Raw genomic sequence first — 56,084 nt, forward strand, 5'->3', positions numbered from 1 at the left:
TGCTCTACGACGTGCCCGCGGAGGACGAACAGCGGCTGGACCGCTGGGAGGGGTCCGAACTGGGCCTGCACCGCAAGATCCGGTTGCGGGTCGAGACCACGGACGGCCCCACCCTGGCCTGGCTGTACGTCCTCGACGCCTACGAGGGTGGGCTGCCGTCCGCCCGCTACCTCGGGGTGATCGCGGAGGCCGCCGAGATCGCCGGTGCGCCCGCCGACTACGTGCGCGGCCTGCGGACCCGCAACAGCCGCAACGTGGGCCCCGGCACCCCCGGAATCTAGACCTGCAGCACCAGATTCGTCAGTACCCGCACCCCGGTCGCGAGGGCCCGCTCGTCGAGGTCGAACGTCGGCTGGTGGATGTCCAGTTGCGGGCCGTGCCCGGACCACACGCCGAGGCGTGCCATCGCCCCCGGCGCCTCCTCGAGATACCACGAGAAGTCCTCGCCGCCACCGGACTGTGGAGTGTCGGCGAGCGCGTCGGGCCCGATCGGCCGGACCGCGTCCTCGAACATCCGTGCGGACACCTCGTCGTTGACGACGGGCGGGACTCCGCGCCGGTAGTCGAGTTCGTAGCGCACCCCGGTGGGTGCGAGCAGTCCGTGCACGATCTCCCGGACGATCGGTTCGAGCAGTTCCCAGGTGGCGTGGTCGCCGGTCCGGACGGTCCCGGTGAGCAGGCCGCTGCGCGGGATCGCGTTGGGCGCCTGCCCGGCACTGACCGCCCCCCACACCATGACGGTGCCGCTGCGCGGATCGATACGCCGGCTGAGCATGCCCGGGAGCCCGGTGATGACGGTGCCGATCGCGTACACCAGATCCGTCGTCAGGTGCGGCCGGGACGTGTGCCCGCCGGGTGAGTCGAGGACGAGTTCGACGGTGTCCGCGGCCGACGTGATCGCCCCCACCCGCACCCCGACACGACCGGCCTCGAGTCGGGGGTCGCAGTGCAGCGCGAAGATCCGCGACACCCCCTGCATGCCTCCGGCGGCGACGACGTCGAGCGCCCCACCGGGCATCACCTCTTCCGCCGGCTGGAAGATGAACCGCACTCCGATCGGCAACTGCGGCAACGAGTTCAGGACCAAAGCGGTGCCGAGCAGAATCGCGGTGTGGGCGTCGTGCCCGCACGCGTGCGCCACCCCGGGCACCGTCGACGCATACGGCGCGCCGGTCGCCTCCTGCAACGGCAGCGCGTCCATGTCGCCGCGCAACGCCACCCGCATCCCGCCGGGGCCGATGTCGCAGACGATGCCGGTGCCGCCGGGCAGCAGCAACGGCGACATCCCGGCCGCCGACAGCTGGGCGGCAACGAAACTGGTGGTCGCGAACTCGCGGCGCGCCAGCTCCGGGTTGGCGTGGAAGTGCCGCCGCCACCGCGACAGATCCATCGTGTGCTCGGCCAGCCACGCTTCGACGCCTTCGTTCACCGGCACGTCACCTCCTCACCCGGACCCAGTCTGTCACTCCCGGAGCCCGCGCCCCGGTCAACCGAACGTGAAATTGCTGCTGTCGGTCGTGACGGCGAGAGCCTCGAGCGCGTCCCGGTGCAGTCCCCGCTTGATCCCGGCGAGGTTCGCGCCGTGCGTCGACACCAGGGCCGACGCCCGCGCCACGGCCGCGGCGAGAACCGAGCCCCCGTCCGTGTCCGCGTCGACGGTGGCGTCGACGATGCCGGCCGTGCAGGCGTCGCCGCCGCCGTAGCGTCGTCCCGTCGTCATCGCCTCGACCGCCGTCTGCCGGGGCAGCCGGGCCGCGAGCAGCCCGGACATGCCCACCGTGAACGGCATGTTCAGGGTGACCTCGGGCAGGCAGAAGTAGCCGCGGTCGCCGCGCATGACCCGGAAGTCGTGGGCGAGCGCGAGCATCGCCCCCGCACCGAAGGCGTGCCCCTGCACCGCGGCGACGGTCGCCATGGGGAACGCCAGCAGCCGCGAATAGATCGTGTGCACCCGGTCGAGGTAGCCGGGCAGCTCGGCGAGATGCCCGAACACCCAGTCGGTGTCGAGTCCGTTGGTGTAGAACTTGCCGGTCGCCGTCGTGACGAGGGCCGCCGGACCCTCGTGGGCCTCGACCTCGTCGAGCAACGCATGTGTCGCGTCGATCCAGTCGGGGTGGAACCGATTCTCGTTGTCCGTCTCACCCTCGGTGCCGAGGTACAGGACGAAGACGTCGCCGTCGCGCTTGAGGTATGGCATGACGCGATACTACCCACGAGTAATATCGCGTGTCGCCGCTACTGTGTCGCTTCATGGGCACACTCGAACAGCAGGCCGCCGACGTCCTCGCCGAGCGCACCGGCGTCGCGCAGCACGCGGCGGCCGTCGTACTGGGATCCGGGTGGCGGGCCGCCGCCGACGCGCTCGGTGTTCCCGTCGCGACCGTGCCGATGACCGACCTGCCCGGGTTCGCGCCGCCGTCCGCCCGGGCACGCCGGAACGGTGCTGTCGGTGCGGGTCGGCGATCTCCCGGTCCTGGTCCTGCTCGGCCGCACCCATGCGTACGAGGGACACGACCTCGCCCGCGTCGTGCATCCGGTGCGGACCGCGATCACCGCCGGCGCCCGCACCGTGATCCTCACCAACGCGGCCGGCGGCATCCGGCCCGGACTGCAGGTGGGCCAACCGGTACTCATCGGCGACCATCTCAACCTCACGGCCCGCTCGCCCCTGGTCGGCGCCCAGTTCGTCGATCTGGTCGACGCCTACAACCCCCGGCTGCGGGCCCTGGCCCGCGAGATCGATCCGACACTCGACGAGGGGGTGTACGCGGGACTTCCCGGCCCGCACTACGAGACACCCGCCGAGATCCGGATGCTCGCGACGCTCGGCGCCGATCTGGTGGGCATGTCGACGGTGCACGAGACGATCGCGGCCCGCGCCCTGGGCGCCGACGTTCTCGGGGTGTCGCTCGTGACGAACCTCGCCGCCGGCATCACCGGCGAGCACCTCGACCATGCCGAGGTGCTGGCTGCGGGACAGGCGTCGGCGGCCCGGATGGGCGTCCTGTTGCGCGACCTGCTGGCGCGCCTGTGATGCTCCGGTTCGGGACGGCGGGGCTGCGCGGCCCGGTCGGCGACGGCCCCGACTGCATGAACGTCGGCGTCGTCGAAGCCGCGACGGCGGGCCTGGCGGCGTGGCTGCGTGGCCGCTGCCTCGGTGGCGGCGTGGTGGTCGTGGGCCGCGACACCCGACACGGGTCGGAGGAGTTCGCCCGCGCCGCCGCGGAGGTCCTGGCGGCCGAGGGTTTCGACGTGCGGCTGCTGCCGCGCCCGCTGCCGACACCGGTGCTCGCGTTCGCCGTCCGGTATCTGGACGCGGTTGCGGGCGTGCAGATCACGGCGTCACACAATCCGCCCGCCGACAACGGCTACAAGGTGTACGTGCACGGCGGGTCGCCACTCGCGGCCCCGGCCGACCGGGAGATCGAGGATGCGATCGGCCGCGTCTCACAGATCCGGCGTGCCCCGGTGCACCCTGCCGACGACGCCCTCGTCACCGCGTACCTGGACCGGGTCTCGTCGTTGCCGTTCGGTGACCGCCGCGACGTCCGGATCGCCCTCACTCCCCTGCACGGTGTGGGCGGCGAGACCGCGGTGACTGCCCTGCACGCCGCGGGATTCACCGACATCCACACCGTGGCAACACAATTCACCCCCAACCCCGACTTCCCGACGGTCGCGTTCCCGAACCCCGAGGAACCCGGGGCCACCGACGAACTGCTCGCGCTCGCCGCAGCCGTCGACGCCGACCTCGCGATCGCTCTCGACCCGGACGCCGACCGTTGCGCCGTCGGGGTGCCCGGCCCGGACGGGTGGCGGATGCTCACCGGCGACGAGACCGGCGCCCTACTCGGCGACCGCATCCTCTCGCAGGCCCCCGCCGGGCCCTGGTCGCCACGACGATCGTGTCGTCGACGCTGCTCGGCAGGATCGCCGACGCCCGCGGGTTCCGGTCCACGCGCACCCTCACCGGATTCAAATGGCTCGTCCGCGCCGGGGCCGGCCTCGTCTACGCGTACGAGGAGGCGATCGGGCACTGCGTCGACCCGGACACCGTGCGGGACAAGGACGGTATCTCGGCGGCCGTGCTGGTGGCCGATCTCGCCGCCGATCTGGCCGGACAGGGCCGGACGCTGTCCGATGCGCTCGACGATCTCGCCGCCGAGTTCGGGATGCACGTCACCGGTCAGGTGTCGCGCCGGTTCGACACCGTCGCCGACGCGGACCGCGTCCTGGCGCGGCTGCGCACCCGGCCGCCGACCGAACTCGACGGCACGGCAGTGGCGTTCACCGACCTCGCCGACGCCCGCGGGCCGCTGCGCACCGACGCCGTCGTGTTCGACGGCGACGGCGTGCACGTCACGGTGCGCCCGTCGGGTACCGAGCCGAAACTCAAGTGCTACATCGAGGTCGTCGAACCGGTGCGCGGCCGCGACGACGTGCCGGCGGCCCGCAGCACCGCCCGGGAGCGCACCGCCCGGCTGCGGCGAACTCTCGAGGAGACGATCGCGTAACGACTCAGCGCGGGCCGAACTGCCGGTCCCCGGCGTCACCGAGACCGGGCACGATGAACGCGTTCTCGTCGAGGCCCTCGTCGACGGTCGCGGTGATCAGCCGCACCGGATGCCCGGACGCCTCGAGCGCGGCAACGCCCTGCGGGGCCGCGACGACACACACCGCGGTGACGTCGGTGGCGCCGCGCGCGACGAGCAGGTCGATCGTGTGGACCATCGAGCCGCCCGTCGCGAGCATCGGATCGAGAACGAACACGGGCCGCCCGGACAGGTCCGCGGGCAGCGACTCGAGGTACGGCACCGGCTGATGCGTCTGCTCGTCCCGGCCCATACCGACGAACCCGACCTGCGACTGCGGAATCAGCGAGCTGGCCTGCTCGATCATGCCGAGACCGGCCCGCAGCACCGGCACCAGCAGCGGCGGATGCGCCAGCCGCACCCCCGTCGTGACCGTGACCGGGTCGTGACCTCGAACGTCTCGATCGGGGGGTGCGGGTCGCCTCGTAGATCAGCATCTGGGTGAGCTGCCGCAGCGCGCCGGAACGTCGCGTTGTCGCTGCGTTCGTCGCGCATCCGGGTCAGTAGGGCTGCGGCCAGAGGGTGGTCCACCACCTGCGTTTCCATGACTGTCGAGGATAGTGGGAACCGAAACGGTCTCTACTGCGTCCAACCCGTCGACGAACCAGTATCGATGGGGGATGCGATGAGTGAGTTCTCTGCAACGACATCCGGGATCGCCGCTTTCGGGACGACCGCGGCGGGTCTCGCCGGCCGGGTCGGGACCGCCGGCTCGGGGATCTCGGCGAACGGCACCGGCCTGCTCGGGCCCGTGTTCGGATTGATCGGCGGCGATTTCGTGGCCGCGTTCGAACGGGCCCGCGGCGCCCATTCGGCCGAACTCGGACGGCTCGCCGGCACGTGGTCGGCGATGGGTGACGCCGCAGCGACGACGGCGGCCGCGTACGACGCCACCGACGCCTATACCGCGTCCGGTCTCGATGCGGGGGCGGCGCTGTGATCGACGTTCTCGCCCGCCCGGTCGCCGACCTGCTGGGGGCCTTCGGCACCGGGGTCCTGCCCGCCGGATCACCGGCGGACGCGCTGCGCGTCGCATCGGACACCCTCGACGCGGCCTACCTGGCCGGGCGCACCGCCCTCGGCGAACTCGACCGGGCCTGGTCCGGGGTCGCCGCCGACGCGGCCGTCGACAAGGTGCAGGCCACGCAGGCGTCGACGGTGGTGCTACCCCGGCGTCGACGCGGCGTCGACGACCCCGGCGATCTCCCGGCCCTGATCCGACAGCACCACCGTCGACGCCTGCGTGGCCTGCACCTTGTCGACGGCCGCGTCGGCGGCGACCCCGGACCAGGCCCGGTCGAGTTCGCCGAGGGCGGTGCGCCCGGCCAGGTAGGCCGCGTCGAGGGTGTCCGATGCGACGCGCAGCGCGTCCGCCGGTGATCCGGCGGGCAGGACCCCGGTGCCGAAGGCCCCCAGCAGGTCGGCGACCGGGCGGGCGAGAACGTCGATCACAGCGCCGCCCCCGCATCGAGACCGGACGCGGTATAGGCGTCGGTGGCGTCGTACGCGGCCGCCGTCGTCGCTGCGGCGTCACCCATCGCCGACCACGTGCCGGCGAGCCGTCCGAGTTCGGCCGAATGGGCGCCGCGGGCCCGTTCGAACGCGGCCACGAAATCGCCGCCGATCAATCCGAACACGGGCCCGAGCAGGCCGGTGCCGTTCGCCGAGATCCCCGAGCCGGCGGTCCCGACCCGGCCGGCGAGACCCGCCGCGGTCGTCCCGAAAGCGGCGATCCCGGATGTCGTTGCAGAGAACTCACTCATCGCATCCCCCATCGATACTGGTTCGTCGACGGGTTGGACGCAGTAGAGACCGTTTCGGTTCCCACTATCCTCGACAGTCATGGAAACGCAGGTGGTGGACCACCCTCTGGCCGCAGCCCTACTGACCCGGATGCGCGACGAACGCAGCGACAACGCGACGTTCCGGTCCGCGCTGCGGCAGCTCACCCAGATGCTGATCTACGAGGCGACCCGCACCGCCCCGATCGAGACGTTCGAGGTCACGACCCCGGTCACGGTCACGACGGGGGTGCGGCTGGCGCATCCGCCGCTGCTGGTGCCGGTGCTGCGGGCCGGTCTCGGCATGATCGAGCAGGCCAGCTCGCTGATTCCGCAGTCGCAGGTCGGGTTCGTCGGTATGGGCCGGGACGAGCAGACGCATCAGCCGGTGCCGTACCTCGAGTCGCTGCCCGCGGACCTGTCCGGGCGGCCCGTGTTCGTTCTCGATCCGATGCTCGCGACGGGCGGCTCGATGGTCCACACGATCGACCTGCTCGTCGCGCGCGGCGCCACCGACGTCACCGCGGTGTGTGTCGTCGCGGCCCCGCAGGGCGTTGCCGCGCTCGAGGCGTCCGGGCATCCGGTGCGGCTGATCACCGCGACCGTCGACGAGGGCCTCGACGAGAACGCGTTCATCGTGCCCGGTCTCGGTGACGCCGGGGACCGGCAGTTCGGCCCGCGCTGAGTCGTTACGCGATCGTCTCCTCGAGAGTTCGCCGCAGCCGGGCGGTGCGCTCCCGGGCGGTGCTGCGGGCCGCCGGCACGTCGTCGCGGCCGCGCACCGGTTCGACGACCTCGATGTAGCACTTGAGTTTCGGCTCGGTACCCGACGGGCGCACCGTGACGTGCACGCCGTCGCCGTCGAACACGACGGCGTCGGTGCGCAGCGGCCCGCGGGCGTCGGCGAGGTCGGTGAACGCCACTGCCGTGCCGTCGAGTTCGGTCGGCGGCCGGGTGCGCAGCCGCGCCAGGACGCGGTCCGCGTCGGCGACGGTGTCGAACCGGCGCGACACCTGACCGGTGACGTGCATCCCGAACTCGGCGGCGAGATCGTCGAGCGCATCGGACAGCGTCCGGCCCTGTCCGGCCAGATCGGCGGCGAGATCGGCCACCAGCACGGCCGCCGAGATACCGTCCTTGTCCCGCACGGTGTCCGGGTCGACGCAGTGCCCGATCGCCTCCTCGTACGCGTAGACGAGGCCGGCCCCGGCGCGGACGAGCCATTTGAATCCGGTGAGGGTGCGCGTGGACCGGAACCCGCGGGCGTCGGCGATCCTGCCGAGCAGCGTCGACGACACGATCGTCGTGGCGACCAGGGCCCCGGCGGGGGCCTGCGAGAGGATGCGGTCGCCGAGTAGGGCGCCGGTCTCGTCGCCGGTGAGCATCCGCCACCCGTCCGGGCCGGGCACCCCGACGGCGCAACGGTCGGCGTCCGGGTCGAGAGCGATCGCGAGGTCGGCGTCGACGGCGCGGCGGCGAGCGCGAGCAGTTCGTCGGTGGCCCCGGGTTCCTCGGGGTTCGGGAACGCGACCGTCGGGAAGTCGGGGTTGGGGGTGAATTGTGTTGCCACGGTGTGGATGTCGGTGAATCCCGCGGCGTGCAGGGCAGTCACCGCGGTCTCGCCGCCCACACCGTGCAGGGGAGTGAGGGCGATCCGGACGTCGCGGCGGTCACCGAACGGCAACGACGAGACCCGGTCCAGGTACGCGGTGACGAGGGCGTCGTCGGCAGGGTGCACCGGGGCACGCCGGATCTGTGAGACGCGGCCGATCGCATCCTCGATCTCCCGGTCGGCCGGGGCCGCGAGTGGCGACCCGCCGTGCACGTACACCTTGTAGCCGTTGTCGGCGGGCGGATTGTGTGACGCCGTGATCTGCACGCCCGCAACCGCGTCCAGATACCGGACGGCGAACGCGAGCACCGGTGTCGGCAGCGGGCGCGGCAGCAGCCGCACGTCGAAACCCTCGGCCGCCAGGACCTCCGCGGCGGCGCGGGCGAACTCCTCCGACCCGTGTCGGGTGTCGCGGCCCACGACCACCACGCCGCCACCGAGGCAGCGGCCACGCAGCCACGCCGCCAGGCCCGCCGTCGCGGCTTCGACGACGCCGACGTTCATGCAGTCGGGGCCGTCGCCGACCGGGCCGCGCAGCCCCGCCGTCCCGAACCGGAGCATCACAGGCGCGCCAGCAGGTCGCGCAACAGGACGCCCATCCGGGCCGCCGACGCCTGTCCCGCAGCCAGCACCTCGGCATGGTCGAGGTGCTCGCCGGTGATGCCGGCGGCGAGGTTCGTCACGAGCGACACCCCGAGAACGTCGGCGCCCAGGGCGCGGGCCGCGATCGTCTCGTGCACCGTCGACATGCCCACCAGATCGGCGCCGAGCGTCGCGAGCATCCGGATCTCGGCGGGTGTCTCGTAGTGCGGGCCGGGAAGTCCCGCGTACACCCCTCGTCGAGTGTCGGATCGATCTCGCGGGCCAGGGCCCGCAGCCGGGGGTTGTAGGCGTCGACCAGATCGACGAACTGGGCGCCGACCAGGGGCGAGCGGGCCGTGAGGTTGAGATGGTCGCCGATGAGTACCGGTTGGCCCACCTGCAGTCCGGGCCGGATGCCGCCGGCCGCGTTGGTGAGGATCACGGTGCGGGCGCCGGCGGTGATCGCGGTCCGCACCGGATGCACGACGCGGGCGAGGTCGTGTCCCTCGTACGCATGGGTGCGGCCGAGCAGGACCAGGACCGGGAGATCGCCGACCCGCACCGACAGCACCGTTCCGGCGTGCCCGGCCGCGGACGGCGGCGCGAACCCGGGCAGGTCGGTCATCGGCACGGTCGCGACGGGAACACCGAGCGCGTCGGCGGCGGCCCGCCACCCGGATCCCAGTACGACGGCCGCCGCGTGCTGCGCGACGCCGGTGCGCTCGGCGAGGACGTCGGCGGCCTGCTGTTCGAGTGTGCCCATGAAGCGACACAGTAGCGGCGACACGCGATATTACTCGTGGGTAGTATCGCGTCATGCCATACCTCAAGCGCGACGGCGACGTCTTCGTCCTGTACCTCGGCACCGAGGGTGAGACGGACAACGAGAATCGGTTCCACCCCGACTGGATCGACGCGACACATGCGTTGCTCGACGAGGTCGAGGCCCACGAGGGTCCGGCGGCCCTCGTCACGACGGCGACCGGCAAGTTCTACACCAACGGACTCGACACCGACTGGGTGTTCGGGCATCTCGCCGAGCTGCCCGGCTACCTCGACCGGGTGCACACGATCTATTCGCGGCTGCTGGCGTTCCCCATGGCGACCGTCGCCGCGGTGCAGGGGCACGCCTTCGGTGCGGGGGCGATGCTCGCGCTCGCCCACGACTTCCGGGTCATGCGCGGCGACCGCGGCTACTTCTGCCTGCCCGAGGTCACCCTGAACATGCCGTTCACGGTGGGCATGTCCGGGCTGCTCGCGGCCCGGCTGCCCCGGCAGACGGCGGTCGAGGCGATGACGACGGGACGACGCTACGGCGGCGGCGACGCCTGCACGGCCGGCATCGTCGACGCCACCGTCGACGCGGACACGGACGGGGGCTCGGTTCTCGCCGCGGCCGTGGCGCGGGCGTCGGCCCTGGTGTCGACGCACGGCGCGAACCTCGCCGGGATCAAGCGGGGACTGCACCGGGACGCGCTCGAGGCTCTCGCCGTCACGACCGACAGCAGCAATTTCACGTTCGGTTGACCGGGGCGCGGGCTCCGGGAGTGACAGACTGGGTCCGGGTGAGGAGGTGACGTGCCGGTGAACGAAGGCGTCGAAGCGTGGCTGGCCGAGCACACGATGGATCTGTCGCGGTGGCGGCGGCACTTCCACGCCAACCCGGAGCTGGCGCGCCGCGAGTTCGCGACCACCAGTTTCGTTGCCGCCCAGCTGTCGGCGGCCGGGATGTCGCCGTTGCTGCTGCCCGGCGGCACCGGCATCGTCTGCGACATCGGCCCCGGCGGGATGCGGGTGGCGTTGCGCGGCGACATGGACGCGCTGCCGTTGCAGGAGGCGACCGGCGCGCCGTATGCGTCGACGGTGCCCGGGGTGGCGCACGCGTGCGGGCACGACGCCCACACCGCGATTCTGCTCGGCACCGCTTTGGTCCTGAACTCGTTGCCGCAGTTGCCGATCGGAGTGCGGTTCATCTTCCAGCCGGCGGAAGAGGTGATGCCCGGTGGGGCGCTCGACGTCGTCGCCGCCGGAGGCATGCAGGGGGTGTCGCGGATCTTCGCGCTGCACTGCGACCCCCGACTCGAGGCCGGTCGTGTCGGGGTGCGGGTGGGGGCGATCACGTCGGCCGCGGACACCGTCGAACTCGTCCTCGACTCACCCGGCGGGCACACGTCCCGGCCGCACCTGACGACGGATCTGGTGTACGCGATCGGCACCGTCATCACCGGGCTCCCGGGCATGCTCAGCCGGCGTATCGATCCGCGCAGCGGCACCGTCATGGTGTGGGGGGCGGTCAGTGCCGGGCAGGCGCCCAACGCGATCCCGCGCAGCGGCCTGCTCACCGGGACCGTCCGGACCGGCGACCACGCCACCTGGGAACTGCTCGAACCGATCGTCCGGGAGATCGTGCACGGACTGCTCGCACCCACCGGGGTGCGCTACGAACTCGACTACCGGCGCGGAGTCCCGCCCGTCGTCAACGACGAGGTGTCCGCACGGATGTTCGAGGACGCGGTCCGGCCGATCGGGCCCGACGCGCTCGCCGACACTCCACAGTCCGGTGGCGGCGAGGACTTCTCGTGGTATCTCGAGGAGGCGCCGGGGGCGATGGCACGCCTCGGCGTGTGGTCCGGGCACGGCCCGCAACTGGACATCCACCAGCCGACGTTCGACCTCGACGAGCGGGCCCTCGCGACCGGGGTGCGGGTACTGACGAATCTGGTGCTGCAGGTCTAGATTCCGGGGGTGCCGGGGCCCACGTTGCGGCTGTTGCGGGTCCGCAGGCCGCGCACGTAGTCGGCGGGCGCACCGGCGATCTCGGCGGCCTCCGCGATCACCCCGAGGTAGCGGGCGGACGGCAGCCCACCCTCGTAGGCGTCGAGGACGTACAGCCAGGCCAGGGTGGGGCCGTCCGTGGTCTCGACCCGCAACCGGATCTTGCGGTGCAGGCCCAGTTCGGACCCCTCCCAGCGGTCCAGCCGCTGTTCGTCCTCCGCGGGCACGTCGTAGAGCACGACGAACACACCCGTGTCCGGGTTCTCCGGGTCCTCGACGACGGTCGCGAGCGCGCCCTCCCAGCCGATGTCGTCGCCGCTGAACGTGAGCCGCCAGCCCGGCAGCCAGCCCGTGCCCGCCATGGGGGAGTGCGGGCAGCGTTCGAGCATCTGTTCCGGGTGCATGTTGGACCCGTACGCGGCATAGATCGGCACGGCGGCAAGCCTAATCCGTACACCGCGCATGCGGGTAACGGACAGGTGTCGCGACCGCCCGTCCCCGGTGGCGTTCCCGGCGCGCGAATAGCACCCGTGCGACCCCCGTCGCCTGCGTGTTCCCGGTCACTGGAATAGCGTTGTACCGGGTGTGGCCGGAGATCCCGGCCCCGCGGCGACCTTGGAGGACGAATGACCCGGATCGTGATCATCGGCGGCGGACCCGCCGGCTACGAGGCGGCGCTGGTGGCGGCGCAGCATCAGGCTTCGGTGACCCTGGTCGATTCCGACGGCGTCGGTGGCGCGTGCGTGCTGTTCGACTGCGTGCCGTCCAAGACGTTCATCGCGTCCACCGGTATCCGCACCGACATGCGCCGCGCCACCGATCTCGGTATCGCTCTCGACCCGTCCAGTGCCACCATCTCCCTGCCGCAGATCAACACGCGTGTGAAGAACCTCGCGCAGGCCCAGTCCGCGGACATCCGGGCACGCCTGCAGAGCGTCGGCGTCCAACTGCTGTCCGGTACCGCCGAACTGATCGACTCGCAGATCGGTATGGCGTCGCACCAGGTGCGTGCCACCCTGCACAGCGGTGAGGAGAAGGTGCTCGACGCCGACGTCGTCCTCATCGCCACCGGCGCCAGCCCGCGTGTCCTGCCCGGAGCCGTCCCGGACGGGGAACGCATCCTCACGTGGCGGCACCTGTACGACCTCGAGGAGCTGCCCGAGCATCTCGTGGTCGTCGGTTCCGGTGTCACGGGTGCCGAGTTCGTGTCCGCCTACACCGAGATGGGCGTCAAGGTGACGTTGGTGTCGAGCCGCGACCGGATGATGCCGCACGAGGACGCCGACGCAGCCCTCGTCCTCGAGGACGTGCTCACCGAACGTGGCGTCACGCTCGTCAAGCATGCGCGGGCCGACGCCGTCGAACGCACCGCGGACGGGGGTGTCCTGGTCAAGCTGTCGGACGGGCGCACCGTCACCGGAAGTCACGCGCTGATGGCCGTCGGCTCCACCCCGAACACCGGCAGTCTCGGCCTCGAGAAGGTCGGCATCGAACTCGACCAGGGTGGCTACCTGCGGGTCGACCGGGTCTCGCGCACCACGGTGTCCGGGATCTACGCGGCCGGTGACTGCACGGGGCTGCTGCCGTTGGCGTCGGTGGCGGCGATGCAGGGCCGTATCGCGATGTACCACGCGCTCGGTGAGGGTGTGAGCCCGATCAAGCTCAAGACGGTCGCGTCGGCGGTGTTCACCCGCCCGGAGATCGCGAACGTCGGTGTCAGTCAGGCGGCGATCGACAGCGGTGAGGTCCCGGCCCGCACCGTGATGCTGCCGCTCAACACCAACCCGCGCGCCAAGATGTCCGGCCTGCGTCGCGGCTTCGTGAAGATCTTCTGCCGCCCGGCCACCGGTGTCGTCATCGGTGGTGTCGTGGTGGCGGCGACGGCGTCCGAGCTGATCCTGCCCATCGCGATCGCGGTGCAGAACAACCTCACCGTCAACGATCTGGCACAGACGTTCTCGGTGTACCCGTCGCTGTCGGGGTCGATCACCGAGGCGTCGCGTCAGCTGATGCGGCACGACGACCTGGACTGACGATTCCTGAAATGTGAGACGGGCATTTCACTTGCTGGACGCGATTGTGTGATGATGTGAGGGGCCGACAACCATCGGCCCCTCACATCGCTCTCCGCCCCGCGGATCCGGGACGACCTGGGTGTTCCAGTCTTCGTTCCGCTGCCACGGGAGTTCTCTCATGTCGCTCGACACGTCCGTCCGGTTGTCCGCTCGCATGTCCGGGCTCCGCAGTTCCGCCATTCGTGACCTGCTCACCCTCCCCCCGCCCCGACGTGATCAGTCTGGCCGGTGGGCTGCCCGCGACGGAACTCGTTCCGCGTGAACGCATCACGCAGGCCGCCGAGCATGCGCTGGCCGATCCGCGAGCGGTGCAGTACGGGGAGACGTCCGGGTGGGCACCGTTGCGGGAGGTGATCGCGGCCCGGGAGAGCGGGAAGATCGGGCGCGACGTCGACCGGTCGGAGGTCGTCGTCACGCACGGCTCGCAGCAGGCGCTGAGTCTGCTGGCGCAGGTGCTGCTGGACCCCGGTGACACGGTGGTCGTGGAGGAACCCGGCTACACCGGTGCGCTGCAGGTGTTCCGTACCGCGCAGGCCGCACTGGTGCCCGTCGCGCTGGACGCCGACGGGATGGACACCGCGGCGCTGGAGAACATGCTGCGGGAGGGCTTGCGCCCCAAGGTCGTCCACACCGTGAGCAACTTCCACAATCCGCGGGGTGTGGTGTTGTCGCACGAGCGTCGACGGCACCTCGCGGCGCTCGCCGACCGGTACGGATTCTGGGTGATCGAGGACGATCCGTACGGCGAACTGTGGTTCGACGCACCCGCACCCGCCCCGGTTGCGGCGCATTCGGAGCGGGTGCTGCGACTGTCGAGCGGGTCGAAGATTCTGGCGCCGGCGCTGCGGATCGGTTGGCTGCACGGTGACCGCCGCGTGTGCGAGGCCGTCGAACTGCTCAAGCAGGGCGCGGATCTGTGCGGGTCGTCGCTGACGCAGCAGATCGCGGCGGAGCTGCTGGCGGACGATCCGTGGCTGACCCGGCACCTGGACACGGTGCGGTCGGCGTATGCGGCGCGGGCCCGGACCCTGGTCGACGCGCTCGCGGAGTCCTTCGGGGGCACCGTGTCCCATGCCGGGGTCCGGGGCGGCATGTTCTGCTGGATCGAGTTCTCCGACGGTGCCGACACGGCCGCCCTGTTGGACACGGCGGTGCGTCACGGTGTCGCGTTCGTGCCGGGCGGGGGCGTTCGGTGTCGCGGACGCCCATCGGTCCGCGGCCCGGCTGTGCTTCGCCACCTACGACGGCCCGGTGCTCGCCGACGGGATCGAGCGACTGCGGACGGCGTACGACGCGCATCGGGCGTGACCTCGAACTGCTGCGCGTGAGTCGACCTCCTGCGCGCACGATCGCGCGCAGGAGGGTCGACTCACGCGCAGCAGTTCGAGGTCACGCCGATGCGCGTCGTACGCCGTCCGCAGTCGCTCGATCCCGTCGGCGAGCACCGGGCCGTCGTAGGTGGCGAAGCACAGCCGGGCCGCGGACCGATGGGCGTCCGCGACACCGAACGCCCCGCCCGGCACGAACGCGACACCGTGACGCACCGCCGTGTCCAACAGGGCGGCCGTGTCGGCACCGTCGGAGAACTCGATCCAGCAGAACATGCCGCCCCGGACCCCGGCATGGGACACGGTGCCCCCGAAGGACTCCGCGAGCGCGTCGACCAGGGTCCGGGCCCGCGCCGCATACGCCGACCGCACCGTGTCCAGGTGCCGGGTCAGCCACGGATCGTCCGCCAGCAGCTCCGCCGCGATCTGCTGCGTCAGCGACGACCCGCACAGATCCGCGCCCTGCTTGAGCAGTTCGACGGCCTCGCACACGCGGCGGTCACCGTGCAGCCAACCGATCCGCAGCGCCGGCGCCAGAATCTTCGACCCGCTCGACAGTCGCAGCACCCGCTCCGAATGCGCCGCAACCGGGGCGGGTGCGGGTGCGTCGAACCACAGTTCGCCGTACGGATCGTCCTCGATCACCCAGAATCCGTACCGGTCGGCGAGCGCCGCGAGGTGCCGTCGACGCTCGTGCGACAACACCACACCCCGCGGATTGTGGAAGTTGCTCACGGTGTGGACGACCTTGGGGCGCAAGCCCTCCCGCAGCATGTTCTCCAGCGCGCGGTGTCCATCCCGTCGGCGTCCAGCGCGACGGGCACCAGTGCGGCCTGCGCGGTACGGAACACCTGCAGCGCACCGGTGTAGCCGGGTTCCTCCACGACCACCGTGTCACCGGGGTCCAGCAGCACCTGCGCCAGCAGACTCAGCGCCTGCTGCGAGCCGTGCGTGACGACGACCTCCGACCGGTCGACGTCGCGCCCGATCTTCCCGCTCTCCCGGGCCGCGATCACCTCCCGCAACGGTGCCCACCCGGACGTCTCCCCGTACTGCACCGCTCGCGGATCGGCCAGCGCATGCTCGGCGGCCTGCGTGATGCGTTCACGCGGAACGAGTTCCGTCGCGGGCAGCCCACCGGCCAGACTGATCACGTCGGGGCGGGCGGTGAGGGTGAGCAGGTCACGAATGGCGGAACTGCGGAGCCCGGACATGCGAGCGGACAACCGGACGGACGTGTCGAGCGACATGAGAGAACTCCCGTGGCAGCGGAACGAAGACTGGAACACCCAGGTCGTCCCGGATCCGCGGGGCGGAGAGCGATGTGAGGGGCCGATGGTTGTCGGCCCCTCACATCATCACACAATCGCGTCCAGCAAGTGAAATGCCCGTCTCACATTTCAGGAATCGTCAGTCCAGGTCGTCGTGCCGCATCAGCTGACGCGACGCCTCGGTGATCGACCCCGACAGCGACGGGTACACCGAGAACGTCTGTGCCAGATCGTTGACGGTGAGGTTGTTCTGCACCGCGATCGCGATGGGCAGGATCAGCTCGGACGCCGTCGCCGCCACCACGACACCACCGATGACGACACCGGTGGCCGGGCGGCAGAAGATCTTCACGAAGCCGCGACGCAGGCCGGACATCTTGGCGCGCGGGTTGGTGTTGAGCGGCAGCATCACGGTGCGGGCCGGGACCTCACCGCTGTCGATCGCCGCCTGACTGACACCGACGTTCGCGATCTCCGGGCGGGTGAACACCGCCGACGCGACCGTCTTGAGCTTGATCGGGCTCACACCCTCACCGAGCGCGTGGTACATCGCGATACGGCCCTGCATCGCCGCCACCGACGCCAACGGCAGCAGCCCCGTGCAGTCACCGGCCGCGTAGATCCCGGACACCGTGGTGCGCGAGACCCGGTCGACCCGCAGGTAGCCACCCTGGTCGAGTTCGATGCCGACCTTCTCGAGGCCGAGACTGCCGGTGTTCGGGGTGGAGCCGACGGCCATCAGCGCGTGACTTCCGGTGACGGTGCGCCCGTCCGACAGCTTGACCAGGACACCCCCGTCCGCGGTGCGTTCGACGGCGTCGGCCCGCGCATGCTTGACGAGCGTGACGCCACGTTCGGTGAGCACGTCCTCGAGGACGAGGGCTGCGTCGGCGTCCTCGTGCGGCATCATCCGGTCGCGGCTCGACACCAACGTCACCTTGACGCCCATCTCGGTGTAGGCGGACACGAACTCGGCACCCGTGACACCGGAACCGACGACCACGAGATGCTCGGGCAGCTCCTCGAGGTCGTACAGGTGCCGCCACGTGAGGATGCGTTCCCCGTCCGGGACGGCTCCGGGCAGGACACGCGGGCTGGCGCCGGTGGCGATGAGGACGACGTCGGCGTCGAGCACCTTCTCCTCACCGCTGTGCAGGGTGGCACGCACCTGGTGCGACGCCATACCGATCTGCGAGTCGATCAGTTCGGCGGTACCGGACAGCAGTTGGACGCCGACGCTCTGCAGGCGTGCCCGGATGTCCGCGGACTGGGCCTGCGCGAGGTTCTTCACACGCGTGTTGATCTGCGGCAGGGAGATGGTGGCACTGGACGGGTCGAGAGCGATACCGAGATCGGTGGCGCGGCGCATGTCGGTGCGGATACCGGTGGACGCGATGAACGTCTTGGACGGCACGCAGTCGAACAGCACGCACGCGCCACCGACGCCGTCGGAATCGACCAGGGTCACCGAAGCCTGATGCTGCGCCGCCACCAGCGCCGCCTCGTAGCCGGCGGGTCCGCCGCCGATGATCACGATCCGGGTCATTCGTCCTCCAAGGTCGCCGCGGGGCCGGGATCTCCGGCCACACCCGGTACAACGCTATTCCAGTGACCGGGAACACGCAGGCGACGGGGGTCGCACGGGTGCTATTCGCGCGCCGGGAACGCCACCGGGGACGGGCGGTCGCGACACCTGTCCGTTACCCGCATGCGCGGTGTACGGATTAGGCTTGCCGCCGTGCCGATCTATGCCGCGTACGGGTCCAACATGCACCGGAACAGATGCTCGAACGCTGCCCGCACTCCCCCATGGCGGGCACGGGCTGGCTGCCGGGCTGGCGGCTCACGTTCAGCGGCGACGACATCGGCTGGGAGGGCGCGCTCGCGACCGTCGTCGAGGACCCGGAGAACCCGGACACGGGTGTGTTCGTCGTGCTCTACGACGTGCCCGCGGAGGACGAACAGCGGCTGGACCGCTGGGAGGGGTCCGAACTGGGCCTGCACCGCAAGATCCGGTTGCGGGTCGAGACCACGGACGGCCCCACCCTGGCCTGGCTGTACGTCCTCGACGCCTACGAGGGTGGGCTGCCGTCCGCCCGCTACCTCGGGGTGATCGCGGAGGCCGCCGAGATCGCCGGTGCGCCCGCCGACTACGTGCGCGGCCTGCGGACCCGCAACAGCCGCAACGTGGGCCCCGGCACCCCCGGAATCTAGACCTGCAGCACCAGATTCGTCAGTACCCGCACCCCGGTCGCGAGGGCCCGCTCGTCGAGGTCGAACGTCGGCTGGTGGATGTCCAGTTGCGGGCCGTGCCCGGACCACACGCCGAGGCGTGCCATCGCCCCCGGCGCCTCCTCGAGATACCACGAGAAGTCCTCGCCGCCACCGGACTGTGGAGTGTCGGCGAGCGCGTCGGGCCCGATCGGCCGGACCGCGTCCTCGAACATCCGTGCGGACACCTCGTCGTTGACGACGGGCGGGACTCCGCGCCGGTAGTCGAGTTCGTAGCGCACCCCGGTGGGTGCGAGCAGTCCGTGCACGATCTCCCGGACGATCGGTTCGAGCAGTTCCCAGGTGGCGTGGTCGCCGGTCCGGACGGTCCCGGTGAGCAGGCCGCTGCGCGGGATCGCGTTGGGCGCCTGCCCGGCACTGACCGCCCCCCACACCATGACGGTGCCGCTGCGCGGATCGATACGCCGGCTGAGCATGCCCGGGAGCCCGGTGATGACGGTGCCGATCGCGTACACCAGATCCGTCGTCAGGTGCGGCCGGGACGTGTGCCCGCCGGGTGAGTCGAGGACGAGTTCGACGGTGTCCGCGGCCGACGTGATCGCCCCCACCCGCACCCCGACACGACCGGCCTCGAGTCGGGGGTCGCAGTGCAGCGCGAAGATCCGCGACACCCCCTGCATGCCTCCGGCGGCGACGACGTCGAGCGCCCCACCGGGCATCACCTCTTCCGCCGGCTGGAAGATGAACCGCACTCCGATCGGCAACTGCGGCAACGAGTTCAGGACCAAAGCGGTGCCGAGCAGAATCGCGGTGTGGGCGTCGTGCCCGCACGCGTGCGCCACCCCGGGCACCGTCGACGCATACGGCGCGCCGGTCGCCTCCTGCAACGGCAGCGCGTCCATGTCGCCGCGCAACGCCACCCGCATCCGCCGGGGCCGATGTCGCAGACGATGCCGGTGCCGCCGGGCAGCAGCAACGGCGACATCCCGGCCGCCGACAGCTGGGCGGCAACGAAACTGGTGGTCGCGAACTCGCGGCGCGCCAGCTCCGGGTTGGCGTGGAAGTGCCGCCGCCACCGCGACAGATCCATCGTGTGCTCGGCCAGCCACGCTTCGACGCCTTCGTTCACCGGCACGTCACCTCCTCACCCGGACCCAGTCTGTCACTCCCGGAGCCCGCGCCCCGGTCAACCGAACGTGAAATTGCTGCTGTCGGTCGTGACGGCGAGAGCCTCGAGCGCGTCCCGGTGCAGTCCCCGCTTGATCCCGGCGAGGTTCGCGCCGTGCGTCGACACCAGGGCCGACGCCCGCGCCACGGCCGCGGCGAGAACCGAGCCCCCGTCCGTGTCCGCGTCGACGGTGGCGTCGACGATGCCGGCCGTGCAGGCGTCGCCGCCGCCGTAGCGTCGTCCCGTCGTCATCGCCTCGACCGCCGTCTGCCGGGGCAGCCGGGCCGCGAGCAGCCCGGACATGCCCACCGTGAACGGCATGTTCAGGGTGACCTCGGGCAGGCAGAAGTAGCCGCGGTCGCCGCGCATGACCCGGAAGTCGTGGGCGAGCGCGAGCATCGCCCCCGCACCGAAGGCGTGCCCCTGCACCGCGGCGACGGTCGCCATGGGGAACGCCAGCAGCCGCGAATAGATCGTGTGCACCCGGTCGAGGTAGCCGGGCAGCTCGGCGAGATGCCCGAACACCCAGTCGGTGTCGAGTCCGTTGGTGTAGAACTTGCCGGTCGCCGTCGTGACGAGGGCCGCCGGACCCTCGTGGGCCTCGACCTCGTCGAGCAACGCATGTGTCGCGTCGATCCAGTCGGGGTGGAACCGATTCTCGTTGTCCGTCTCACCCTCGGTGCCGAGGTACAGGACGAAGACGTCGCCGTCGCGCTTGAGGTATGGCATGACGCGATACTACCCACGAGTAATATCGCGTGTCGCCGCTACTGTGTCGCTTCATGGGCACACTCGAACAGCAGGCCGCCGACGTCCTCGCCGAGCGCACCGGCGTCGCGCAGCACGCGGCGGCCGTCGTACTGGGATCCGGGTGGCGGGCCGCCGCCGACGCGCTCGGTGTTCCCGTCGCGACCGTGCCGATGACCGACCTGCCCGGGTTCGCGCCGCCGTCCGCGGCCGGGCACGCCGGAACGGTGCTGTCGGTGCGGGTCGGCGATCTCCCGGTCCTGGTCCTGCTCGGCCGCACCCATGCGTACGAGGGACACGACCTCGCCCGCGTCGTGCATCCGGTGCGGACCGCGATCACCGCCGGCGCCCGCACCGTGATCCTCACCAACGCGGCCGGCGGCATCCGGCCCGGACTGCAGGTGGGCCAACCGGTACTCATCGGCGACCATCTCAACCTCACGGCCCGCTCGCCCCTGGTCGGCGCCCAGTTCGTCGATCTGGTCGACGCCTACAACCCCCGGCTGCGGGCCCTGGCCCGCGAGATCGATCCGACACTCGACGAGGGGGTGTACGCGGGACTTCCCGGCCCGCACTACGAGACACCCGCCGAGATCCGGATGCTCGCGACGCTCGGCGCCGATCTGGTGGGCATGTCGACGGTGCACGAGACGATCGCGGCCCGCGCCCTGGGCGCCGACGTTCTCGGGGTGTCGCTCGTGACGAACCTCGCCGCCGGCATCACCGGCGAGCACCTCGACCATGCCGAGGTGCTGGCTGCGGGACAGGCGTCGGCGGCCCGGATGGGCGTCCTGTTGCGCGACCTGCTGGCGCGCCTGTGATGCTCCGGTTCGGGACGGCGGGGCTGCGCGGCCCGGTCGGCGACGGCCCCGACTGCATGAACGTCGGCGTCGTCGAAGCCGCGACGGCGGGCCTGGCGGCGTGGCTGCGTGGCCGCTGCCTCGGTGGCGGCGTGGTGGTCGTGGGCCGCGACACCCGACACGGGTCGGAGGAGTTCGCCCGCGCCGCCGCGGAGGTCCTGGCGGCCGAGGGTTTCGACGTGCGGCTGCTGCCGCGCCCGCTGCCGACACCGGTGCTCGCGTTCGCCGTCCGGTATCTGGACGCGGTTGCGGGCGTGCAGATCACGGCGTCACACAATCCGCCCGCCGACAACGGCTACAAGGTGTACGTGCACGGCGGGTCGCCACTCGCGGCCCCGGCCGACCGGGAGATCGAGGATGCGATCGGCCGCGTCTCACAGATCCGGCGTGCCCCGGTGCACCCTGCCGACGACGCCCTCGTCACCGCGTACCTGGACCGGGTCTCGTCGTTGCCGTTCGGTGACCGCCGCGACGTCCGGATCGCCCTCACTCCCCTGCACGGTGTGGGCGGCGAGACCGCGGTGACTGCCCTGCACGCCGCGGGATTCACCGACATCCACACCGTGGCAACACAATTCACCCCCAACCCCGACTTCCCGACGGTCGCGTTCCCGAACCCCGAGGAACCCGGGGCCACCGACGAACTGCTCGCGCTCGCCGCAGCCGTCGACGCCGACCTCGCGATCGCTCTCGACCCGGACGCCGACCGTTGCGCCGTCGGGGTGCCCGGCCCGGACGGGTGGCGGATGCTCACCGGCGACGAGACCGGCGCCCTACTCGGCGACCGCATCCTCTCGCAGGCCCCCGCCGGGGCCCTGGTCGCCACGACGATCGTGTCGTCGACGCTGCTCGGCAGGATCGCCGACGCCCGCGGGTTCCGGTCCACGCGCACCCTCACCGGATTCAAATGGCTCGTCCGCGCCGGGGCCGGCCTCGTCTACGCGTACGAGGAGGCGATCGGGCACTGCGTCGACCCGGACACCGTGCGGGACAAGGACGGTATCTCGGCGGCCGTGCTGGTGGCCGATCTCGCCGCCGATCTGGCCGGACAGGGCCGGACGCTGTCCGATGCGCTCGACGATCTCGCCGCCGAGTTCGGGATGCACGTCACCGGTCAGGTGTCGCGCCGGTTCGACACCGTCGCCGACGCGGACCGCGTCCTGGCGCGGCTGCGCACCCGGCCGCCGACCGAACTCGACGGCACGGCAGTGGCGTTCACCGACCTCGCCGACGCCCGCGGGCCGCTGCGCACCGACGCCGTCGTGTTCGACGGCGACGGCGTGCACGTCACGGTGCGCCCGTCGGGTACCGAGCCGAAACTCAAGTGCTACATCGAGGTCGTCGAACCGGTGCGCGGCCGCGACGACGTGCCGGCGGCCCGCAGCACCGCCCGGGAGCGCACCGCCCGGCTGCGGCGAACTCTCGAGGAGACGATCGCGTAACGACTCAGCGCGGGCCGAACTGCCGGTCCCCGGCGTCACCGAGACCGGGCACGATGAACGCGTTCTCGTCGAGGCCCTCGTCGACGGTCGCGGTGATCAGCCGCACCGGATGCCCGGACGCCTCGAGCGCGGCAACGCCCTGCGGGGCCGCGACGACACACACCGCGGTGACGTCGGTGGCGCCGCGCGCGACGAGCAGGTCGATCGTGTGGACCATCGAGCCGCCCGTCGCGAGCATCGGATCGAGAACGAACACGGGCCGCCCGGACAGGTCCGCGGGCAGCGACTCGAGGTACGGCACCGGCTGATGCGTCTGCTCGTCCCGGCCCATACCGACGAACCCGACCTGCGACTGCGGAATCAGCGAGCTGGCCTGCTCGATCATGCCGAGACCGGCCCGCAGCACCGGCACCAGCAGCGGCGGATGCGCCAGCCGCACCCCCGTCGTGACCGTGACCGGGGTCGTGACCTCGAACGTCTCGATCGGGGCGGTGCGGGTCGCCTCGTAGATCAGCATCTGGGTGAGCTGCCGCAGCGCGGACCGGAACGTCGCGTTGTCGCTGCGTTCGTCGCGCATCCGGGTCAGTAGGGCTGCGGCCAGAGGGTGGTCCACCACCTGCGTTTCCATGACTGTCGAGGATAGTGGGAACCGAAACGGTCTCTACTGCGTCCAACCCGTCGACGAACCAGTATCGATGGGGGATGCGATGAGTGAGTTCTCTGCAACGACATCCGGGATCGCCGCTTTCGGGACGACCGCGGCGGGTCTCGCCGGCCGGGTCGGGACCGCCGGCTCGGGGATCTCGGCGAACGGCACCGGCCTGCTCGGGCCCGTGTTCGGATTGATCGGCGGCGATTTCGTGGCCGCGTTCGAACGGGCCCGCGGCGCCCATTCGGCCGAACTCGGACGGCTCGCCGGCACGTGGTCGGCGATGGGTGACGCCGCAGCGACGACGGCGGCCGCGTACGACGCCACCGACGCCTATACCGCGTCCGGTCTCGATGCGGGGGCGGCGCTGTGATCGACGTTCTCGCCCGCCCGGTCGCCGACCTGCTGGGGGCCTTCGGCACCGGGGTCCTGCCCGCCGGATCACCGGCGGACGCGCTGCGCGTCGCATCGGACACCCTCGACGCGGCCTACCTGGCCGGGCGCACCGCCCTCGGCGAACTCGACCGGGCCTGGTCCGGGGTCGCCGCCGACGCGGCCGTCGACAAGGTGCAGGCCACGCAGGCGTCGACGGTGGTGCTGTCGGATCAGGGCCGGGAGATCGCCGGGGTCGTCGACGCCGCGTCGGAGACGGTCCGCACGGGCACCGTCGAACTGCAGGCGATCCTCGACTCCTTCCTGGCGCAGGCGGCGTCGGCGCTGCCGCTGCTGGCCACGCCCGGCGGACCGACTGCGCTGATCGCGTCCGCGCTCGACCATCTGCAGCGGGCCCTGACCGTCGTCGAACGGGTGCGCAGCGAACTGTCCGGGCACACCGCGGCCCTGGCCGAACTCACCGCACCCGACCCGGCCCCCGCGCCGCCCCGGACGGTCGACGCGTCGTTCCTGACCGGTTCACCCGGCACCGGCTCGTTCGGTGGGGCCGAGACCGCGTCGCTGGACACCGGATCGGCCGGTACCGGGTCGCTGGGCACCGGCAGTGCCGGCGGCGTCGAGATCCAGCTGCCCGACGGCAGTACCGTCGTCGCCCCCAACCAGGAAGCGGCCGACGCCGTCCGCAACGCACTCACCCAGCAGGGCGTGCCGTACCAGTGGGGTGGCACCTCACCCGGGCAGGGCCTGGACTGCAGCGGCCTGACGCAGTGGGCGTACGGAGAGGCGGGCGTCGACCTGCCGCGGCTCGCGCAGGAACAGAGCGTCGGCACCCCCGTGAACCAGTCCGATCTGATGCCCGGTGACCTCGCGGTGTGGGACGGGCACGTCGCGATGGTGATCGGTAACGGCCAGATGATCGAGGCCGGCGATCCCGTCGCGGTCAGCGCGATCCGCACCGACAACGTCGGTATGGGCTTCCACGGCTTCTACCGGCCCACCAACGCCTGACCCGGAGAACCATGACCAGCGAAAGCACAGCATCCGCACCTCCCCCGCCCACTGCCGTCGCGACCAACCGCGCCGGCACCGTCACGGTCCGCGCCACCGAGACCGGGCTGCCCGTCGGCCTGCGCATCGACCGTCGTGAACTGCGCTACGGCGGCGAGGAACTCGCCCGGCAGATCCTCGACCTGTGCCGGTCGGCCGGGCGTGACGCCGGCATGCAGCGGCGCGAGCAGCTGGCCCGCGACGGTGTCGCACCCGACCTTCTCGACCGGCTCGGCCTGCCGACCCGCGACGACGTCGCCGCCGCGGAGGAGGCGGTCGCCGCGCAGGCCCCCGAGAATTCCGGTGGCCCCGCGAGCTGGATGCGTCCGGCATGAGCGGCCACGAGATGGACGCCCTCGTCGCCCGGGTGCGGGCGCGGGCGGAGGTGTTCGGCGGCACACTGACCGCGCTGGCCGCGATCCGGGCCGACGCCGTGGGCCTCGACGGCCGCGTCCGGATCGAGGTCGACGGCGACGGGCGCGTCACCGACCTGTGGCTCGCCGAGTCGCTGCACGACGTCGACGCCCGCGCTCTCGAGCAGACGATCGTCGACGCCGCACACCGGGCCGCGGCCGCAGCGGCCGGCGAGCACGCGCGCATCGTCGGGATGCTGTCCGAGCCGGCGGAAGATCGATGACCGATGTCCGGCTATATCTTTGGCCGCGACGTGGCTAGGCTTCCCGCCATGGCTGGAGACATCGTCCCGATCGAACTCGGCGTGACCCGAGGCGACCTCGTCACGTTGTGGGCTCCCAGGTGGCGTGAAGGCGACGACGAATGGGAGGCCTTCCTCGGCCACGAGGACGACCTCTACGGGTTCGACTCGGTTGCCGCGCTCGCGGCATTCATCCGCACGAACGACGACAACGACCTCGTCGAACATCCGGCGTGGCCGACGTTCTCGAAGCTCGCCGCCCCCGAACTCGAACCCGAGGACGACCACTGCTTCGACCTGGTCGGGGTCCCCGACCTCGTGGCCGGCGACCCTGAGGCACTCACCGTGGCCGAACTCGACGCGACCCTCACGATGGTGCGCAACGTCGGTGAGGTCTGCGACCTGGATCCGGTGGTGAAGTTCTTCGAGAACCATCCGGAGCTCGGGCACCTGCGGTTCGGGGCCGACCAGTTCACCGGGCGGGACGGCGAGAAGCTGTGGGACCGCATCGGTATCGCGGTCGCCGAGGACTGGGATGCGGTCGTCGACGCGCTCGACGCGATCGTCACCTCTCCTGCCGTCGACGCGGACGCGCTCGCGGGCGCCGAGGCCGAGATCCTGGCCGCGCAGGAGAACGTCGTCGACGCCGACGACGACGCGGACACCGACGACTACGACGAGTACGACTCCGACTCCGACAACGAGGACGAGGACGAGGACGGCGAGGAGGAGACCTTCTGGACCGGTGTCGGTATCGACCCCGTCAAGATCGTCACCGCCGAGACGACCCTGTTCACGCTGCGCTGCTACCTCGACGACCATGCGGTGTTCCTCGGCAGTGGCGGACGGATCGCGGTCTTCGCATCCGAGCGTGCTCTCGCCCGCTACCTCGCCGACCGGCACGACCACGATCTGGCGCGGGTCAGCACCTACGAGACGGTTCGGAACGCGGCGGTCGACGGGTCCCTCGAGGTCACGGTCACCGACGAGAACGTCTACGTGCTGCCCGGCCTGGCCGACGATCTCGCGACCGGTCCGGACTCGGTCGATGCCGACCAGCTGGAGCTGGCCGTCGAGTTGTTCACCGATGCAGCGGACTTCGCGAAGGACGACGCCACCGACGCCGCCCTCGCGCCGTCGACACCGCTCGGCTGGTACGTCTCGTACATTCTCGAGCCCACGCCCGGCCGGATGACCCCGAACCCGCCGTTCGACGCGGAGGCGGCGGCGTGGCGCACACTCGAGCAGGAGTTCGAGACGCGGCTGCGGCCCGAGTAGTGCCGGCCCGAACAGCGCCCCGGACCGTCAGCCGATCAGGACGGCGTAACCGGGTTTGACGACGTCGTCGATCAGCGCGAGACGCTGATCGAACGGGAGGAACGCCGACTTCATCGCATTGATGGTGAACCGTTCCAGGTCGCTCCAGCCGTACCCGAACGTGTCGACGAGGGCCAGCATCTCGCGGCTCATCGTGGTGTCGCTCATCAACCGGTTGTCGGTGTTGACGGTGACACGGAACCGCAATCGCGCCAAGAGGTCGAACGGATGCTCGGCGAGGCTCGGGACCGCCCCGGTCTGCACGTTCGAACTGGGGCACAGTTCCAGAGGAATCCTCTTGTCCCGCACATAGTTCGCAAGTCGGCCCAGCGTGGCGGTGCCGTCGTCGGCGACGGTGATGTCGTCGGTGATGCGTACCCCGTGACCGAGCCGGTCGGTGCCGCAGAACGCGATGGCTTCGTGGATGGACGGCAGCCCGAACGCCTCACCTGCATGGATCGTGAAGTGCGCGGTGTGGCTGCGCATGTACTCGAACGCGTCGAGATGCCGGCTCGGCGGGTGCCCCGCCTCGGCGCCGGCGATGTCGAAGCCCACCACCCCGCGGTCCCGGAACCGGACGGCGAGCTCGGCGATCTCCCGGGACCGGGCTGCGTGCCGCATCGCGGTGAGCAGGCAGCCGATCCGCAGCTCGCGGCCGGCGTCACGGGCCGCGTCCGTTCCTTCCCGGAATCCCTCGAGCACGTGCGTGACGACGTCGTCGAGGCCGAGGCCCCGTTCGAGGTGCTGTTCGGGTGCGAACCGGACCTCGGCGTACACGACGCCGTCGGCGGCCAGGTCCTCGGCGCATTCGCGGGCGACGCGCCGCAGCCCCTCCGGGGTCTGCATGACCGCGACGGTGTGGACGAAGGTCTCCAGGTATCGCTCGAGCGAGCCCCCGGACGAGCCGCTGTCGGCGGCGGCCCGGAACCAGGCGGCCAGGTCGTCGGCGTCGTCGGCGGGCAGCCCGGTGTAGCCGCAGTCCGCGGCGAGTTCGGCGACGGTTGCGGGTCGCAGACCACCGTCGAGGTGGTCGTGCAGCAGGACCTTCGGCGCCCGGCGGAGATACTCGAGTTCGAGCGGTGCTGTCATGGATCGAACCTAGTCACCGGAGGCGTCCGGCACGTGACGTTCCGACACTCCGAAAGTTACCGGCGAGTAGACACTTAGCAGTCGCCGACGGGTGGTATGAGACATTTTCCACATTGCATTCGCCACATGAATGTCCGTGACCGGCCTAGGTCACACCGCCACCCTTCGGGCCGACACCCTCACGGCGCACCCGAAAGCCCCCCAGGGAGTCACGACAGGCATTGTCGTGCAACATCTTTCACTTTTCCAGGGCCGTAGGACCCCATCCGCCCACCACCCTTCGGATCACCCCGCGCGCCGACGCGACGACCACTTCGGAATTTGGGAAGGCAAACCTAACAAGAGATTTCGGGGGCGTACGAATCGCGCGGGAGATTAGTTCCCGGAATCGGTTGGGTTTAGAGTTCACAGAAGTCGGTTCAGGTCCTCGTCGAGCCCGGGCTGCGGTAAATCCGAACAGCTGTGTGCAGGCTCGACGCGCCCACCAAAGACGTTGGAGGCACAGCACTCGATGAGCAGCACGACGGAAGCCGCTCCCGCGAAGGAGCGCACCCGGTCGCTTTACCGGGGCGACCCCGGCATGTGGTCCTGGGTTCTACACCGGATCACCGGCGTCGCAACATTCTTCTTCCTATTCGTCCACGTCCTGGACACCGCGCTGGTGCGCGTCAACCCGGACACGTACGACCGAGTCATCGAGACCTACAAGAACCCCCTTGTCGGTCTCATGGAGCTCGCCCTGGTCGCGATGGTGCTCTACCACGCGCTCAACGGCCTGCGCGTGATGCTCGTCGACTTCTGGTCGAAGGGCCCGCAGTACCAGCGCGTGATGCTCTGGGTGATCATCGCGGTCTGGTTCGTGGTCATGATCCCGGGCGCCGGTCGCATCTTCTACAACATGTTTGCGGGGCACTGACATGACGACGGAAGCCAAGACTCTCGGCAAGACGTACGATCGCCCGGCCAGCCTGGATGCGCCGCGCTCGCCGCGCCGCCAGGCCAAGAACAACTTCGAGCTCTACGCATGGCTGTTCATGCGTTTCTCGGGCCTGGCCCTGATCATCCTGGTCCTCGGCCATCTGTTCATCATGCTGATGCTCGACGACGGCGTGCACCGCATCAACTTCGCGTTCGTCGCGGGTCGCTGGTCCAGCCCGTTCTGGCAGATGTGGGACCTGACCATGCTCTGGCTCGCCCAGCTGCACGGCGGTAACGGCCTGCGCACGGTGATCGCGGACTACTCGCGCAAGGACTCCACCCGGTTCTGGCTCAACACGATCCTGGTCGTGTCGATGATCCTGATCATGGCTCTGGGTACCTACGTCATCTTCACCTTCGACCCCAACATCTCGGCGAGCTAGGGGAGCAGATCCTTCATGCAGGAACATCGTTATGACGTCGTCATCGTAGGTGCCGGTGGCGCCGGGATGCGCGCGGCCATCGAGGCCGGCCCCCGCGCTCGCACCGCGGTCCTGACCAAGCTGTACCCGACGCGCTCGCACACCGGTGCAGCTCAGGGCGGCATGTGTGCGGCACTCGCCAACGTCGAGGAAGACAACTGGGAGTGGCACACCTTCGACACCGTCAAGGGCGGCGACTACCTCGCCGACCAGGACGCCGTCGAGATCATGGCCAAGGAAGCCATCGACGCGGTCCTCGACCTCGAGAAGATGGGTCTCCCCTTCAACCGCACGCCCGAGGGCAAGATCGACCAGCGTCGATTCGGCGGCCACACCCGCGATCACGGTAAGGCCCCGGTTCGCCGCGCCTGCTACGCCGCCGACCGCACCGGCCACATGATTCTGCAGACGCTGTACCAGAACTGCGTCAAGCACGACGTCGAGTTCTTCAACGAGTTCTACGCGCTCGACATCGCGCTGACCGAGACCGAGAACGGGCCCGTCGCCACCGGCGTCGTCGCCTACGAGCTCGCCACCGGCGAACTGCACGTCTTCCACGCGAAGTCGATCGTCTTCGCCACGGGCGGCTCGGGCCGCATGTACAAGACGACGTCCAACGCGCACACCCTCACCGGTGACGGCATGGGCATCATCTTCCGCAAGGGCCTGCCGCTCGAGGACATGGAGTTCCACCAGTTCCATCCGACGGGACTCGCCGGCCTCGGCATCCTCATCTCGGAGGCCGTCCGCGGCGAGGGTGGCATTCTCCGCAACGTCGACGGCGAGCGCTTCATGGAGCGCTACGCCCCCACCATCAAGGACCTCGCGCCGCGCGACATCGTCGCCCGCTCGATGGTGCTCGAGGTGCTCGAAGGCCGTGGTGCCGGTCCGAACAAGGACTACGTCTACATCGACGTCACCCACCTCGGCGAGGACGTGCTCGAGGAGAAGCTCCCCGACATCACCGAGTTCGCCCGCACCTACCTGGGTGTCGACCCGGTCACCGAGCTCGTCCCGGTGTACCCCACCTGCCACTACGTGATGGGCGGCATCCCGACCAACGTCGAGGGCGAGGTGCTGCGGAACAACGAGGACATCGTTCCCGGCCTGTACGCCGCCGGCGAGTGCGCCTGCGTCTCGGTGCACGGCGCGAACCGTCTGGGCACCAACTCGCTGCTCGACATCAACGTCTTCGGTCGCCGCGCCGGCATCGCCGCCGCAGCGCACGCCGAGAAGACGGACTTCGTGCCTCTGCCCGAGAACCCGGCCAAGATGGTCGAGGAGTGGCTGGCTCTGATGCTCTCCGACCACGGCCACGAGCGGGTCGCGGACATCCGCACCGAGCTGCAGCAGACCATGGACAACAACGCGTCCGTGTTCCGCACCGAGGAGACCCTGACCAACGCGCTCAAGGACATCCGTGCCCTCAAGGAGCGCTACAACCACGTCTCCGTGCAGGACAAGGGCAAGCGCTACAACAGCGACCTGCTCGAGGCCGTCGAGCTGGGCTTCCTGCTCGAGATGGCCGAGGTCACCGTCGTCGGCGCGCTCAACCGCAAGGAGTCGCGCGGCGGCCACGCCCGCGAGGACTACCCGGATCGCAACGACGCCGAGTACATGCAGCACACGATGGCGTACAAGGTGGGCACGGACCTGATCTCCGACATCCGTCTGGACTACAAGCCGGTTGTCCAGACCCGCTACGAGCCGATGGAGCGTAAGTACTGATGTCCGCACCTGTCATGGACAAGGACGCACCCGCGCTGCCGCCCGTTCCCGAGGGCGCTGTCATGGTCACCCTCAAGATCGCCCGGATGAACCCGGAGGACGGCCAGGGATCGCACTGGGATTCCTTCCAGGTCCCGGCGCTGCCGACCGACCGTCTGCTGAACCTGCTGCTGTACGTGAAGGGCTACCTGGACGGCACGCTGACGTTCCGTCGGTCCTGTGCGCACGGCGTGTGCGGTTCGGACGCGATGCGGGTCAACGGCGTCAACCGTCTCGCCTGCAAGATCCTGATGAAGGACCTGCTGCCGGCCAACGGCCAGCCGGTCACCATCACGATCGAGCCGATCAAGGGTCTTCCGGTGGAGAAGGACCTGGTCGTCGACATGGAGCCGTTCTTCGACGCGTTCCGTGCCGTCAAGCCGTTCCTGATCACGTCGGGCAACGAGCCGACGCGTGAGCGGATCCAGTCGCAGGCCGACCGGGCCCGTTTCGACGACACCACCAAGTGCATCCTGTGCGCATGCTGCACCACGTCGTGCCCGGTGTACTGGAGCGACGGCAGCTACTTCGGCCCGGCCGCGATCGTGAACGCACACCGCTTCATCTTCGACAGCCGTGACGAGGGTGCCGCCGAGCGTCTCGACATCCTGAACGACAAGGAAGGCGTGTGGCGCTGCCGCACCACCTTCAACTGCACCGACGCATGCCCCCGCGGCATCCAGGTGACGAAGGCGATCCAGGAAGTCAAGCGCGCGCTGCTGTTCGCCCGCAACTGACACACAGCACCACCGTTTTGCGCACTTGGCGCGGTCCCGACCCGATCGGAACCGCGTCAAGTGCGCAAAATGCGTTCAGGGGGTGGGGGCGCCCCGATCCGGCGCCTATCCTGGGGTCTCGTTATGACTGCACTCCCGAAGCCGGTGCGGCAGCGGACCCTCCCCGCGGCAATCGTCACCATGGCGACCTCCGCCCTCGTCCTCTGCGCAACCGTCACGACTGCTCCTCCCGCGGCCGCACAGCCGCCGCCACCAGCGGGCACCACGACCACCACTCCCCCTTTCAGCACCCCGAACACCGACGCGTGCCCGCACCGGGAGGTGCCGCCACCGGCGATCGACCTGTCGGAGGTGCCGCGGCCCGGTGAGACCGCGCCCGCGCCCGTCCCGGTGCCGGCGGACCCTGTCGGCGGCGACGCGCTCGGGGCCTGCGGTCTCGTCACCGCCCCCGGCACCCCTCCCCTGCCCGCCGACATCTCGGCGACCGGCTGGACCGTCTCCGACCTCGACACCGGAGAGGTGCTGGCCGCGAAGGACCCGCACGGCCGCTACCGCCCGGCCAGCACCATCAAGGTGCTGTTGGCGCTCGTCGCGCTCGACGAACTGGACCTGGACACCACCGTCACCGCCGACGCGACCGCCGCCCACATGGAAGGCAGTTCCGCCGGGCTCGGCGTCGGGGGCACGTACACCAATCTGCAACTGATGCAGGGGCTCGTGCTGCGCTCCGGCAACGACACCGCGCAGGCACTCGCGGAGCAGCTCGGCGGCGAGCAGGCCACGATCGACAAGATGAACGCGAAGGCCGCGGCGCTGGGCGCGCTGGACACCCGGACGGCGTCCGTGTCGGGTCTGGACGGCCCGGGCATGTCGACGTCGCCCTACGATCTGGCGCTGTTCTTCCGGGCTGCGCTGGCGAACCCGGTTTTCCGGCAGCTGATCTCGACGCACGAAGTGCTGTTCCCGGGGCATCCGGCCGATCCGGCGATTCCCGACGACAAGCCCGTCGATCCGTACCCGATCTACAACGACAACCAGCTGCTGGCGAACTATCCGGGCGCGCTCGGCGGCAAGACCGGCTACACCGACGACGCCCGGCAGACGTTCGTGGGTGCCGCCGAACGGGACGGCCGTCGTCTCGCGGTGACGCTCACGGCCGCCGACGTGCGGCCGATCCGGCCGTGGGAGCAGGTGGCGCGACTCCTCGACTACGGCTACGCCCTCCCTCCCGGGACGTCGGTGGGCACCCTCGTCGACGGTCCACCCGCGGTGGCGCCGTCGACGGTCGCGGTCGCCGGACCGGACACCAGCGGGCCCGGCGGGATGGATCTGGCGTCCGGGTCGGATCTGCCGAACAAGGAGGTCGCCGCCCGGGTCGCGGTCGGGCTCGTCGGCACCGGTGTGGTGGTGGGGCTGCTGGCGTGGGCGCGGGCCCTGAGTCGCCGCCGCCGACGGCACTGAGCAGACGGCACCGAACCGGCGGCGCCGAGTGGGGTGCGGGTCACTCCCCGCGCCGGCGCCACAGTCCGGCGAGCCCGAGCGCGGCGAGGGCCCCCGCACCGGTGAGGGCGGCCGCCTCCTTCGCGGAGACACCGTCCCGGATCTGGACTCGGGGCCGGATGACGGCCGGGTCCGGTGGCGGCACGAACGCGTTCTCGAGGTTCTCGCGGGCGGTGGCCGCCCACGCGGTCGCGAACAGGATGAGCCGGGCGGTGAGGTTGCTGAACACGAGCAGACCGAGGATGGGGCCGAAGGCGACACCGGCCGGCCCCTGGCTGACGGACGCCAGGTAGATCGCTCCCACCTGCCGGAAGATCTCGAAGACGATCGCCGCGAAGAATCCGGCGCGGGCGGCGCTGCGGACGGTGACGGGTTCGCGGGGCATCCGCGCGATCACCCATGTCAGCAGCGCCCACGTCGCGAGCAGGCCGATCACGAGCGACGCGATCCGCAGGACGACGCCGATTCCGGTGACGTTCTCGAGCCCGAGCCAGTCGACGACCTGTTTCGCAATGGGCCCGTTGCTCAGCGCGGACAGGCCGAAGGTGACCAGCATCGCCAGTCCGAGACCGAGGAGGGCGGCGAAGTCCCGGAGTTTGGTGGTGACGAAGCCGGTCGATTCGTGGGTGTGCTCCCACATCGCGGTGAGCGCGTTCCGCAGGTTCGCGGTCCAGCCGAGTCCCGCGTAGGCGGCACCGAGCAGGCCCAGGACACCGACGGAGGCCCGCGATTCGATCGCCGAGTCGATGAGACCGTTGATCGTCTCCCCGAGACCGCCGGGCATGCTCTTGCTCACCTGGTCCTGGATCTCGGTGAGCCAGTCGGCGTTGCCGGCGAGCACGAAACCGGCGACGGCGAACGCCACCATCAGGATCGGGACGATCGCCAGGATCGTGAAATAGGTGATCCCGGCGGCGTAGTAGTCGCCCTTCTGCTGCTGGTAGCGCCCACCGGCCCGCACCAGGTGGTCGAGCCACGGCCGCGCCGCTCGTTGCCGGTCGAGAAAGCTGGGTGCGGCGTCGGCCATCGACGGGTTACCTCCTGGTCGTGAGGAATCCCACCTTGTCATAGACCTGGCCGAGCGTCCGGGCAGCGACGTCACGGGCCCGGTCGGCGCCTGCGGCGAGGATGCGGTCGAGTTCGGCGCGGTCGGCGAGGTAGCCGTCGACCTTCGCCTTGAGCGGGGTGACGAACTCGGTCAGCACCTCGGCGGTGTCCGCCTTGAGGTCGCCGTAGCCGCGGCCCTCGTAGCCGGCCACGAGAGCGTCGATACTCGTCCCCGACAGTGCCGACTGGATGGTCAGCAGGTTGCTCACACCCGGCTTGGTCTCGGGATCGAACCGGATCTCGCGGTCGTTGTCGGTGACCGCGGACCTGATCTTCTTCGCCGACACCTTCGGGTCGTCGAGCAGGTTGATCAGACCGGCCGGGGTGGCGGCGGACTTGCTCATCTTCGCCCGCGGATCCTGCAGGTCGTAGATCTTGGCGGTGCCCTTGATGATCTGCGCCTCGGGGACGACGAACGTCTTGCCGTAGCGGGAATTGAACCGGCCGGCGAGGTCACGGGCCAGTTCGAGGTGCTGACGCTGGTCCTCGCCCACCGGCACCCGCTGCGGGCGGTAGAGCAGGATGTCGGCGGCCATCAGGACCGGGTAGGTGAACAGGCCGACACTCGCATGCTCGCTGCCCTGCTTCGCGGACTTGTCCTTGAACTGGGTCATGCGGGCGGCCTCACCGAACCCGGTGAGGCAGTTGAGGACCCACGCCAGCTCGGCGTGCTCGGGCACCTGGCTCTGCACGAACAGCGTCGACCGCTCCGGGTCGATACCGAGCGCGAGCAGCTGTGCGGCCGCCCGCAGCGTCCGGTTGCGCAGCTCCTTCGGTTCCTGCGGCACCGTGATGGCGTGCAGGTCGGGGATGAAGTAGAAGGCGTCGAAGTCGTCCTGCAGAGGCACCCACTGCTGCAGCGCCCCCAGGAAGTTCCCGAGATGGAACGAGTCGGAGGTGGGCTGGATACCCGACAGGACGCGCGGCTTCGCCTTCGCCGGTGCTGCCGGATTCGTCTCGGGGGATACCTCAGGAGTTTCTGCAGTGCTCGACATAATTCTCGATACTGTCACGCGCCGGGATCGACGCTGCGAGGCAGGTCGGCACCGGCCGCGGCGAACCGCGCCACCACCGGGTCCGCGTGCCCGGGCCGCGCCTGCAGGACCACCGCGGCGGCCGTGTCCGAGGCGGCGGCCACGAACCACGGCAGCTGTTCCGGCTGCTCGGCCAGCAGGACGTCGGCGTCGAGGACGACGATCACGGCCCCCGCTCCGACGGTGTCACCGATCTCGCCGAAACACTCGTCGAACGCGTCCTTGTTGCGGCCGAAGTAGTACGGGAACTGCAGGGCGGCCGCGAACTCGTCGAACAGGGCCGCGACCGTCGGCATCCGCCGTCCCCGCACGTGCCGCACCGGGTGGCCGGTGTCGCGCAGCGCCTCCTCGATCCCGGCCGTGCGACGCGGATCGGCGACCAGCAGCGACAGGCCCGGCGGGAACACCGGCACGGACGGCATCAGCGCATCCTCGTGAACGTCTCGTAGTGGTCGTCGGTGTACCACGCGGAACCGTCGCTGCCGGTGACGATGCGCTCGGCGTCACGGCCGCGGCCCGGCTGCTTCCGGTTGACGTCCCACTCCTGGTAGCGAACCTTCTGCCCGTCGTTCGACGCGGGCAGCCGCCCCTCGTGGTTGCCGAACGTGCGGCCGCCCTGGGTGCCGGGGGCGTCGGACGGCGGCCAGCGCCCGGCGTCGACCGCCGCGAGCGTTGCCCACACGGCCTGCGGGATCGTGGAGTCCACGGGCGCCGTGGTCTTCGGTGACGTGGTCTTCGGTACCGCAGGTTTCGGAGCGGACGACGCCGTGACACTCGTGGTGGTGGTCGTGGCGGCCGCCGTATCGGTGTCCCCACCGATCTGGGTGGTGCCGACGAACACCGCGACCGCCAGGCCCGCGAGGGCCACCAGCAGCGCGACGATCGGGTTCTTCGATTTCGGTGCGGCCATCAGCGGAACTGGACCGTGACGGGGGCATGGTCGGACCAGCGCTCGGCGTACGTGTCGGCGCGTTCGACGACGGCCTCCTTGGCCCGCTCGGCGAGCGCCGGGGTGGTGAGGTGGTAGTCGATGCGCCAGCCGGCGTCGGTGTCGAACGCTTTGCCGCGGTACGACCACCACGAGTAGGGGCCGTCGACGTCCGGGTGCAGGCGGCGGACGACGTCGGTCCAGGTGCCGTCGGCCAGCAGTGCTCCCACCCAGGCCCGCTCCTCCGGCAGGAACCCGGACTTCTTGACGTTGCCCTTCCAGTTCTTGATGTCCCGCTCGGTGTGGGCGATGTTCCAGTCGCCGCACACGAGTACGTCCCGTCCCGCGGCGGCCGCGGCCTCGGCACTGCGGCCCAGATGCGCGGCGAACGACGTCATGAACCGCTGCTTCTGCTCCTGTTTGGGGGTGTCGGCCTCCCCCGTCGGCAGGTACAGGCTGCCGACGGTGAGGTCGTCGAAGTCGGCCTCGAGGTAGCGGCCGGCGTCGGCGAACTCGTCGTCCCCGAAGCCGATGCGCACGGCGTCGGCGGGCCGCCGGGACAGCACCGCCACCCCGTTGCGGCCCTTCGCGGCCGGTTCCGCGGAGGCGATGTGCCAGCCGGCGTCCAGGGCCGGGGCGAGGGTGTCGCGCAGCTGGTCGTCGGTGGCGCGGGTCTCCTGCAGGCAGACGACGTCGGCCTGGGAGCCGGCGAGCCATGCGAGCAGTCCCTTGCGGGCCGCGGCGCGGACGCCGTTGACGTTCACGGTGGTGATGATGTGGGGCACGCGGGCAACCGTAGCGGACGTCACCGACGGCGGGCCGTGGCGACGGCGAGCGCCAGCACCGCCAGGCCTGCCGCGGCCAGCCCGGCACCGACGAGGGCGGGGGCGGTGTAGCCGAAGCCGGCGGCGATGACGACACCCCCGATCCACGCGCCGAACGCGTTGGCGATGTTGAGGGCCGAGTGGTTGAGGGCCGCGGCGAGGGTCTGGGCGTCGGCGGCGACGTCCATGAGCCGTGTCTGCAGGCCCGGGACGAGCGCCGATCCGGCGACGGCGATGAGGAACAGCACGGGCAGTGCGGTGTACGGGTTGCGGGCGGCGACCGCGAACACCGCCAGGACGACGACGAGTGCGGCGAGGACCGTGAACAGGCCGCGGGTGAGGGCCCGGTCGGCGAGCACCCCGCCGAGCACGTTGCCGGCGACCATGCCGAGCCCGTAGACCATGAGGACGACCGGGACGAGCGTCATCGGCAGCCCCGCCACCTCCGTCATCGTCGACGCGACGTACGTGTAGACGGCGAACATGCCGCCGAAGCCGACGGTGCCCACGATCAGCGTCAGCCACACCTGACCGCGTCGCAGGGCACCGAGTTCGGTGCGTGGATCGCTGGTGCGCAGATCCTGCAGCGGCGGCACCCACGCGCAGATCGCGAGCACGGTCGCCGTGCCGATGACGGCGACGACGGCGAACGCGCTGCGCCAGCCGAGGTGCTGGCCGATCCAGGCGGCGACCGGCACTCCGATCACGTTGGCGACGGCGAGACCGGCCATCACCGTCGCGACGGCCTTGGCACGCTGCCCGCGGGCCGCGAGGTGCGCGGCGACGAGCGACGCGACCCCGAAGTAGGCTCCGTGCGGTAGACCGGCCACGAAACGGGCGACCATCAGCCCGCCGTAGTTCGGGGCGACGATCGCGGCCGCGTTCCCGAGGGTGAACGCCACCATGAGTGCGATGAGCAGCACCTTGCGGGGGGTGCGGGCGGTCAGGGCCGCGATGAGCGGTGCGCCGACGACGACACCGAGCGCGTACGCGGTGATGACGTGACCGGCGGTCGGTTCGGAGACGCCGAGGCCGCCGGCGATCTGCGGCAGCAGTCCCATCGCCACGAATTCGGTGGTACCGATACCGAAGCCGCCCATCGCGAGCGCGAACATCGCCCGGCGGCGGACGGTGGACGAGACGACAGGGGTCGAAAGTTCCCTGGTGGGGAGCGTGCTGGTCAAGAAGAGCCTTCCGCGAATCCTGCGCCGTCGCCTGTGGGCGGCGGACGGGCCAGCCTATCGGGGAAACGGAAACGGGACGTTCCCGTGTGGGGAACGTCCCGTTTCGGTACCGCTGTGACGCTACCGGGGCGACGCGACTATGCGCGCGCCTTCTGCAGGTTCTCGTCGAGGGTCGCGAGGAACTCCTCGGTGGTCTGCCAGCCCTGGTCCGGGCCGATCAGCAGCGCGAGGTCCTTGGTCATCTGGCCGTTCTCGACGGTCTTGACGACGACGTCCTCGAGCTGGTTCGCGAACTCGATCAGCTCCGGGTTGTTGTCGAGCTTGCCGCGGTGCGCGAGACCACGGGTCCACGCGAAGATCGACGCGATCGGGTTCGTCGACGTCGGCTTGCCCTGCTGGTGCTGACGGTAGTGGCGGGTGACGGTGCCGTGCGCGGCCTCGGCCTCGACGGTCTTGCCGTCCGGGGTCATCAGCACGGAGGTCATCAGGCCGAGCGAGCCGTAGCCCTGCGCGACGGTGTCGGACTGGACGTCGCCGTCGTAGTTCTTGCAGGCCCAGACGTAGCCGCCCTCCCACTTGAGCGAGGAGGCGACCATGTCGTCGATGAGGCGGTGCTCGTAGGTGAGGCCCGCGGCGTCGAACTCGGCCTTGAACTCGTCCTCGTAGATCCGCTGGAACTCGTCCTTGAACATGCCGTCGTAGGCCTTGAGGATCGTGTTCTTGGTCGACAGGTAGACCGGGTAGTTCTGCTGCAGGCCGTAGGACAGCGAGGCCCGCGCGAAGTCCTGGATGGACTTCTTGAAGTTGTACATGCCCATGACGACGCCGCCGTCCTCGGGCATCTTCACGACCTCGTGCTGGATCGGCTCGGAGCCGTCCTCGGGGGTGAAGGTGAGGGTGACGGTGCCGGCCTGGTGGACCTTGAAGTCGGTGGCGCGGTACTGGTCGCCGAACGCGTGACGGCCGACGATGACCGGCTTGGTCCAGCCCGGGACCAGACGCGGGACGTTGGAGATCAGGATCGGCGCACGGAAGATGGTGCCGCCCAGGATGTTACGGATGGTGCCGTTCGGGGAACGCCACATCTTCTTGAGGCCGAACTCCTCGACGCGAGCCTCGTCCGGCGTGATGGTCGCGCACTTGACGCCGACGCCGTGCTTCTTGATGGCGTTCGCCGAGTCGATGGTGACCTGGTCGTCGGTGGCATCGCGGTGCTCGATGCCCAGGTCGTAGTACTCGAGATCCACATCGATGTAGGGGTGGATCAGCTTGTCTTTGATGAACTGCCAGATGATGCGGGTCATCTCGTCGCCGTCGAGTTCGACGACCTTGCCTTCGACCTTGATCTTGGACATGGGGGCTTCGCGTCCTCCTAGGAAGTGTCCCTGGCGCCGCTACCTGGGCGCCAGGTCCCCTGGGTATCGGGGGTGCGCAGACCACTTTGTGGGTGAGTCCGCCAACGGTTCGATTATCCAACGTATCGGTTCGGGCCTCCCGTCACGGAACCGACCCAAACATGACGAGCGTACTGCTATTCGTTCGGATGGCAACCACCGGGCGGGAAACCTCACACCCTACTCGTGGGTAACCAAAGTTTCAGTGCGTGGCCGGACCCAACGCAGATAGGCGAGGGCGAGCAGGGTGAGCCAGCCGGCGCCGACGACGAACGCGACACGGGTGTCGACGTCGAAGGCCAGGAGGGCGATGACGAAGACGAGGAACCCGATGGCGGCGAGCTGCCCGTACGGCCACAGCGGCACCGGGAACTTCAGAGCTTTCACCTCGTCGGCGGTCATGGCCTTCCGGGCACGGTACTGCGACAGCAGGATCATCAGCCACACGAACACGGTCGCGAACGTGGCGATGGACGCGATGACGAGGAACACCCGCTCGGGAATGAGGTAGTTGAGCAGGACGCCGACGAGCAGCGTGACCACCATGATGACGACGGTCATCCACGGCACCCCGGCGCGGGAGACGCGGCGCATGACGGCGGGCGCCTGACCGCGCTGCGCCATGCCGTACATCATGCGTCCGGCACCGAACACGTCGCTGTTGATCGCGGACAGGGCGGCGGTGATGACGACGATGTTGAGGACCGTCGCGGCCGGGCCGAGGCCGAGCCCGGAGAAGATCTCGACGAACGGGCTGCCCTGCGCATCGACGGACTGCCACGGGTTGATCGCCATGATGACCGCGAGGGTGAGCACGTAGAACAGGATGATGCGCACCGGCACGGTGTTGATGGCCTTGGGGATGGTGCGTTCGGGGTCCTCGGCCTCGCCGGCGGTGATACCGATGATCTCGGTGCCGCCGAACGCGAACATGACGATCGCGAAGCATGCGAGGAAACCGCCGAAGCCGGTCGCGAAGAAGCCGCCGTCGGCCCACAGGTTGGAGACGCCGGCGGACGTGTCGTGGATGCCGAACCCGAAGATCAGGACGGCGATGCCGCCGACGATCATCGCGACGATGGCGGTGATCTTGACGAGGGTGAACCAGAATTCGACCTCACCGAACACCTTGACGCTGAGCAGGTTGAGGGCGCCGATGAAGAAGACGACCGCGAGCACCCAGATCCAGCGGGGTACGTCGGGGAACCAGAACCCCATGTAGACGCCGAACGCGGTGACGTCGGCCAGGCACACGACGATCATCTCGAACGTGTACGTCCAGCCGGTGGCGAATCCGGCGAACGGGCCGAGGTGTTTGCTCGCGTACTCGCCGAACGACCCCGACACCGGGTTGCTCACCGCCATCTCGCCGAGCGCCCGCAGCACGAGGTAGATGACGGCGCCGCCGATCAGGTACGCCAGCAGTACCGAGGGGCCGGCCTTCTCGATCGCCTCCGCCGAGCCGTAGAACAGTCCGGTGCCGATCGCGGACCCGAGCGCGATGAAGCGGATGTGGCGCGCCGTGAGTCCGCGGTGCAGCGGTGCGGCGGTGTCTTTCACGATCGAACTCCCGGTCGACAAGGGGGCGGTGTCGACAGCAAGAGTATTTCGGTGCGCCACATCACAGCAGGTCGCTATGTCCGTGATGCGTTTCCTGCCGCCCTCCTTCCAACCGCGCGGTCGATACCGCTACTATCGGCGGTCAGGTCAAGAGTGTCAGCGTCAAGCCCCGGCTCGCTGGCCGGCAACCCTCCAACCGCGGTGGGGTGCCCCGGGTGATGACCAGGTTTCCCGACGCGAGTCGGGTGACAAGCGCGGGTCCGCTGGGACGGACCCACTGACCGGGCCATGCCCCACCGGAGGTTCTCATGATGTGTTGTTGTCGTAGGTAGCCCAGTCATCCCGGCGCGCGACAATCGCCGTCGGCTCTCCCCTACTCCCGAATCCGGAGCAGACGACTCATGACCGATATCACGGACACCTGGAGCTTCGAGACGAAGCAGGTCCACGCCGGCCAGTTGCCCGACGGCACCACCAACGCGCGGGCGCTGCCGATCTACCAGACCACGTCGTACACGTTCGACAGCACCGATCATGCGGCCGCACTGTTCGGTCTGGCCGAGCCCGGCAACATCTACACCCGCATCATGAACCCGACGCAGGACGCCGTCGAGCAGCGGATCGCCGCACTCGAGGGTGGCGTGGCGGCCCTGCTGCTCGCGTCCGGTCAGGCCGCGGAGACGTTCGCGATCCTCAACCTCGCAGGAGCCGGCGACCACATCGTGGCCAGCCCGCGCGTCTACGGCGGCACCTACAACCTGTTCCACTACACGCTGCGCCGGCTGGGTATCGACGTGTCGTTCGTCGACGATCCGGACGACATCGAGCAGTGGCGGGCCGCGATCCGACCGAACACGAAGGCGTTCTACGGCGAGTCCGTCTCGAATCCGCGCAACGACATCTTCGACATCCCGGGGGTGTCGAAGGTCGCGCACGAGAACGGTCTCCCGCTGATCATCGACAACACCGTCGCGAGCCCGTACCTGATCCGGCCGCTCGAGCACGGCGCCGACATCGTCGTCCATTCGGCGACCAAGTACCTCGGCGGGCACGGCACCTCGATCGCCGGTGTGATCGTCGACGGCGGCACGTTCGACTGGACCCAGGGCCGGCACGACGTGTTCACCACCCCGGATCCGAGCTACAACGGTGTCGTCTACGCCGATCTGGGTGCGCCGGCGTTCGCACTCAAGGCGCGGGTGCAACTGCTGCGCGACCTGGGCTCCGCCGTCTCCCCGTTCAACGCGTTCCTCATCGCGCAGGGCATCGAGACGCTGAGCCTGCGGATGGAGCGGCACGTCGCGAACGCGAAGGCCGTCGCCGAGTTCCTCGAGGCGCACCCGGAGGTGGCGACGGTGTCGTACGCGGGTCTGCCGTCGTCGCCGTGGTACGAGCGGGGCAAGACGATCGCGCCGCGCGGCACGGGTGCCATCGTGACGTTCGAACTGAAGGGCGGCGTCGACGCGGGCAAGAAGTTCGTCGACGCGCTGACGTTGCACAGCCACGTCGCGAACATCGGTGACGTGCGCTCGCTGGTGATCCATCCCGCGTCGACGACGCATTCGCAGCTGACCCCGCAGGAGCAGCTCGCCGCCGGTGTCACGCCGGGCCTGGTGCGCCTGGCCGTCGGCATCGAGGGCATCGCCGACATCATCGCCGACCTCGAGACCGGATTCGCGGCGGCGGCATCTTGACGGTCAGTTCGGTTCGCCATGCCCGTCCGGCGGGGTTCCCCCCGCCGGACGGGCAATTGGGCTTCGTCGACATCGGCTCGGTCGAACTCGAGAACGGTGCGGTGCTGCCCGACGTCACCCTGGCCGTACAGCGGTGGGGCGAGCTGTCCCCGAACCGCGACAACGTGGTGCTCGTCGAACACGCCCTGACCGGCGACTCGCACGTGACCGGGCCCGCCGACGACGATCATCCCTCCCCCGGCTGGTGGGACGGCATGATCGGCCCGGGCGCACCGGTCGACACGAACGAATGGTGTGTGCTGGCCACGAACGTGCTCGGCGGCTGCCGCGGCACCACCGGCCCCGGCTCGCTGACAGCCGACGGCTCCTACTGGGGATCCCGGTTCCCGGGGATCTCGATCCGCGATCAGGTGACCGCCGAGGTCGCCCTCGCCGACCTGCTCGGCATCGACCGCTTCGCGGCCGTCGTGGGCGGCTCGATGGGCGGCATGCGGACGCTCGAATGGATCGTCGGGTATCCGGACCGGGTGGATGCGGCACTGGTGCTGGCGGTCGGTGCCCGCGCCACCGCCGACCAGATCGGCACCCAGACCACACAGATGCGGATCATCGAGAGCGACCCCGATTGGCAGGGCGGCGACTACCACGGCACCGGCCGAGTCCCGCGGACCGGGCTGGGCCTCGCCCGCCGGATCGCGCACCTGACGTACCGCACCGAGAACGAACTCGATTCACGTTTCGCGAACGAGCATCAGTCCGGCGAGAACCCGTGGACCGGTGGACGGTACGCCGTCCAGAGCTATCTCGACCATCAGGCCGGCAAGTTGGTGTCCCGGTTCGATCCGGGCACGTACGTGCTGTTGACCGAGGCCATGAACCGGCACGACGTGGGCCGCGGCCGCGGCGGTGTCGAGGTGGCCCTCGCGGCAACCCCCGTCCCGACGATCGTCGGCGGCGTGGATTCGGATCGGCTGTATCCGCTGCGCCTGCAGCAGGAACTGGCCGACGGCCTGCCGGGCTGCGACGGCCTGCGGGTCCTCGAATCGCGGGACGGCCACGACGGCTTCCTCACCGAGGCCGACGCGGTGGCCGAACTGTTGAAGGAAACGATGGAGCTGGCCCGGGAGGCCCGCCGGCGTTGACCGACGTTCAGTCGGTCCCGAGGGGATCGATCGATGCGGCCAGCGTCATGATCGCGGCGCCGACGACCGTCATGGAGACGACGTCGAATCCCTTGCCGCGCACCGCCAGCAGCCCCACCTGGTCGGGCGCGAGGACGGCCCGGAATCCGGCCGCGAGCAGCGCGGCACCCCCGAGGACGAGGGCACCGCGCCGCCACCGATCGGCGAGGACCAGCCCGAATGCGACGGCCACCACGAGGAGGACGGCCAGCATCGGCAGGTTCCTGCGCACGAATTGCGTCACGGACGCGTCCTAGTCGCGCAGACCGGCGAGCTTCTCGGCCCGCTCGACGACGTTGGCGAGCAGGAAGGCGCGGGTCAGCGGGCCGACACCGCCCGGGTTGGGGGACACGAAACCGGCAACCTCACGGACGTCGTCGGCGACGTCGCCGCGCAGGCCGTCCGGGGTGCGGCTGACACCCACGTCGAGCACCGCGGCACCCGGCTTGACCATGTCGGCGGTGATCAGGCCGGCGACACCGGCGGCGGCGACGACGATGTCGGCGCGACGCGTCTCGGCAGCCAGATCCTTGGTGCCGGTGTGGCAGAGGGTGACGGTCGCGTTCTCGGTGCGACGGGTCAGCAGCAGGCCGATGGGCCGGCCGATGGTGACGCCGCGGCCGACGACGGTGACGTGGGCGCCGTCGATCGGAACGTTGTAGCGGCGCAGCAGGTGCACGACGCCGCGCGGGGTGCACGGCAGCGTGGCCTCCTTGCCGAGGACGAGACGGCCGAGGTTGACGGGGTGCAGGCCGTCGGCGTCCTTGTCGGGGTCGATGCGCTCGAGGGCGGCGTTCTCGTCGAGGTGCTTGGGCAGCGGCAGCTGCACGATGTAGCCGGTGCACTCGTCGTTGGCGTTGAGTTCGTCGATGACGGCCTCGAGTTCGGCCTGCGTGATGTCGGCGGGCAGGTCACGGCGGATGGACGCGACACCGAGCTTGGCGCAGTCGTTGTGCTTGCCGCGCACATAGGACGCGGATCCGGGATCGTCGCCGACGAGGATGGTGCCCAGGCCGGGCGTGATGCCCTTCTCCTTCAGGGCTGCCACCCTGGCCTCGAGGTCGAGGAAAATTTCGTCGCGGGTCGCTTTGCCGTCCAGGATCGTTGCAGTCACGGCGACCATTGTTCCAGGCTACGGTCGCCGCATGTCATCGGCTCCGCAACTTCCGTCCGATCTTCCCGGCCCGCGCGTGGTGTTGACGCCGATCCGACCCGAGCACCGCGGCCGGCTCCGCGAGATCCACGGGACACCGGAGGTGGCCCGGTGGTGGAAGCAACCGGACGCCGACTGGCCGGCCCCCGAGCCGGGGACGACCGCGTACGCGGTGCTCCTGGACGGTGCCGTGATCGGGTTCGTGCAGTGGTATCACGAGCCGGAGCCGGAGTACCGGCACGCCGGGATCGACCTGTTCCTCGATCCGGCGGTGCACGGGCGCGGCCTGGGAACCGAAGTGGTGCGGGTGCTGTGCGCGCATCTCGTCGACGACCACGGATTCCATCGCATCGTCATCGACCCGGAGGCCGCGAATGCTGCTGCGATCGCGTGCTACCGGAAGGTGGGTTTCCGCGACGTCGGCGTCATGCGCGAGTACTACCTGGGCGCGGACGGGGTGTGGCGGGACGGGCTGATGATGGAGCTACTGGCCCGGGAGTTGGTGCGCTGAGCCGGGTTCCCGGGTTCTCAGTGTTCGACGACGAGGCCGTGGGCGGCGGCGTAGGTGACGGCCTGGGTGAGTTCGATGCGGGTGCCGTCGAGGTCGGCGGTGGTCCACAGGACGGGGTCGACGTGGGCGCCGCGGAGATCGGCGCCGCCGAGTTTCACTCCCTGGACGCGGGCGCCGAACAGGTCGACGGACTGCAGGACCGCGCCGCGCATGTCGGCGCCGACGAGGTTCGCTTCCCGGAAGCGGGAGTCGGTGAAGTCGATGCCGCGCAGGTCGGCACCGGCCAGTGATGCGAGCGTGAAGTCGACCTCCTCGACCTGGAGCGGCCGCAACTGACAGTCCGTGAATGTCGAGCCGAGGAGACTGCAGCTACGGAAACTGCTGTGCCACAGTGTCGCCCGCGTGAAGGTACACGACCGGAACGCGGTCGAGAAGTGGTGCGAGTCGGCGAGATCGGTGCCCGTGAAATCGCAGTCCGTGAACACCGTGAACTCGGTGCGCAGTCCGCTCAGATCGGCGTCCCGGAACGAGCACCCCGTGTAGTGCTGCCGGGTCCACGTCTGCTGGGGAAGACGCGCATCCGCGAAATCCTCCCCCACGATCTCCACAAGGTCCGCTGCCATACCTCCATGCTGCCCGCAGGGACCGACATGTGCGAATGCGCAGCGTGCGGCCGGACACCGTCACCGACGTGCCCTGCATGCGCGAGAGCTGCACAGAACGCCAGAGACCACCGGCACGAAGCTGCCACCGGGCGCCTGGCAAGCTGGACGCCGTGTTCCGAGTGATGTTCCATCAGCCCTGCATTCCCCCCAATACCGGTAATGCGATCCGCATGGTCGCGGGCACGGGGTGCGAGCTGCATCTCGTGGGGCCGCTGGGGTTCGATCTGTCGGAGCCGAAGCTGCGTCGCGCGGGCTTGGACTACCACGATCTGGCGTCGGTGACGGTGCACGAGGATCTCGAGGCGGCGTGGGCGGCGTTGAACCCGGAGCGGGTGTTCGCGTTCACCGCCCACGCGTCGACGTCGTATGCCGAGGTCGCCTACCGGGCCGGTGACGTGCTGTTGTTCGGCCCCGAGCCCACCGGGCTGTCCGAGGAGGTCCTGAACGATCCGCACGTCACCGACCGGGTCCGCATCCCGATGGTGCCGGGACGCCGTTCCCTGAATCTGTCCAACGCGGCCGCCGTCGTCACCTACGAGGCCTGGCGCCAGCACGGCTTCGCCGGAGGCGAATAAACGGCCTCAGCGAGGGCGGCGTCTGATCACGGCGCCGGATAGCCCTGCGGCAGGGGCATGCCGCGGTCGGCCATGACGGTGCGCAGCCGGGTCGGGTAGTTGGTGATGATGCCGTCGACGCCGAGGTCGACGAGTTCGTTCATGCGGGCGGGGTCGTCGACGGTCCACGGGACGACGCGGCGTCCGGCGTCGTGGGCGCCTTCGATCAGGTTCGCGTCGACGAGGGTGTGGGTCGGCGACATGACGTCGGCCCCCAATTGTTGTGCGGCGGCGAAGATGTCGCCGCCGACGGCGTCGTAGTCGACGGGGCCGGTCCACGGTGACCCGGTGACCCATTTCGGTTCGTTCCACAGCATCACCAGCGGGATCGACGGTTCCGCGGCCCGCACCAGCGGCAGCGAGCTCCAGTCGAAGCTCTGGATCATGACCTTGTCGACGACGCCGGCCGCGCGGACCTCGCGCAGGATCGCGTCGACGTATTCCTGCGGGGTGGCGGTCAGGTCGGGGCGGTCGGCTTCGATCTTCGTCTCGATGTTGAAGTGCACGTCCGCCCGGTGCGCGGCGGCGAGTGTGAACACGTCGCGCAGCTGGATCAGCTTGTTGCCCTCGATCGTTTCGGCGTCGGGGTGACCGGCCTGCTTCTTGTCGCAGTCGAGGGTCTGCAGCTGCGCCCATGTCAGGTCGTGAACAGCGTCGCCGACGTACGGGAACTGTGGGTCTCCGGTGGTGGCGGGCGCGGTGTCGGAGCATTTCTTCGACGAGATCGTCGGATCGTGCCAGACGACGGGCACCCCGTCCTTGCTCATCACGATGTCCAGTTCGAGGGTGGTCACGCCCAGTTCGATCGCCTTCCGGAAGCCGGGCAGCGATTCCTCGACGGTCTCGCCCATGCCGCCGCGGTGCGCCTGCAGGTCGAAACCGTCGGGCAGATTCGATCCCGGATCGGCCGACGACCCGACGTTCAGCGAGCCGGAGCCGAGGGAGCCGAACAGCTCGGTCAGCGGCGACGCCGATGCGGGCGCCGCGGCAACACCGACTGCGGCAGCGGCAGCGGCGATGGCCGCCGCGGCGGCGCGCGCCGGGAAACGACGAATGTGCGACATGGGAGTCCTTTCACGTCCGAACACCCCGAACGGGGCGTAACGGACCGGACGCTAACAGCGCACTACGGTGAATTCTTTTCGAGCACAGACAGTTTCACGACCGTTCACGATCTTTTCCCGAGACTGCCGGCCGGGGTCCGGCAACCGTTCACCGGTCGTCGCGGGCGATGTCGAGGAAGTCGCGGGCGGCGCCGCGCAGTCCGCGGGTCTCGTCCCACACCGCGAGCAGGCGCCGCGGCATCCGGAGTCCGGCGACGGGTACGGCGGCGAGCCTGCCGTCGTGCAGGTCGGCGTCGACGGCCAGTGACGACATGACGGCGGGCGCGTTGCCGGCGACGACGGCGGCTTTGACCGCGGTGCACGACGTCAGTTCGAGCAACGGTTCGACACAGTCGGGGACGGCGTGTTCGAGGGTGGTGCGGGTGCCGGAGCCCGGTTCGCGCTGGATGAGCGGGGTGGCGGCCAGTTCGGTGACGGTGATCGGGGCGCACCGGATCCACTGGTGTCCGGGCGGAACCACCACGACGAGTTCGTCGGCGGCCACCTCCACCGAGCGCAGCCCGTCCGGGACGGCCGGCCCCTCCACGAATCCGAGGTCGGCGTCCCCGGCTCGCACCTGCGCGGCGACGTCGGCCGAATTGCACAGGTGCACGGACGTGACGACGGCCGGATGTTTGCGGCGCATCGCGACCGTCCAGCCGGGGACGAGGTATTCGGCGATCGTCATGCTGGCGGCAACGGTGAGGTTGGCGTGCCGTTCCCCGCGCAGCGCCGCCGCCCCGGACGCGAGTTCCTCGGCGGTGTCGAGGATCGCGGACGCCCACTCCAGGATGAGCGCGCCCTCCGACGTGGGCCGGACACCGCCGGCGCCACGGTCGAAGACGCGGATCCCGAGGAGCCGTTCGGCCGACCGCACCCGGGCGCTCACGGCCTGCTGGCTGAGGCCGTGTTCCCGTCCGGCGGCACCCATGCTGCCGAGCCGACCCACCGTGACCAGCACGTCGAGTGCAGCGAGGTCCGGTACCCGGCGCGAAAGCGGCATACCGCCAGACTAGTGCGGTCGACCGGTCAGGCGAGAGCGTCGATCGCGGCCCGCAATCGAGTGGTCGCCTCGGCGGCGACCTCCTCGAGCCCGGGATCCTCGGTCACCTGCACCATGATCGCCGGGTTCATGGCCTCGACGACGACGCCGTCACCGTCACCACGGACGACGACGTTGCACGGCAGCAGCAGACCGATCTGCCGGTCCACCCCGACGGCGCGGTGCGCGAGCTGCGGGTTGCAGGCCCCGAGGATCACGTACTGCTCCATGTCGGCGCCGATCTTCGCTTTCAGCGTCGCCTGCATGTCGATCTCGGTGAGCACACCGAAACCCTGCTCCTGCAACGCTGCCCGGGTCCGGGTGATCGCGTCGTCGAACGTGGTGTTCACGCGGGTCGAGATTCCCAATTCCATGATCGTCTCCTCGCAGTGGTCGGTTCGTGCAGTGGTCGTTTCGATACTCAGGCGAGCGCCAGGAACAGCTTCTCCAGTTCCGCCTCGGTGAGCGGCTCGGACGCATTCCCGTTGCCGGACAGGCATTCCCGCATCCCGCTCGCGACGATCTTGAATCCGGCGCGGTCGAGGGCCCGGGACACCGCCGCCAACTGGGTGACGACGTCCTTGCACTCGCGTCCGTTCTCGATCATCGAGATGACACCCGCCAACTGCCCCTGCGCGCGGCGCAGGCGGTTGAGCACCAGTGCGATGCTCTCCTCGTCTCCGGTCATGGAACCTCCTCGTTTCTCTGTCAGATTACCCTCAGGGGTATCCGGCCGGGTCCGGCTGTGAGGACGATCATCAGCCGGACCCGGCGCGGGCTCACCCGTGCGAGAACGTGATCTTCGGCAGGGCCTTGCGCAGCCAGGCCGGCGACCACCAGGCAGCGTTGCCGGTCAGCCGCAGCAGGGCCGGCAGCAGCACCAGGCGGATCAGGACGGCGTCGAGCAGCACGGCGATGCCGAGCAGGATGCCCATCTCCTTCGGCGGCAGCGGTTCGGCCAGCGCGAAGCTGAAGAACACGCCCACCATCACGGCCGCGGCCGCGAAGATGACCCGCCCCGAGTGCGCCATGCCATCGATCTGGGCGCCGCGCGCGTCACCGGTCTTCTCGTACTGCTCCTTGACGGTCGACAGCAGGAACACCGTGTAGTCCATCGCGATCGCGAAGATCATCGCGAAGAAGAACACCGGCCCCCAGCCGTCGAGGAAGCCCTGCGGGGTGAAACCGAGCAGCCCGGACAGGTGCCCGTCCTGGAAGATCAGCTTCGCCGCACCGAACGCCGCGCCCGTCGAGAGCAGGCTCACCACGGTGCCGATCAGGGAGACCAGCGGGGCCTGCAGCGCCACGAGCAGCAGCAGGAAGCCGAGCACCAGGATGACGCCGACGACGAGCGGCAGGTAGTCGTTCAGTGCCTGCTGCAGGTCCAGGTTCTCCGCCGGCGCACCGCCGACGAGGGCGCTGTCGGGCAGGTCGCCGCGCAGCGTGTCGAGGGTGCCGCCGAGCGCCGGGTCCGACGGGTCGACCGTCGGCAGCGCCTGCATCATCACCAGGCCGGAACCGTCGGGCGCCGGCATCGCGGGCGTCACCGCGGCCACGCCGTCGACGGTTGCCGCGACCTCGGCCGCGGTCTGTGCGTCGGCCTCGGGGACGACGATCTGCAGCGCGCCCGGCGCACCGATACCCATCTGTTCCTGCACCAGTTCGTAGCCCTGGCGCACCGCGGCGTCCTCGGGGACGACCTGGATGGACGGCATCGCGACCTTGAGCCCGAACACCGGGATCGCCAGTCCGACCAGGACCACGACGGCGCCGACGGCGAACGGCCACGGGCGCCGGTCGAGCAGCTTGCCCCACTTGGTGAACAGCGGGGAGCCGTCGGTCTGCTCCTGCTGCTTCTTGGCGTACGGCAGCGAGCCGGCGTTGACCTTGCGGCCCAGTTTGGCCAGGACCGCGGGCAGCAGGGTCAGTGTCGCCGCGAGGACGAACACGACCGCGAGCATGATGCCGACCGCCATCGTCCGGACCGCGGGTGCGGGCACCAGCAGCACGGCCGAGAGGCTCACCAGCACCGTCAGCCCGGACAGCAGCACGGCCTTGCCGGCGGTGTCCATGGTCTCGGCGACGGCGAGGCGCGCGTTCGCGGTCTTGCGCAGCGCGTCCCGGAAGCGGACGACGAGGAACAGTGCGTAGTCGATGCCCAGTGCGAGCGCGAACATCATCGCGAAGTTCATGGCCCACACCGAGATCGGGGTGATCTCGTTGAGCAGCACCAGCGCGCCGGCGGACGCGACCAGACCGGCCATCGTCAGCAGCAGCGGCAGTCCGGCGGCGACGAGGGAGCCGAACGCGAGCACCATGATGCCGAGCGTGACGGGCCACGACACCATCTCGGCCTTGATCATCGCGTCGTGGTTGGCCTTGTTGAAGTCGCTCCACAGCGCCGATGCACCGGTCGGGTAGACGTCGATACCGTCGCCGGAGAGGGCCTTCAGGTCGTCACCCAGGTCGTCGACCGCGCGCACCATGTCGTCGGTGTTCGCGTTCGCGCCGGCGACGAGGATGCCGGTGTGCCCGTCGGGGCTGACGGTCATGCCGGGCTGCGGCGGGATCACCTCGCCGATGCGGGCGTCGGCCTTCAGCACCGACGTCGCGTCACCGAGCACCTGCTGCACGGCCGGGTCGTCGAGCGGCTTGTCGTCGGAGTGGACGACGACCTGGATCGCGGACGACGCGTTGCCGCCGAAGTGTTCCTGCGCGAGTTCGCGCACCTGCACGGACTCGGAGCCGTTGGCCTGCCAGCCGGCACCGGCCAGTGAGCTGAACACCGACGGTGCGGCGGCGCCGAGTGCGACGACGAGCACGAGCCAGGCGGTGATCACCCATTTGAAGTTGTCGGCCATCGCGGCGCCGAGCCGGGCGAGTGGCCCGCCGGCGGACGCGGTGGATGGCGGCGGGGAGTCCTGCCGCGCTCCAGTGGTGGTCATGGGAGATGCCTTTCGGTGTGTACGGAAAATACGGGTGGGGGTATATGGAAGGGTTAAAGGGAACCCGGTCGAGAACCACTCGGTTTCGACCGGGTTCGGGTGGGTCTAGCTGCCGGATTCGACGGTGCGGCCGGACTGCAGCCACGCCATGGTGCCGCCGGCGACGTTGACGGCGTCGACGCCGCGGGCCACCAGGTATTCGGCGGCCTGCGCACTACGGCCACCGGCCGCACAGATCAGGTACACGGCACCGTCGGCCGGAACCTCGTCGACACGGGAGACGAACTCGCTCAGCGGAATCGAGACCGCGCCGGGCACCCGGGCCTCGGCGAACTCGTCCGGCTCACGGACGTCGACGAGCGGGGCGCCGGTGGCGAGCACCGCTTCGAGTTCGGTCACGTCAATTTCGCGCATGAGGTTCCTTCCGGAGGTTCTGTGATTCAGGAGATGCCGACAGCCGCGTTCACGCGCCGCCCCGCATCCCACGTCTTGTAGCCGCCGTCGAGGTTGGCGGCGGGCCGGCCCAACTGCCCGAGCAGGCGTGCCGCGGTGTGGCCGCGCTGACCCACCTGGCAGTGCACGATCAGGTCACCGGCCGGTAGTTCACCGACCCGGTCCCTGAGCTCGTCGAGCGGGACGTTGACGGCGCCGGGGATGGCGCCGGCCGCGAACTCGTCGGCGGTGCGGACGTCGACGAGCGACGCGCCACCGGCGACCAGGGTATCGAGTTCGTGCCACTGGACCGTGCGGGTGGAGTCGGTACGCAGATTGTCGGCGATGTAGCCGAGCATGTTCACCGGGTCCTTGGCCGAGCCGAACTGTGGCGCGTACGCCAGCTCGAGGTCCGCCAGGTCCGACGCGGTCAGCCCACCGGCCATCGCGGTGGCGATGACGTCGATGCGCTTGTCCACGCCCTCACCGCCGACGGCCTGGGCGCCGAGGATGGCGTCGGTCTCCGGATCGACCAGCAGCTTGATCGCCATCTGCTGCGCGCCCGGGTAGTACCCGGCGTGCGACTGCGGATGGGTGTGAACGGCCCGGTAGGGACGGCCCGCCGCACGCAACCGCTTCTCGTTCCACCCGGTCGCGGTGACGATCAGCCCGAACACCCCGACGATCGCGGTGCCGGACGACGACTTGGCTCGCACCGGACGACCCGCGATGACGTCGGCGACGAGCCGACCCTGCCGGTTGGCCGGGTTGGCGAGCGGGATCATCGCGGCACCGCCACCGACCGCGTCCCGCTTCTCGACGGCGTCACCGACGGCGAAGATGTGCGGGACCGAGGTGCGCATCCGGTCGTCGACGACGATGCCGCCCCGCTCCCCCAGGTCAGCGCCGGCCATCTTCGCGAGCGTGTTCTCGGGCCGGACGCCGATCGCCATGACGACGACGTCTGCCGGGAGCGTGCGCCCGTCGGCGAGCTCGGCGGTGTCCGCACCGATCGAGGTGAGCTGGGTGCCGAGTTCGAGACGCACGCCGTTCTCGCGCATCCGATCGGCGACCGGGGCCGCCATCTCGGGGTCGAGCGGGGCGAGGACCTGGTCGGCGAGTTCGACGACGGTGACGTCGAGGTTCCGGTGGCGCAGGTTCTCGGCCAGTTCGACGCCGATGAACCCGGCGCCGACGATGACGGCGCTGGGCGCCCCGGACGTCTGCGCCGACTCGATCTGCGCGACGAGCCGGTCGACGTCCTCGACGTCGCGCAGGATCAGGGCGCGTTCGACACCGGGCAGCGGCGGCACGATGGGGCTCGCGCCGGTACTCAGGACCAGTTCGTCGTAGCTCTCGACGTAGGTGTCACCCGACGCGAGGTCGCGGACGGTGACGGTGCGGGCGTCCGCGTCGATCGCGGCGACCTCGCTGCGGACGCGGACGTCGAGCCGGAAACGGGCGCCGAGACTCTCGGGGGTCTGCAGCAGCAGCTCGTCCCGGTCCTCGATGACGCCACCGGCGTAGTACGGCAGACCGCAGTTCGCGAACGACACGTGCGCGCCGCGCTCGAACACGACGATCTCCGCCGACTCGTCCAGACGACGCATGCGGGTGGCCGCGGACATCCCCCCGGCGACACCTCCGACGATGACAACCTTCACGATCTACCTCCTCGATGTTGCGACCGACTATACCCCAGGGGGTATCCAATGGGGCGTCTCGTGCTGTGAGCCTGCTCTCAGCGGAAGTCCTGCGGCCTGCCCGACATCCGCAGGTCCCCGGACTACAGGGGCGCGGGGATCTTGCCGGACCGGTAGGAGTCACCGGCACGGGTGGGACGCCAGATGCGCCAGCGCTTCGCCGACAACCGGAACGGGAGATTGTCCTGCAGATGTCGAGCGCCCGGAGCCAGCCGCCGGTCTGCGGGCAGGTTCAGCCACAGCGACAGCGCAGACCCCGCGGTACCGAGGGTCACGCGAATCCCCGAGTCTCCCAGCAGGCGCCCGTACCCGTCCACGACGAAACGACCGAAGGCGTCGGGAGTGACGTCGGGATACGGCGTCCCGACGTCCGGGTCGACGAGTCGCACGGACAGGCCGCCGGCCAGCACGGCCAGAGAGCCCCCGTACGACGTGACCGCATCGGCCCCGGCGGCGGCGAGCACCTCGAGTGCGTCGTCGACGAACTCGGGCCGCACGTTCCATTCCGTGTGGGTCCGAGCCCGGCGGCGAGGTCCGCCGAAGCGCTCGGTCGCGAACCCCGTCAGTTGCCCGGTCGATGCCAGTGGCCCGTCCGCGGCGACGCGGAACACCCACGACGGCGCCGACATCGACTCGGTGCAGGCGTCGACGAAGTGCCGCACGCGCTCGAACGCCTTGCCGGGATGTCCGACGCGCAGCGAGTGGGCACCGCCGGCGGACGCGGGCAGCCCGTCGTACGTCACGACCTCGGGCGAAGCAGCACTCGGTGTCCGCGTCATCGGCCCAGCATAGGTATCCGCCGGACCCATCCGGACATCGCTCGCACAGCGGACCGGATACGAGCGAACCCGTGCGCACGGCCGGGATGCAAGGCCTCATGGACTCGAAGGGCTGCCCGGCAGGGAAAGGATGTCTCCGATGAGCAAGCTGTCCGTCATCTACTACTCGGCCACAGGGCACGGCACCACGATGGCCGAACGTGTCTCCCGGGCCGCGCAGGACGCGGGCGCGGAGGTTCGGGTGCGTCACATCACCGAAACCCGCGATCCCGAGACTTTCGCGACCAACCCGGCGTGGACTGCGAACTATCTGGCCACCAAGGACCTGCCGGTGGCCACCGGCGACGACATCGTCTGGGCCGACGCGGTGATCTTCGGATCGCCCACCCGGTTCGGCAGCACCGCGAGCCCGTTCCAGGCCTTCATGGATTCCCTCGGCGGCCTGTGGGCGCAGGGACTGCTCTCGAACAAGGTGTATGCCGCGTTCACCTCGAGTCAGACCCGGCACGGCGGCCAGGAGACCACCCTGATGGCGCTGTACACCTCGCTCATGCACTTCGGCGGAATCCTCGTGCCACCCGGATACACCGATCCGGTGAAGTTCGCCGACGGCAATCCCTACGGCGTGAGCCATGTGACGGGACCCGAGAACCGCAACCCGTTGGACGAGGACACGAGCGCAGCACTCGACCACCTGGCGACGCGGGTCGTGACGATTGCCGACAAGCTCACGGGTACACCGACGCCACCGGAAACACCCTAGACCCGACAGTCACTTCCGCCACAATTACCGTGACGCCAATTCTTACCTCGAAGTAAGCCGCTTCTTTTCGTAGAAAAAATCATCCGATCGGCGTCGAAAATTCTTCTCATTTTCGCTCAGAAGCTCTTCGTAAGAACTGCACGTAATACGTGTTACGCTAATTTCAAACCCGGAACAAACCGGACACCCCGGGGCCTGACCTGGACGAATGTCAAGCATATGGGGATACGAACTCGACCTGCGTGATGCGTCTCACCGCTATACCCTGCTGCTCGACGGCACTCGGACCGAGAAATCATTCGAGAACACGAGCCTGCCCGTCGCCACACCAGAACGCGGCGCCCTCCGGGGGATTCGACACAACGACGTGGACGATTCATGTTTTTTGGGCGCCCGACCAATTCACATCATGGGGACGGAAATGACCACCGATACGATCGGCACTCCTG

General features: G+C 70.0%; 52 protein-coding genes, 9 pseudogenes and 1 riboswitch (2 of these 62 only partly in view). Of the genes and pseudogenes, 28 read left to right on the forward strand and 33 right to left on the reverse strand.

What is annotated here, in order from left to right; all coding sequences use genetic code 11:
• A protein-coding gene (locus tag Q5696_RS15860; RefSeq protein WP_305092257.1) for a gamma-glutamylcyclotransferase family protein crosses the window boundary here: on the forward strand, window positions 1–281 show its 3' portion. It extends 196 nt beyond the left edge of the window; only the last 281 of its 477 coding nucleotides appear in the window; its start codon lies off the left edge, out of view; the stop codon is at window positions 279–281.
• Here the strand turns inward: Q5696_RS15860 and Q5696_RS15865 are convergent.
• Both Q5696_RS15865 and Q5696_RS15870 read right to left on the reverse strand, forming a co-directional pair.
• The gene (locus Q5696_RS15865; protein ID WP_370654944.1) at window positions 278–1,390 is read right to left on the reverse strand and encodes a M20 family metallopeptidase; all 1,113 of its coding nucleotides are present in this window, start codon (window positions 1,388–1,390) and stop codon (window positions 278–280) included. The two genes, Q5696_RS15860 and Q5696_RS15865, sit on opposite strands and share 4 nt — an antisense overlap.
• A 96-nt stretch (window positions 1,391–1,486) precedes the next feature.
• On the reverse strand, window positions 1,487–2,197 hold the full coding sequence (locus Q5696_RS15870; RefSeq protein ID WP_305092258.1) for an enoyl-CoA hydratase/isomerase family protein: 711 nt from the start codon (window positions 2,195–2,197) through the stop codon (window positions 1,487–1,489).
• A 53-nt stretch (window positions 2,198–2,250) separates the two neighbouring features.
• Between Q5696_RS15870 and Q5696_RS15875 the strand changes: the two are divergent.
• Together Q5696_RS15875 and Q5696_RS15880 are read left to right on the forward strand one after the other, a co-directional pair.
• Window positions 2,251–3,034: pseudogene (locus tag Q5696_RS15875) on the forward strand (purine-nucleoside phosphorylase).
• Window positions 3,034–4,514, forward strand: a pseudogene (locus Q5696_RS15880) (phospho-sugar mutase). The pseudogenes Q5696_RS15875 and Q5696_RS15880 overlap by 1 nt, the downstream one beginning before the upstream one ends.
• A 4-nt stretch (window positions 4,515–4,518) precedes the next feature.
• Here Q5696_RS15880 and upp (Q5696_RS15885) read toward each other — a convergent pair.
• Window positions 4,519–5,138 (reverse strand): annotated as a pseudogene (upp, locus tag Q5696_RS15885) (uracil phosphoribosyltransferase).
• Between the two features lie 79 nt (window positions 5,139–5,217).
• Between upp (Q5696_RS15885) and Q5696_RS15890 the strand changes: the two are divergent.
• Entirely contained in the window at window positions 5,218–5,532 is a 315-nt protein-coding gene (locus Q5696_RS15890; protein ID WP_305092259.1) for a type VII secretion target, read from the forward strand.
• A gap of 224 nt (window positions 5,533–5,756) precedes the next feature.
• Here the strand turns inward: Q5696_RS15890 and Q5696_RS15895 are convergent, their stop codons facing one another.
• A complete protein-coding gene (locus Q5696_RS15895; protein WP_305092260.1) occupies window positions 5,757–6,044 on the reverse strand; it encodes a hypothetical protein in 288 nt (95 codons plus the stop codon).
• Window positions 6,041–6,355, reverse strand: coding sequence for a type VII secretion target (locus tag Q5696_RS15900; protein ID WP_305092259.1), 315 nt, complete (start codon window positions 6,353–6,355; stop codon window positions 6,041–6,043). Before Q5696_RS15900 ends, Q5696_RS15895 begins: the two co-directional genes overlap by 4 nt.
• A gap of 79 nt (window positions 6,356–6,434) precedes the next feature.
• Here Q5696_RS15900 and upp (Q5696_RS15905) point away from each other — a divergent pair, with 79 nt between their 5' ends.
• The gene (upp, locus tag Q5696_RS15905; protein WP_305092261.1) at window positions 6,435–7,058 is read left to right on the forward strand and encodes a uracil phosphoribosyltransferase; all 624 of its coding nucleotides are present in this window, start codon (window positions 6,435–6,437) and stop codon (window positions 7,056–7,058) included.
• Window positions 7,059–7,062: 4 nt separating this feature from the next.
• Here upp (Q5696_RS15905) and Q5696_RS15910 read toward each other — a convergent pair.
• Window positions 7,063–8,546, reverse strand: a pseudogene (locus Q5696_RS15910) (phospho-sugar mutase).
• Window positions 8,546–9,330: pseudogene (locus Q5696_RS15915) on the reverse strand (purine-nucleoside phosphorylase). Before Q5696_RS15915 ends, Q5696_RS15910 begins: the two co-directional pseudogenes overlap by 1 nt.
• Window positions 9,331–9,383: 53 nt before the next feature.
• Here Q5696_RS15915 and Q5696_RS15920 point away from each other — a divergent pair.
• Both Q5696_RS15920 and Q5696_RS15925 read left to right on the forward strand, forming a co-directional pair.
• Entirely contained in the window at window positions 9,384–10,094 is a 711-nt protein-coding gene (locus tag Q5696_RS15920) for an enoyl-CoA hydratase/isomerase family protein (RefSeq protein WP_305092258.1), read from the forward strand.
• 96 nt (window positions 10,095–10,190) lie between these two features.
• Window positions 10,191–11,303, forward strand: a complete 1,113-nt coding sequence (locus Q5696_RS15925; RefSeq protein WP_370654944.1) for a M20 family metallopeptidase — start codon at window positions 10,191–10,193, stop codon at window positions 11,301–11,303.
• On the opposite strand, the gene Q5696_RS15930 is transcribed toward Q5696_RS15925, so the two are convergent.
• Complete coding sequence (locus tag Q5696_RS15930; protein WP_305092257.1) at window positions 11,300–11,776, reverse strand: gamma-glutamylcyclotransferase family protein; 477 nt, start codon at window positions 11,774–11,776, stop codon at window positions 11,300–11,302. The two genes, Q5696_RS15925 and Q5696_RS15930, sit on opposite strands and share 4 nt — an antisense overlap.
• 192 nt (window positions 11,777–11,968) lie before the next feature.
• Here Q5696_RS15930 and Q5696_RS15935 point away from each other — a divergent pair, with 192 nt between their 5' ends.
• Together Q5696_RS15935 and Q5696_RS15940 are read left to right on the forward strand one after the other, a co-directional pair.
• On the forward strand, window positions 11,969–13,375 hold the full coding sequence (locus Q5696_RS15935) for an NAD(P)H-quinone dehydrogenase (RefSeq protein WP_305092256.1): 1,407 nt from the start codon (window positions 11,969–11,971) through the stop codon (window positions 13,373–13,375).
• A gap of 160 nt (window positions 13,376–13,535) precedes the next feature.
• Window positions 13,536–14,725: pseudogene (locus Q5696_RS15940) on the forward strand (aminotransferase-like domain-containing protein).
• A gap of 89 nt (window positions 14,726–14,814) precedes the next feature.
• Here the strand turns inward: Q5696_RS15940 and Q5696_RS15945 are convergent.
• Both Q5696_RS15945 and Q5696_RS15950 read right to left on the reverse strand, forming a co-directional pair.
• Window positions 14,815–15,995 (reverse strand): annotated as a pseudogene (locus tag Q5696_RS15945) (aminotransferase-like domain-containing protein); the annotation flags it as partial.
• Window positions 15,996–16,155: 160 nt separating this feature from the next.
• Complete coding sequence (locus tag Q5696_RS15950; RefSeq protein ID WP_305092256.1) at window positions 16,156–17,562, reverse strand: NAD(P)H-quinone dehydrogenase; 1,407 nt, start codon at window positions 17,560–17,562, stop codon at window positions 16,156–16,158.
• 192 nt (window positions 17,563–17,754) lie between these two features.
• Between Q5696_RS15950 and Q5696_RS15955 the strand changes: the two are divergent.
• Window positions 17,755–18,230, forward strand: a pseudogene (locus Q5696_RS15955) (gamma-glutamylcyclotransferase).
• Here the strand turns inward: Q5696_RS15955 and Q5696_RS15960 are convergent.
• Window positions 18,227–19,338: pseudogene (locus Q5696_RS15960) on the reverse strand (M20 family metallopeptidase). The pseudogenes Q5696_RS15955 and Q5696_RS15960 overlap by 4 nt on opposite strands.
• Before the next feature lie 96 nt (window positions 19,339–19,434).
• Window positions 19,435–20,145, reverse strand: a complete 711-nt coding sequence (locus tag Q5696_RS15965; RefSeq protein ID WP_305092258.1) for an enoyl-CoA hydratase/isomerase family protein — start codon at window positions 20,143–20,145, stop codon at window positions 19,435–19,437.
• Window positions 20,146–20,198: 53 nt separating this feature from the next.
• Here Q5696_RS15965 and Q5696_RS15970 point away from each other — a divergent pair, with 53 nt between their 5' ends.
• Together Q5696_RS15970 and Q5696_RS15975 are read left to right on the forward strand one after the other, a co-directional pair.
• Window positions 20,199–20,984, forward strand: coding sequence for a purine-nucleoside phosphorylase (locus Q5696_RS15970; RefSeq protein ID WP_305092262.1), 786 nt, complete (start codon window positions 20,199–20,201; stop codon window positions 20,982–20,984).
• Window positions 20,984–22,465, forward strand: coding sequence for a phospho-sugar mutase (locus tag Q5696_RS15975; RefSeq protein ID WP_305095332.1), 1,482 nt, complete (start codon window positions 20,984–20,986; stop codon window positions 22,463–22,465). The genes Q5696_RS15970 and Q5696_RS15975 overlap by 1 nt, the downstream gene beginning before the upstream one ends.
• A 4-nt stretch (window positions 22,466–22,469) precedes the next feature.
• Here the strand turns inward: Q5696_RS15975 and upp (Q5696_RS15980) are convergent, their stop codons facing one another.
• Window positions 22,470–23,093, reverse strand: coding sequence for a uracil phosphoribosyltransferase (gene upp, locus Q5696_RS15980; protein ID WP_305092261.1), 624 nt, complete (start codon window positions 23,091–23,093; stop codon window positions 22,470–22,472).
• A 79-nt stretch (window positions 23,094–23,172) separates the two neighbouring features.
• On the opposite strand from upp (Q5696_RS15980), the gene Q5696_RS15985 reads away from it, so the two are divergent.
• The 5 genes from Q5696_RS15985 to Q5696_RS16005 are packed head-to-tail and all read left to right on the forward strand — an operon-like array spanning window position 23,173 to window position 26,487.
• Window positions 23,173–23,487 carry a type VII secretion target gene (locus tag Q5696_RS15985; RefSeq protein ID WP_305092259.1) on the forward strand — a complete coding sequence of 105 codons (315 nt, stop codon included), beginning with the start codon at window positions 23,173–23,175 and terminating at the stop codon, window positions 23,485–23,487.
• The gene (locus Q5696_RS15990) at window positions 23,484–24,515 is read left to right on the forward strand and encodes a C40 family peptidase (RefSeq protein WP_305092263.1); all 1,032 of its coding nucleotides are present in this window, start codon (window positions 23,484–23,486) and stop codon (window positions 24,513–24,515) included. Before Q5696_RS15985 ends, Q5696_RS15990 begins: the two co-directional genes overlap by 4 nt.
• 11 nt (window positions 24,516–24,526) lie before the next feature.
• Window positions 24,527–24,889 carry a hypothetical protein gene (locus tag Q5696_RS15995; RefSeq protein ID WP_305092264.1) on the forward strand — a complete coding sequence of 121 codons (363 nt, stop codon included), beginning with the start codon at window positions 24,527–24,529 and terminating at the stop codon, window positions 24,887–24,889.
• The gene (locus Q5696_RS16000) at window positions 24,886–25,191 is read left to right on the forward strand and encodes a YbaB/EbfC family nucleoid-associated protein (RefSeq protein WP_305092265.1); all 306 of its coding nucleotides are present in this window, start codon (window positions 24,886–24,888) and stop codon (window positions 25,189–25,191) included. Before Q5696_RS15995 ends, Q5696_RS16000 begins: the two co-directional genes overlap by 4 nt.
• A gap of 48 nt (window positions 25,192–25,239) precedes the next feature.
• Window positions 25,240–26,487, forward strand: a complete 1,248-nt coding sequence (locus Q5696_RS16005) for a SatS C-terminal domain-containing protein (RefSeq protein WP_305092266.1) — start codon at window positions 25,240–25,242, stop codon at window positions 26,485–26,487.
• A gap of 27 nt (window positions 26,488–26,514) precedes the next feature.
• Here the strand turns inward: Q5696_RS16005 and Q5696_RS16010 are convergent, their stop codons facing one another.
• The gene (locus tag Q5696_RS16010) at window positions 26,515–27,615 is read right to left on the reverse strand and encodes an adenosine deaminase (protein WP_305092267.1); all 1,101 of its coding nucleotides are present in this window, start codon (window positions 27,613–27,615) and stop codon (window positions 26,515–26,517) included.
• Window positions 27,616–28,126: 511 nt separating this feature from the next.
• Between Q5696_RS16010 and sdhC the strand changes: the two genes are divergently transcribed.
• From sdhC to Q5696_RS16035, 5 genes are all read left to right on the forward strand, one after another.
• A complete protein-coding gene (sdhC, locus tag Q5696_RS16015; RefSeq protein WP_305092268.1) occupies window positions 28,127–28,531 on the forward strand; it encodes a succinate dehydrogenase, cytochrome b556 subunit in 405 nt (134 codons plus the stop codon).
• 1 nt (window position 28,532) lies between these two features.
• Window positions 28,533–28,976: a succinate dehydrogenase hydrophobic membrane anchor subunit gene (locus tag Q5696_RS16020; RefSeq protein ID WP_305092269.1), complete on the forward strand. Its 444-nt coding sequence runs from the start codon at window positions 28,533–28,535 to the stop codon at window positions 28,974–28,976.
• Window positions 28,977–28,991: 15 nt separating this feature from the next.
• Window positions 28,992–30,743 (forward strand): succinate dehydrogenase flavoprotein subunit, encoded by a 1,752-nt coding sequence (sdhA, locus tag Q5696_RS16025; RefSeq protein WP_305092270.1) that lies wholly within the window; start codon window positions 28,992–28,994, stop codon window positions 30,741–30,743.
• Window positions 30,743–31,519 (forward strand): succinate dehydrogenase iron-sulfur subunit, encoded by a 777-nt coding sequence (locus Q5696_RS16030; protein ID WP_305092271.1) that lies wholly within the window; start codon window positions 30,743–30,745, stop codon window positions 31,517–31,519. Before sdhA ends, Q5696_RS16030 begins: the two co-directional genes overlap by 1 nt.
• Before the next feature lie 123 nt (window positions 31,520–31,642).
• Entirely contained in the window at window positions 31,643–32,980 is a 1,338-nt protein-coding gene (locus Q5696_RS16035) for a D-alanyl-D-alanine carboxypeptidase family protein (RefSeq protein ID WP_305092272.1), read from the forward strand.
• Between the two features lie 40 nt (window positions 32,981–33,020).
• Here the strand turns inward: Q5696_RS16035 and yhjD are convergent, their stop codons facing one another.
• The 8 genes from yhjD to Q5696_RS16075 all read right to left on the reverse strand — a co-directional run bounded on the left by yhjD (window position 33,021) and on the right by Q5696_RS16075 (window position 41,050).
• Window positions 33,021–34,046, reverse strand: a complete 1,026-nt coding sequence (yhjD, locus tag Q5696_RS16040) for an inner membrane protein YhjD (RefSeq protein ID WP_305092273.1) — start codon at window positions 34,044–34,046, stop codon at window positions 33,021–33,023.
• Between the two features lie 7 nt (window positions 34,047–34,053).
• Window positions 34,054–35,121: a tryptophan--tRNA ligase gene (trpS, locus tag Q5696_RS16045; protein ID WP_305092274.1), complete on the reverse strand. Its 1,068-nt coding sequence runs from the start codon at window positions 35,119–35,121 to the stop codon at window positions 34,054–34,056.
• Window positions 35,122–35,135: 14 nt separating this feature from the next.
• Window positions 35,136–35,582, reverse strand: coding sequence for a barstar family protein (locus Q5696_RS16050; protein ID WP_305092275.1), 447 nt, complete (start codon window positions 35,580–35,582; stop codon window positions 35,136–35,138).
• The gene (locus Q5696_RS16055) at window positions 35,582–36,070 is read right to left on the reverse strand and encodes a guanyl-specific ribonuclease (protein ID WP_305092276.1); all 489 of its coding nucleotides are present in this window, start codon (window positions 36,068–36,070) and stop codon (window positions 35,582–35,584) included. The genes Q5696_RS16050 and Q5696_RS16055 overlap by 1 nt, the downstream gene beginning before the upstream one ends.
• Entirely contained in the window at window positions 36,070–36,873 is an 804-nt protein-coding gene (locus Q5696_RS16060) for an exodeoxyribonuclease III (protein ID WP_305092277.1), read from the reverse strand. The genes Q5696_RS16055 and Q5696_RS16060 overlap by 1 nt, the downstream gene beginning before the upstream one ends.
• 20 nt (window positions 36,874–36,893) lie before the next feature.
• Window positions 36,894–38,096, reverse strand: a complete 1,203-nt coding sequence (locus tag Q5696_RS16065) for an MFS transporter (RefSeq protein ID WP_370654806.1) — start codon at window positions 38,094–38,096, stop codon at window positions 36,894–36,896.
• 137 nt (window positions 38,097–38,233) lie between these two features.
• A complete protein-coding gene (locus tag Q5696_RS16070) occupies window positions 38,234–39,451 on the reverse strand; it encodes an NADP-dependent isocitrate dehydrogenase (protein WP_305092278.1) in 1,218 nt (405 codons plus the stop codon).
• Window positions 39,452–39,670: 219 nt separating this feature from the next.
• The gene (locus Q5696_RS16075) at window positions 39,671–41,050 is read right to left on the reverse strand and encodes an amino acid permease (RefSeq protein ID WP_305092279.1); all 1,380 of its coding nucleotides are present in this window, start codon (window positions 41,048–41,050) and stop codon (window positions 39,671–39,673) included.
• Window positions 41,051–41,195: 145 nt separating this feature from the next.
• Window positions 41,196–41,311: riboswitch (SAM riboswitch) on the forward strand.
• A gap of 140 nt (window positions 41,312–41,451) precedes the next feature.
• Here Q5696_RS16075 and Q5696_RS16080 point away from each other — a divergent pair.
• Window positions 41,452–42,744 (forward strand): bifunctional o-acetylhomoserine/o-acetylserine sulfhydrylase, encoded by a 1,293-nt coding sequence (locus tag Q5696_RS16080; protein WP_305092280.1) that lies wholly within the window; start codon window positions 41,452–41,454, stop codon window positions 42,742–42,744.
• A complete protein-coding gene (metX, locus tag Q5696_RS16085; protein WP_305092281.1) occupies window positions 42,741–43,886 on the forward strand; it encodes a homoserine O-acetyltransferase MetX in 1,146 nt (381 codons plus the stop codon). Before Q5696_RS16080 ends, metX begins: the two co-directional genes overlap by 4 nt.
• A gap of 7 nt (window positions 43,887–43,893) precedes the next feature.
• Here metX and Q5696_RS16090 read toward each other — a convergent pair whose 3' ends face one another.
• On the reverse strand, window positions 43,894–44,139 hold the full coding sequence (locus tag Q5696_RS16090) for a DUF3017 domain-containing protein (protein WP_305095334.1): 246 nt from the start codon (window positions 44,137–44,139) through the stop codon (window positions 43,894–43,896).
• Between the two features lie 39 nt (window positions 44,140–44,178).
• Complete coding sequence (locus Q5696_RS16095; RefSeq protein WP_305092282.1) at window positions 44,179–45,039, reverse strand: bifunctional methylenetetrahydrofolate dehydrogenase/methenyltetrahydrofolate cyclohydrolase; 861 nt, start codon at window positions 45,037–45,039, stop codon at window positions 44,179–44,181.
• Between the two features lie 31 nt (window positions 45,040–45,070).
• Between Q5696_RS16095 and Q5696_RS16100 the strand changes: the two genes are divergently transcribed.
• Window positions 45,071–45,589 carry a GNAT family N-acetyltransferase gene (locus Q5696_RS16100; protein WP_305092283.1) on the forward strand — a complete coding sequence of 173 codons (519 nt, stop codon included), beginning with the start codon at window positions 45,071–45,073 and terminating at the stop codon, window positions 45,587–45,589.
• A gap of 17 nt (window positions 45,590–45,606) precedes the next feature.
• On the opposite strand, the gene Q5696_RS16105 is transcribed toward Q5696_RS16100, so the two are convergent.
• A complete protein-coding gene (locus tag Q5696_RS16105; protein ID WP_305092284.1) occupies window positions 45,607–46,212 on the reverse strand; it encodes a pentapeptide repeat-containing protein in 606 nt (201 codons plus the stop codon).
• Between the two features lie 152 nt (window positions 46,213–46,364).
• Between Q5696_RS16105 and Q5696_RS16110 the strand changes: the two genes are divergently transcribed.
• The gene (locus Q5696_RS16110) at window positions 46,365–46,829 is read left to right on the forward strand and encodes a tRNA (cytidine(34)-2'-O)-methyltransferase (RefSeq protein ID WP_305092285.1); all 465 of its coding nucleotides are present in this window, start codon (window positions 46,365–46,367) and stop codon (window positions 46,827–46,829) included.
• Window positions 46,830–46,855: 26 nt separating this feature from the next.
• Here the strand turns inward: Q5696_RS16110 and Q5696_RS16115 are convergent, their stop codons facing one another.
• From Q5696_RS16115 to Q5696_RS16150, 8 genes are all read right to left on the reverse strand, one after another.
• Complete coding sequence (locus Q5696_RS16115; protein WP_305092286.1) at window positions 46,856–47,932, reverse strand: glycerophosphodiester phosphodiesterase family protein; 1,077 nt, start codon at window positions 47,930–47,932, stop codon at window positions 46,856–46,858.
• A 148-nt stretch (window positions 47,933–48,080) separates the two neighbouring features.
• Window positions 48,081–48,974 carry a LysR family transcriptional regulator gene (locus tag Q5696_RS16120; protein ID WP_305092287.1) on the reverse strand — a complete coding sequence of 298 codons (894 nt, stop codon included), beginning with the start codon at window positions 48,972–48,974 and terminating at the stop codon, window positions 48,081–48,083.
• Window positions 48,975–49,000: 26 nt separating this feature from the next.
• Window positions 49,001–49,387: a DUF302 domain-containing protein gene (locus Q5696_RS16125; protein WP_305092288.1), complete on the reverse strand. Its 387-nt coding sequence runs from the start codon at window positions 49,385–49,387 to the stop codon at window positions 49,001–49,003.
• A 47-nt stretch (window positions 49,388–49,434) separates the two neighbouring features.
• Complete coding sequence (locus tag Q5696_RS16130; protein WP_305092289.1) at window positions 49,435–49,701, reverse strand: metal-sensitive transcriptional regulator; 267 nt, start codon at window positions 49,699–49,701, stop codon at window positions 49,435–49,437.
• A gap of 91 nt (window positions 49,702–49,792) precedes the next feature.
• Window positions 49,793–51,958: an MMPL family transporter gene (locus Q5696_RS16135; protein ID WP_305092290.1), complete on the reverse strand. Its 2,166-nt coding sequence runs from the start codon at window positions 51,956–51,958 to the stop codon at window positions 49,793–49,795.
• Between the two features lie 105 nt (window positions 51,959–52,063).
• On the reverse strand, window positions 52,064–52,372 hold the full coding sequence (locus Q5696_RS16140; protein ID WP_305092291.1) for a rhodanese-like domain-containing protein: 309 nt from the start codon (window positions 52,370–52,372) through the stop codon (window positions 52,064–52,066).
• Between the two features lie 26 nt (window positions 52,373–52,398).
• Window positions 52,399–54,057 (reverse strand): FAD-dependent oxidoreductase, encoded by a 1,659-nt coding sequence (locus Q5696_RS16145; RefSeq protein ID WP_305095335.1) that lies wholly within the window; start codon window positions 54,055–54,057, stop codon window positions 52,399–52,401.
• Window positions 54,058–54,176: 119 nt separating this feature from the next.
• Window positions 54,177–54,872, reverse strand: coding sequence for a hypothetical protein (locus Q5696_RS16150; RefSeq protein ID WP_305092292.1), 696 nt, complete (start codon window positions 54,870–54,872; stop codon window positions 54,177–54,179).
• 139 nt (window positions 54,873–55,011) lie between these two features.
• Between Q5696_RS16150 and wrbA the strand changes: the two genes are divergently transcribed.
• Both wrbA and Q5696_RS16160 read left to right on the forward strand, forming a co-directional pair.
• On the forward strand, window positions 55,012–55,635 hold the full coding sequence (gene wrbA / locus Q5696_RS16155) for an NAD(P)H:quinone oxidoreductase (RefSeq protein ID WP_305092293.1): 624 nt from the start codon (window positions 55,012–55,014) through the stop codon (window positions 55,633–55,635).
• A gap of 421 nt (window positions 55,636–56,056) precedes the next feature.
• Window positions 56,057–56,084 carry the start of a MaoC family dehydratase gene (locus Q5696_RS16160; protein ID WP_305095336.1) on the forward strand. It continues 491 nt past the right edge of the window, so only the first 28 of its 519 coding nucleotides appear in the window; the start codon lies at window positions 56,057–56,059; the stop codon falls past the right edge of the window.

The sequence above is a fragment of the Prescottella sp. R16 genome, from assembly GCF_030656875.1.
Classification (GTDB): Bacteria; Actinomycetota; Actinomycetes; order Mycobacteriales; family Mycobacteriaceae; genus Prescottella.

Coding starts and splice junctions, on each gene's coding strand:
- Q5696_RS15865 (WP_370654944.1), bottom strand. CDS start 1,390: ATGGATCTGTCGCGGTGGCGGCGGCACTTCCACGCCAACCCGGAGCTG.
- Q5696_RS15870 (WP_305092258.1), bottom strand. CDS start 2,197: ATGCCATACCTCAAGCGCGACGGCGACGTCTTCGTCCTGTACCTCGGC.
- Q5696_RS15890 (WP_305092259.1), top strand. CDS start 5,218: ATGAGTGAGTTCTCTGCAACGACATCCGGGATCGCCGCTTTCGGGACG.
- Q5696_RS15900 (WP_305092259.1), bottom strand. CDS start 6,355: ATGAGTGAGTTCTCTGCAACGACATCCGGGATCGCCGCTTTCGGGACG.
- upp (WP_305092261.1), top strand. CDS start 6,435: ATGGAAACGCAGGTGGTGGACCACCCTCTGGCCGCAGCCCTACTGACC.
- Q5696_RS15920 (WP_305092258.1), top strand. CDS start 9,384: ATGCCATACCTCAAGCGCGACGGCGACGTCTTCGTCCTGTACCTCGGC.
- Q5696_RS15925 (WP_370654944.1), top strand. CDS start 10,191: ATGGATCTGTCGCGGTGGCGGCGGCACTTCCACGCCAACCCGGAGCTG.
- Q5696_RS15935 (WP_305092256.1), top strand. CDS start 11,969: ATGACCCGGATCGTGATCATCGGCGGCGGACCCGCCGGCTACGAGGCG.
- Q5696_RS15950 (WP_305092256.1), bottom strand. CDS start 17,562: ATGACCCGGATCGTGATCATCGGCGGCGGACCCGCCGGCTACGAGGCG.
- Q5696_RS15965 (WP_305092258.1), bottom strand. CDS start 20,145: ATGCCATACCTCAAGCGCGACGGCGACGTCTTCGTCCTGTACCTCGGC.
- Q5696_RS15970 (WP_305092262.1), top strand. CDS start 20,199: ATGGGCACACTCGAACAGCAGGCCGCCGACGTCCTCGCCGAGCGCACC.
- Q5696_RS15975 (WP_305095332.1), top strand. CDS start 20,984: ATGCTCCGGTTCGGGACGGCGGGGCTGCGCGGCCCGGTCGGCGACGGC.
- upp (WP_305092261.1), bottom strand. CDS start 23,093: ATGGAAACGCAGGTGGTGGACCACCCTCTGGCCGCAGCCCTACTGACC.
- Q5696_RS15985 (WP_305092259.1), top strand. CDS start 23,173: ATGAGTGAGTTCTCTGCAACGACATCCGGGATCGCCGCTTTCGGGACG.
- Q5696_RS15995 (WP_305092264.1), top strand. CDS start 24,527: ATGACCAGCGAAAGCACAGCATCCGCACCTCCCCCGCCCACTGCCGTC.
- Q5696_RS16000 (WP_305092265.1), top strand. CDS start 24,886: ATGAGCGGCCACGAGATGGACGCCCTCGTCGCCCGGGTGCGGGCGCGG.
- Q5696_RS16005 (WP_305092266.1), top strand. CDS start 25,240: ATGGCTGGAGACATCGTCCCGATCGAACTCGGCGTGACCCGAGGCGAC.
- Q5696_RS16010 (WP_305092267.1), bottom strand. CDS start 27,615: ATGACAGCACCGCTCGAACTCGAGTATCTCCGCCGGGCGCCGAAGGTC.
- sdhC (WP_305092268.1), top strand. CDS start 28,127: ATGAGCAGCACGACGGAAGCCGCTCCCGCGAAGGAGCGCACCCGGTCG.
- Q5696_RS16020 (WP_305092269.1), top strand. CDS start 28,533: ATGACGACGGAAGCCAAGACTCTCGGCAAGACGTACGATCGCCCGGCC.
- sdhA (WP_305092270.1), top strand. CDS start 28,992: ATGCAGGAACATCGTTATGACGTCGTCATCGTAGGTGCCGGTGGCGCC.
- Q5696_RS16030 (WP_305092271.1), top strand. CDS start 30,743: ATGTCCGCACCTGTCATGGACAAGGACGCACCCGCGCTGCCGCCCGTT.
- Q5696_RS16035 (WP_305092272.1), top strand. CDS start 31,643: ATGACTGCACTCCCGAAGCCGGTGCGGCAGCGGACCCTCCCCGCGGCA.
- yhjD (WP_305092273.1), bottom strand. CDS start 34,046: ATGGCCGACGCCGCACCCAGCTTTCTCGACCGGCAACGAGCGGCGCGG.
- trpS (WP_305092274.1), bottom strand. CDS start 35,121: ATGTCGAGCACTGCAGAAACTCCTGAGGTATCCCCCGAGACGAATCCG.
- Q5696_RS16050 (WP_305092275.1), bottom strand. CDS start 35,582: ATGCCGTCCGTGCCGGTGTTCCCGCCGGGCCTGTCGCTGCTGGTCGCC.
- Q5696_RS16055 (WP_305092276.1), bottom strand. CDS start 36,070: ATGGCCGCACCGAAATCGAAGAACCCGATCGTCGCGCTGCTGGTGGCC.
- Q5696_RS16070 (WP_305092278.1), bottom strand. CDS start 39,451: ATGTCCAAGATCAAGGTCGAAGGCAAGGTCGTCGAACTCGACGGCGAC.
- Q5696_RS16080 (WP_305092280.1), top strand. CDS start 41,452: ATGACCGATATCACGGACACCTGGAGCTTCGAGACGAAGCAGGTCCAC.
- Q5696_RS16090 (WP_305095334.1), bottom strand. CDS start 44,139: ATGCTGGCCGTCCTCCTCGTGGTGGCCGTCGCATTCGGGCTGGTCCTC.
- Q5696_RS16100 (WP_305092283.1), top strand. CDS start 45,071: ATGTCATCGGCTCCGCAACTTCCGTCCGATCTTCCCGGCCCGCGCGTG.
- Q5696_RS16105 (WP_305092284.1), bottom strand. CDS start 46,212: ATGGCAGCGGACCTTGTGGAGATCGTGGGGGAGGATTTCGCGGATGCG.
- Q5696_RS16115 (WP_305092286.1), bottom strand. CDS start 47,932: ATGTCGCACATTCGTCGTTTCCCGGCGCGCGCCGCCGCGGCGGCCATC.
- Q5696_RS16120 (WP_305092287.1), bottom strand. CDS start 48,974: ATGCCGCTTTCGCGCCGGGTACCGGACCTCGCTGCACTCGACGTGCTG.
- Q5696_RS16125 (WP_305092288.1), bottom strand. CDS start 49,387: ATGGAATTGGGAATCTCGACCCGCGTGAACACCACGTTCGACGACGCG.
- Q5696_RS16130 (WP_305092289.1), bottom strand. CDS start 49,701: ATGACCGGAGACGAGGAGAGCATCGCACTGGTGCTCAACCGCCTGCGC.
- Q5696_RS16135 (WP_305092290.1), bottom strand. CDS start 51,958: ATGACCACCACTGGAGCGCGGCAGGACTCCCCGCCGCCATCCACCGCG.
- Q5696_RS16140 (WP_305092291.1), bottom strand. CDS start 52,372: ATGCGCGAAATTGACGTGACCGAACTCGAAGCGGTGCTCGCCACCGGC.
- Q5696_RS16150 (WP_305092292.1), bottom strand. CDS start 54,872: ATGACGCGGACACCGAGTGCTGCTTCGCCCGAGGTCGTGACGTACGAC.
- wrbA (WP_305092293.1), top strand. CDS start 55,012: ATGAGCAAGCTGTCCGTCATCTACTACTCGGCCACAGGGCACGGCACC.